The organism is Huintestinicola sp. (assembly GCF_050874005.1).
In the GTDB taxonomy this organism is placed as follows: Bacteria; Bacillota; Clostridia; order Oscillospirales; family Ruminococcaceae; genus Huintestinicola.
On the sequence record NZ_JBNMJV010000005.1, the window covers coordinates 1 to 56,951 of the forward strand.

The 56,951-nt window shown below is 48.1% G+C and carries 61 protein-coding genes (1 of these 61 running past the window's edge); 23 read left to right on the plus strand and 38 right to left on the minus strand.

Features of this window, described 5'->3' with window-relative positions; genetic code table 11:
* Positions 1-164: 164 nt before the first annotated feature.
* Entirely contained in the window at positions 165-1,895 is a 1,731-nt protein-coding gene (locus ACR0QN_RS02750; protein ID WP_432649665.1) for a DEAD/DEAH box helicase, read from the minus strand.
* 279 nt (positions 1,896-2,174) lie between these two features.
* Here ACR0QN_RS02750 and nrdD point away from each other — a divergent pair, with 279 nt between their 5' ends.
* From nrdD to groL, 5 genes are all read left to right on the plus strand, one after another.
* Positions 2,175-2,468: an anaerobic ribonucleoside-triphosphate reductase gene (nrdD, locus tag ACR0QN_RS02755; RefSeq protein WP_432649666.1), complete on the plus strand. Its 294-nt coding sequence runs from the start codon at positions 2,175-2,177 to the stop codon at positions 2,466-2,468.
* A 452-nt stretch (positions 2,469-2,920) separates the two neighbouring features.
* Positions 2,921-3,343: an Hsp20/alpha crystallin family protein gene (locus ACR0QN_RS02760; protein WP_432649667.1), complete on the plus strand. Its 423-nt coding sequence runs from the start codon at positions 2,921-2,923 to the stop codon at positions 3,341-3,343.
* Between the two features lie 92 nt (positions 3,344-3,435).
* On the plus strand, positions 3,436-3,858 hold the full coding sequence (locus tag ACR0QN_RS02765) for an Hsp20/alpha crystallin family protein (protein WP_432649668.1): 423 nt from the start codon (positions 3,436-3,438) through the stop codon (positions 3,856-3,858).
* Between the two features lie 314 nt (positions 3,859-4,172).
* The gene (locus tag ACR0QN_RS02770; protein ID WP_432649669.1) at positions 4,173-4,457 is read left to right on the plus strand and encodes a co-chaperone GroES; all 285 of its coding nucleotides are present in this window, start codon (positions 4,173-4,175) and stop codon (positions 4,455-4,457) included.
* A gap of 34 nt (positions 4,458-4,491) precedes the next feature.
* Positions 4,492-6,120, plus strand: coding sequence for a chaperonin GroEL (groL, locus tag ACR0QN_RS02775; RefSeq protein WP_432649670.1), 1,629 nt, complete (start codon positions 4,492-4,494; stop codon positions 6,118-6,120).
* A gap of 338 nt (positions 6,121-6,458) precedes the next feature.
* Here groL and ACR0QN_RS02780 read toward each other — a convergent pair whose 3' ends face one another.
* The 29 genes from ACR0QN_RS02780 to flgB form a co-directional block, all read right to left on the minus strand.
* Complete coding sequence (locus ACR0QN_RS02780; RefSeq protein WP_432649671.1) at positions 6,459-6,932, minus strand: chemotaxis protein CheD; 474 nt, start codon at positions 6,930-6,932, stop codon at positions 6,459-6,461.
* Between the two features lie 69 nt (positions 6,933-7,001).
* Positions 7,002-7,646, minus strand: coding sequence for a chemotaxis protein CheC (locus tag ACR0QN_RS02785; protein ID WP_432649672.1), 645 nt, complete (start codon positions 7,644-7,646; stop codon positions 7,002-7,004).
* Between the two features lie 33 nt (positions 7,647-7,679).
* Positions 7,680-8,411, minus strand: a complete 732-nt coding sequence (locus ACR0QN_RS02790) for a flagellar hook-basal body protein (RefSeq protein WP_432649673.1) — start codon at positions 8,409-8,411, stop codon at positions 7,680-7,682.
* 27 nt (positions 8,412-8,438) lie between these two features.
* Positions 8,439-9,194, minus strand: coding sequence for a flagellar hook-basal body protein (locus ACR0QN_RS02795; RefSeq protein ID WP_432649674.1), 756 nt, complete (start codon positions 9,192-9,194; stop codon positions 8,439-8,441).
* A 24-nt stretch (positions 9,195-9,218) separates the two neighbouring features.
* Positions 9,219-9,983: a sigma-70 family RNA polymerase sigma factor gene (locus tag ACR0QN_RS02800; RefSeq protein ID WP_432649675.1), complete on the minus strand. Its 765-nt coding sequence runs from the start codon at positions 9,981-9,983 to the stop codon at positions 9,219-9,221.
* 19 nt (positions 9,984-10,002) lie between these two features.
* The gene (flhA, locus tag ACR0QN_RS02805) at positions 10,003-12,069 is read right to left on the minus strand and encodes a flagellar biosynthesis protein FlhA (protein WP_432649765.1); all 2,067 of its coding nucleotides are present in this window, start codon (positions 12,067-12,069) and stop codon (positions 10,003-10,005) included.
* A 41-nt stretch (positions 12,070-12,110) separates the two neighbouring features.
* Positions 12,111-13,247 (minus strand): flagellar biosynthesis protein FlhB, encoded by a 1,137-nt coding sequence (flhB, locus tag ACR0QN_RS02810; RefSeq protein WP_432649676.1) that lies wholly within the window; start codon positions 13,245-13,247, stop codon positions 12,111-12,113.
* Between the two features lie 31 nt (positions 13,248-13,278).
* Complete coding sequence (gene fliR, locus ACR0QN_RS02815) at positions 13,279-14,061, minus strand: flagellar biosynthetic protein FliR (protein WP_432649677.1); 783 nt, start codon at positions 14,059-14,061, stop codon at positions 13,279-13,281.
* 26 nt (positions 14,062-14,087) lie between these two features.
* Positions 14,088-14,372 (minus strand): flagellar biosynthetic protein FliQ, encoded by a 285-nt coding sequence (locus ACR0QN_RS02820; RefSeq protein WP_432649678.1) that lies wholly within the window; start codon positions 14,370-14,372, stop codon positions 14,088-14,090.
* Positions 14,373-14,410: 38 nt separating this feature from the next.
* Positions 14,411-15,391: a flagellar type III secretion system pore protein FliP gene (fliP, locus tag ACR0QN_RS02825; RefSeq protein WP_432649679.1), complete on the minus strand. Its 981-nt coding sequence runs from the start codon at positions 15,389-15,391 to the stop codon at positions 14,411-14,413.
* 16 nt (positions 15,392-15,407) lie between these two features.
* The gene (locus ACR0QN_RS02830) at positions 15,408-15,815 is read right to left on the minus strand and encodes a FliO/MopB family protein (RefSeq protein WP_432649680.1); all 408 of its coding nucleotides are present in this window, start codon (positions 15,813-15,815) and stop codon (positions 15,408-15,410) included.
* A gap of 7 nt (positions 15,816-15,822) precedes the next feature.
* The gene (locus ACR0QN_RS02835) at positions 15,823-16,185 is read right to left on the minus strand and encodes a response regulator (RefSeq protein WP_432649681.1); all 363 of its coding nucleotides are present in this window, start codon (positions 16,183-16,185) and stop codon (positions 15,823-15,825) included.
* Between the two features lie 5 nt (positions 16,186-16,190).
* Entirely contained in the window at positions 16,191-17,582 is a 1,392-nt protein-coding gene (fliN, locus tag ACR0QN_RS02840) for a flagellar motor switch protein FliN (protein ID WP_432649682.1), read from the minus strand.
* A gap of 4 nt (positions 17,583-17,586) precedes the next feature.
* Positions 17,587-18,594, minus strand: coding sequence for a flagellar motor switch protein FliM (gene fliM, locus ACR0QN_RS02845; protein ID WP_432649683.1), 1,008 nt, complete (start codon positions 18,592-18,594; stop codon positions 17,587-17,589).
* 41 nt (positions 18,595-18,635) lie between these two features.
* Complete coding sequence (locus tag ACR0QN_RS02850; protein WP_432649684.1) at positions 18,636-19,583, minus strand: OmpA/MotB family protein; 948 nt, start codon at positions 19,581-19,583, stop codon at positions 18,636-18,638.
* 190 nt (positions 19,584-19,773) lie between these two features.
* Positions 19,774-20,568, minus strand: a complete 795-nt coding sequence (locus ACR0QN_RS02855) for a motility protein A (protein WP_432649685.1) — start codon at positions 20,566-20,568, stop codon at positions 19,774-19,776.
* A 47-nt stretch (positions 20,569-20,615) separates the two neighbouring features.
* On the minus strand, positions 20,616-20,801 hold the full coding sequence (locus tag ACR0QN_RS02860; protein ID WP_432649686.1) for a flagellar FlbD family protein: 186 nt from the start codon (positions 20,799-20,801) through the stop codon (positions 20,616-20,618).
* Positions 20,802-20,885: 84 nt separating this feature from the next.
* A complete protein-coding gene (locus tag ACR0QN_RS02865; protein WP_432649687.1) occupies positions 20,886-22,343 on the minus strand; it encodes a flagellar hook protein FlgE in 1,458 nt (485 codons plus the stop codon).
* 111 nt (positions 22,344-22,454) lie between these two features.
* Positions 22,455-22,913 carry a TIGR02530 family flagellar biosynthesis protein gene (locus ACR0QN_RS02870; RefSeq protein ID WP_432649688.1) on the minus strand — a complete coding sequence of 153 codons (459 nt, stop codon included), beginning with the start codon at positions 22,911-22,913 and terminating at the stop codon, positions 22,455-22,457.
* Between the two features lie 78 nt (positions 22,914-22,991).
* Positions 22,992-24,611: a flagellar hook assembly protein FlgD gene (locus tag ACR0QN_RS02875; protein WP_432649689.1), complete on the minus strand. Its 1,620-nt coding sequence runs from the start codon at positions 24,609-24,611 to the stop codon at positions 22,992-22,994.
* A complete protein-coding gene (locus ACR0QN_RS02880; RefSeq protein ID WP_432649690.1) occupies positions 24,596-26,173 on the minus strand; it encodes a flagellar hook-length control protein FliK in 1,578 nt (525 codons plus the stop codon). The genes ACR0QN_RS02875 and ACR0QN_RS02880 overlap by 16 nt, the downstream gene beginning before the upstream one ends.
* Before the next feature lie 90 nt (positions 26,174-26,263).
* On the minus strand, positions 26,264-26,725 hold the full coding sequence (gene fliJ / locus ACR0QN_RS02885; RefSeq protein ID WP_432649691.1) for a flagellar export protein FliJ: 462 nt from the start codon (positions 26,723-26,725) through the stop codon (positions 26,264-26,266).
* 24 nt (positions 26,726-26,749) lie between these two features.
* Complete coding sequence (gene fliI, locus ACR0QN_RS02890) at positions 26,750-28,057, minus strand: flagellar protein export ATPase FliI (RefSeq protein WP_432649692.1); 1,308 nt, start codon at positions 28,055-28,057, stop codon at positions 26,750-26,752.
* 37 nt (positions 28,058-28,094) lie between these two features.
* On the minus strand, positions 28,095-28,979 hold the full coding sequence (locus ACR0QN_RS02895; protein ID WP_432649693.1) for a hypothetical protein: 885 nt from the start codon (positions 28,977-28,979) through the stop codon (positions 28,095-28,097).
* The gene (gene fliG / locus ACR0QN_RS02900; RefSeq protein ID WP_432649694.1) at positions 28,972-29,982 is read right to left on the minus strand and encodes a flagellar motor switch protein FliG; all 1,011 of its coding nucleotides are present in this window, start codon (positions 29,980-29,982) and stop codon (positions 28,972-28,974) included. The genes ACR0QN_RS02895 and fliG overlap by 8 nt, the downstream gene beginning before the upstream one ends.
* Positions 29,983-30,020: 38 nt before the next feature.
* Positions 30,021-31,694 carry a flagellar basal-body MS-ring/collar protein FliF gene (gene fliF / locus ACR0QN_RS02905; RefSeq protein ID WP_432649695.1) on the minus strand — a complete coding sequence of 558 codons (1,674 nt, stop codon included), beginning with the start codon at positions 31,692-31,694 and terminating at the stop codon, positions 30,021-30,023.
* Between the two features lie 29 nt (positions 31,695-31,723).
* Entirely contained in the window at positions 31,724-32,035 is a 312-nt protein-coding gene (locus tag ACR0QN_RS02910) for a flagellar hook-basal body complex protein FliE (protein WP_432649696.1), read from the minus strand.
* A gap of 39 nt (positions 32,036-32,074) precedes the next feature.
* Positions 32,075-32,560: a flagellar basal body rod protein FlgC gene (flgC, locus tag ACR0QN_RS02915; protein WP_432649697.1), complete on the minus strand. Its 486-nt coding sequence runs from the start codon at positions 32,558-32,560 to the stop codon at positions 32,075-32,077.
* 21 nt (positions 32,561-32,581) lie between these two features.
* The gene (gene flgB, locus ACR0QN_RS02920) at positions 32,582-33,025 is read right to left on the minus strand and encodes a flagellar basal body rod protein FlgB (RefSeq protein ID WP_432649698.1); all 444 of its coding nucleotides are present in this window, start codon (positions 33,023-33,025) and stop codon (positions 32,582-32,584) included.
* 522 nt (positions 33,026-33,547) lie between these two features.
* On the opposite strand from flgB, the gene ACR0QN_RS02925 reads away from it, so the two are divergent.
* The 4 genes from ACR0QN_RS02925 to ACR0QN_RS02940 all read left to right on the plus strand — a co-directional run bounded on the left by ACR0QN_RS02925 (position 33,548) and on the right by ACR0QN_RS02940 (position 37,401).
* Positions 33,548-34,795 carry an extracellular solute-binding protein gene (locus ACR0QN_RS02925; protein ID WP_432649699.1) on the plus strand — a complete coding sequence of 416 codons (1,248 nt, stop codon included), beginning with the start codon at positions 33,548-33,550 and terminating at the stop codon, positions 34,793-34,795.
* Positions 34,796-34,809: 14 nt separating this feature from the next.
* Entirely contained in the window at positions 34,810-36,150 is a 1,341-nt protein-coding gene (locus tag ACR0QN_RS02930; protein WP_432649700.1) for an HD domain-containing phosphohydrolase, read from the plus strand.
* 180 nt (positions 36,151-36,330) lie between these two features.
* The gene (rpmB, locus tag ACR0QN_RS02935) at positions 36,331-36,519 is read left to right on the plus strand and encodes a 50S ribosomal protein L28 (protein WP_178726032.1); all 189 of its coding nucleotides are present in this window, start codon (positions 36,331-36,333) and stop codon (positions 36,517-36,519) included.
* A gap of 153 nt (positions 36,520-36,672) precedes the next feature.
* The gene (locus ACR0QN_RS02940) at positions 36,673-37,401 is read left to right on the plus strand and encodes a hypothetical protein (RefSeq protein WP_432649701.1); all 729 of its coding nucleotides are present in this window, start codon (positions 36,673-36,675) and stop codon (positions 37,399-37,401) included.
* 44 nt (positions 37,402-37,445) lie between these two features.
* On the opposite strand, the gene ACR0QN_RS02945 is transcribed toward ACR0QN_RS02940, so the two are convergent.
* Positions 37,446-38,387: a SpoIID/LytB domain-containing protein gene (locus ACR0QN_RS02945; protein WP_432649702.1), complete on the minus strand. Its 942-nt coding sequence runs from the start codon at positions 38,385-38,387 to the stop codon at positions 37,446-37,448.
* A 280-nt stretch (positions 38,388-38,667) separates the two neighbouring features.
* On the opposite strand from ACR0QN_RS02945, the gene ACR0QN_RS02950 reads away from it, so the two are divergent.
* From ACR0QN_RS02950 to prmC, 4 genes are all read left to right on the plus strand, one after another.
* A complete protein-coding gene (locus ACR0QN_RS02950; protein ID WP_432649703.1) occupies positions 38,668-39,756 on the plus strand; it encodes a hypothetical protein in 1,089 nt (362 codons plus the stop codon).
* Between the two features lie 68 nt (positions 39,757-39,824).
* Complete coding sequence (locus ACR0QN_RS02955; protein WP_432649704.1) at positions 39,825-41,129, plus strand: hypothetical protein; 1,305 nt, start codon at positions 39,825-39,827, stop codon at positions 41,127-41,129.
* A gap of 15 nt (positions 41,130-41,144) precedes the next feature.
* Positions 41,145-42,143, plus strand: coding sequence for a DUF1385 domain-containing protein (locus ACR0QN_RS02960; protein ID WP_432649705.1), 999 nt, complete (start codon positions 41,145-41,147; stop codon positions 42,141-42,143).
* Between the two features lie 83 nt (positions 42,144-42,226).
* Positions 42,227-43,087, plus strand: a complete 861-nt coding sequence (prmC, locus tag ACR0QN_RS02965) for a peptide chain release factor N(5)-glutamine methyltransferase (protein ID WP_432649706.1) — start codon at positions 42,227-42,229, stop codon at positions 43,085-43,087.
* 47 nt (positions 43,088-43,134) lie between these two features.
* On the opposite strand, the gene ACR0QN_RS02970 is transcribed toward prmC, so the two are convergent.
* From ACR0QN_RS02970 to ACR0QN_RS02980, 3 genes are read right to left on the minus strand one after another with little or no spacing between them, the layout of a single operon-like run.
* The gene (locus ACR0QN_RS02970) at positions 43,135-43,680 is read right to left on the minus strand and encodes a peptidoglycan-binding domain-containing protein (protein ID WP_432649707.1); all 546 of its coding nucleotides are present in this window, start codon (positions 43,678-43,680) and stop codon (positions 43,135-43,137) included.
* Positions 43,681-43,693: 13 nt separating this feature from the next.
* On the minus strand, positions 43,694-45,091 hold the full coding sequence (locus ACR0QN_RS02975) for a peptidoglycan-binding protein (protein ID WP_432649708.1): 1,398 nt from the start codon (positions 45,089-45,091) through the stop codon (positions 43,694-43,696).
* A 28-nt stretch (positions 45,092-45,119) separates the two neighbouring features.
* Positions 45,120-46,397, minus strand: a complete 1,278-nt coding sequence (locus tag ACR0QN_RS02980) for a hypothetical protein (protein ID WP_432649709.1) — start codon at positions 46,395-46,397, stop codon at positions 45,120-45,122.
* Positions 46,398-46,743: 346 nt separating this feature from the next.
* Between ACR0QN_RS02980 and rplM the strand changes: the two genes are divergently transcribed.
* Together rplM and rpsI are read left to right on the plus strand one after the other, a co-directional pair.
* On the plus strand, positions 46,744-47,172 hold the full coding sequence (rplM, locus tag ACR0QN_RS02985; protein WP_432649710.1) for a 50S ribosomal protein L13: 429 nt from the start codon (positions 46,744-46,746) through the stop codon (positions 47,170-47,172).
* Between the two features lie 16 nt (positions 47,173-47,188).
* The gene (rpsI, locus tag ACR0QN_RS02990) at positions 47,189-47,590 is read left to right on the plus strand and encodes a 30S ribosomal protein S9 (RefSeq protein ID WP_432649711.1); all 402 of its coding nucleotides are present in this window, start codon (positions 47,189-47,191) and stop codon (positions 47,588-47,590) included.
* A 141-nt stretch (positions 47,591-47,731) separates the two neighbouring features.
* Here rpsI and ACR0QN_RS02995 read toward each other — a convergent pair whose 3' ends face one another.
* Positions 47,732-48,145, minus strand: a complete 414-nt coding sequence (locus ACR0QN_RS02995) for a tyrosine-type recombinase/integrase (protein WP_432649766.1) — start codon at positions 48,143-48,145, stop codon at positions 47,732-47,734.
* A complete protein-coding gene (locus ACR0QN_RS03000; RefSeq protein WP_432649712.1) occupies positions 48,106-48,399 on the minus strand; it encodes a relaxase/mobilization nuclease domain-containing protein in 294 nt (97 codons plus the stop codon). Before ACR0QN_RS03000 ends, ACR0QN_RS02995 begins: the two co-directional genes overlap by 40 nt.
* A gap of 15 nt (positions 48,400-48,414) precedes the next feature.
* On the opposite strand from ACR0QN_RS03000, the gene ACR0QN_RS03005 reads away from it, so the two are divergent.
* The 5 genes from ACR0QN_RS03005 to ACR0QN_RS03025 are packed head-to-tail and all read left to right on the plus strand — an operon-like array spanning position 48,415 to position 52,025.
* The gene (locus tag ACR0QN_RS03005) at positions 48,415-48,798 is read left to right on the plus strand and encodes a GntR family transcriptional regulator (protein WP_432649713.1); all 384 of its coding nucleotides are present in this window, start codon (positions 48,415-48,417) and stop codon (positions 48,796-48,798) included.
* Positions 48,791-49,669 carry an ABC transporter ATP-binding protein gene (locus ACR0QN_RS03010; RefSeq protein ID WP_432649714.1) on the plus strand — a complete coding sequence of 293 codons (879 nt, stop codon included), beginning with the start codon at positions 48,791-48,793 and terminating at the stop codon, positions 49,667-49,669. Before ACR0QN_RS03005 ends, ACR0QN_RS03010 begins: the two co-directional genes overlap by 8 nt.
* Complete coding sequence (locus tag ACR0QN_RS03015; RefSeq protein WP_432649715.1) at positions 49,669-50,433, plus strand: hypothetical protein; 765 nt, start codon at positions 49,669-49,671, stop codon at positions 50,431-50,433. The genes ACR0QN_RS03010 and ACR0QN_RS03015 overlap by 1 nt, the downstream gene beginning before the upstream one ends.
* Positions 50,430-51,146, plus strand: a complete 717-nt coding sequence (locus ACR0QN_RS03020) for an ABC-2 transporter permease (protein WP_432649716.1) — start codon at positions 50,430-50,432, stop codon at positions 51,144-51,146. The genes ACR0QN_RS03015 and ACR0QN_RS03020 overlap by 4 nt, the downstream gene beginning before the upstream one ends.
* Positions 51,147-51,155: 9 nt before the next feature.
* Positions 51,156-52,025, plus strand: a complete 870-nt coding sequence (locus ACR0QN_RS03025; RefSeq protein WP_432649717.1) for a CPBP family intramembrane glutamic endopeptidase — start codon at positions 51,156-51,158, stop codon at positions 52,023-52,025.
* 57 nt (positions 52,026-52,082) lie between these two features.
* Here the strand turns inward: ACR0QN_RS03025 and ACR0QN_RS03030 are convergent, their stop codons facing one another.
* Positions 52,083-53,072 (minus strand): hypothetical protein, encoded by a 990-nt coding sequence (locus tag ACR0QN_RS03030; protein ID WP_432649718.1) that lies wholly within the window; start codon positions 53,070-53,072, stop codon positions 52,083-52,085.
* Between the two features lie 157 nt (positions 53,073-53,229).
* Positions 53,230-55,260 carry an Ig-like domain-containing protein gene (locus ACR0QN_RS03035; protein WP_432649719.1) on the minus strand — a complete coding sequence of 677 codons (2,031 nt, stop codon included), beginning with the start codon at positions 55,258-55,260 and terminating at the stop codon, positions 53,230-53,232.
* A gap of 210 nt (positions 55,261-55,470) precedes the next feature.
* Between ACR0QN_RS03035 and ACR0QN_RS03040 the strand changes: the two genes are divergently transcribed.
* The 3 genes in view from ACR0QN_RS03040 to ACR0QN_RS03050 are tightly spaced (at most 17 nt apart) and all read left to right on the plus strand, a layout consistent with a single transcriptional unit that may run on beyond the window.
* Positions 55,471-55,881: a DUF3783 domain-containing protein gene (locus ACR0QN_RS03040; protein WP_432649720.1), complete on the plus strand. Its 411-nt coding sequence runs from the start codon at positions 55,471-55,473 to the stop codon at positions 55,879-55,881.
* Positions 55,874-56,557 (plus strand): PHP-associated domain-containing protein, encoded by a 684-nt coding sequence (locus ACR0QN_RS03045; protein WP_432649721.1) that lies wholly within the window; start codon positions 55,874-55,876, stop codon positions 56,555-56,557. Before ACR0QN_RS03040 ends, ACR0QN_RS03045 begins: the two co-directional genes overlap by 8 nt.
* A gap of 17 nt (positions 56,558-56,574) precedes the next feature.
* Positions 56,575-56,951 carry the 5' portion of a C-GCAxxG-C-C family protein gene (locus ACR0QN_RS03050; protein WP_432649722.1) on the plus strand. The gene runs 88 nt beyond the window's last position, so the window shows 377 of its 465 coding nt (coding positions 1-377); the start codon lies at positions 56,575-56,577; the stop codon falls past the right edge of the window.

The window sequence follows — 56,951 nt, forward strand, 5'->3', positions numbered from 1 at the left end:
ATAACTGCGCCCTTTTGAGGAAAAAGGGCAATAATAGAGGGGATTTTGTGGTCAAATAGAGGCTGTTTCGGCTTTTGACACGGAAAATTTTCCTCATATAATTCCGCTTGTTTAAATACCAGGGTTTTTAGAGGTTACCAAAAAATAATAAATAATAAAGCTTGTCAGCTTCGGGGGCGTGCGCCGGGATTGCCACGTCTGCCGCCCTTGCCACGGGTGTTGGCTCCTCTGCGGGAATTGTTCTGACGGCGGGGAGGTCTGTCGTCCTCGAAGCGCTCGTTTCGTCCCTCGTAGGGCTTGACGGTTATTTTCTGACCGTTTATCTTGGTGCCTGCCATTGAGTCAAGAATATGCTCCTTGTCGGCTTCGGGGACTTCTACGGTGGTGAAGCGGTCGTAGATATCTATCTTGCCGAAGCTCTTTCCCGGCATTCCCGTTGCGTCTACAAGTGCGCCGAGAACGAAATTGGGGGCAAGGCGGTTGGCTCTGCCTGCGGATATTTCAAGCTTAACGGTCTTGCCCTTGCCTCTGCCTCTTGAGGCAGAATCGCTGCCCTTGGAAGATGTGTCTCTGGGGGCGGTAAAGGCGATGTCGGGAATATTTCTTGTCTCGGCGGACAGCTTCATTCCTAAAAGTGCGGCGGCAATTTCCTCGGCGGAGAGATTGTTTTCACGCATAAGCCTTGTGACCTCGGAAATGTACTTATCGTATTTTCCGCTTTCGCAGCTTGAGATTATTTTCTCGCTCACGTGCTCCGACTTGCGCTTTACGATCTCTTCCTTTGTGGGAAGCTCGGCTCTGACAATTTCAGTTTTTATGAATTTGGAAATGTCTCTCAGTTCATAAAACTGCTTTCTGCCGCTGATTATGGTATAGGCGGCGCCGCTTTTGCCTGCTCTGCCCGTTCTGCCGATACGGTGGATATAATATTCGTTGTCCTGGGGGAGGTCATAGTTGAATACTGCGTCTACATCGTCTACGTCAATTCCTCTTGCGGCTACATCGGTGGCGATGAGGACGTTTATGGCTCCAGATTTAAAGGCGTTGAGGACTTGTGTGCGGCTCTGCTGCTTCATATCTCCGTGAAGTCCGGACGCTTTGAAGCCCTTTGACACGAGGGCGTCCGTAAGTTCGTCCACCATTTTCTTGGTATTGCAGAATACCATTGACAGGCGGGGCTCATAGGCGATAAGCAGCATTCTCAGGGCATCGGTCTTTCTGCCCATAGGCACTTCGAAATATTTCTGCTCTATGCTTTCAACGGTACGTGCCTTGCTTTCCACCTTTATCACTATGGGGTCGGTCTGGTACTGCTTTGTTATGGCCATTATGGGAGGGGGCATTGTGGCGGAGAAAAGCACCGTCTGACGCTCCTCGGGGACGTACTGCAGGATCGTTTCGATATCCTCACGGAAGCCCATATTGAGCATTTCATCTGCCTCGTCGAGGATTATGGTGCGCAGATTTTCAAGGCGGAGGGTCTTTCTGCCGATATGATCCATCACTCGTCCGGGAGTGCCCACAACGATATTTGCGCCACGCTTTAATTCGCCTATCTGTCTGTCCATTGCTGCACCGCCGTAGACTGCGCAGGGGCGCACCCAGGGCATATATGCGGCAAATTTCTTTATCTCGTCGCACGCCTGCATTGCCAGCTCTCTGGTGGGGCAGAGGACAAGCACCTGAACGCCTTTGCTGCCCTTTTCGATCCCTGCAATGGCGGGAATTCCGAATGCGGCGGTCTTTCCTGTACCTGTGTTGGATTTTCCTACCAGATCCCTTCCCTCAAGCATTACGGGAATGGCTTTTGACTGTATTTCGGTAGCTTCGGTGAAGCCCATTTCGGTGACTGCCCGTACTATTTCTTCGGGGAGGTCAAGTTCTGTAAAAAGCATTAAATTATCCTTTCATTATAACGGTAATGTTTTGATTTATCATACTAAAACATTATTATAACATACGTGATTATGCGATGTCAACAAAGAATAAGGCGGCAAATTGTTAATTTTGTAAAAATTTAGTAGGAATATTTTTAGGTTACAATTAAAATGCGGTGGCAGGTGGGCTTGCGGGTCAGATGTAAATAAAATGTTAATTAACCCGATCTATCCTTGAAAACACTATATATTGTGGTATAATTAAATAGTCGGCACTAAATATTGTGACGGCGGATTATGAAATTTATGCTGGGAGTAATGAAAATGAACATTAACGTTACGGGTGGAGAAATTTCCAATGAGGAACTTGAGGCTTACATCAGGCACGGCGAGGAGAATTACCCCGGGAAAAAGATCGTGGGCATTGATATTGCTCTTGACGGCGATTTTGTAGATCTGAATTATTATTTTGAAAGCGTTCCCTTTGACCGTATAAGAAGAATCACGGGCTATCTTGTGGGCACTCTTGACCGCTTCAATGACGCAAAGCGTGCGGAAGTTATGGACAGGGTGAAACACGGAACCTGCTGATCGAATATATGTATCTTTTGGAGCCGATGCGGTTTTGCTGCATCGGCTCTTTTATTTTTGAAATATATGTGCTGATTTGACAAGATGGGCTGGGCAATTTTGGACATTTATACGAATTTGCTCAAAAATGATACTTTTGTGCTGAAATAGTATTGACAAATTGACACAAATGTGCTATAATGTGAATACGGATATGGATATGAGGAAATGATAAGCAGGAACTTTAGCACTCTTATCTCATAAGTGTTAGCACTCTTACGCAAAGACTGCTAAATTTCACCGTTTTTTCACAATACTGATATTGTATTATCATAATAGGGGGGTATTATTATACTCGTAAACGGGAGATACCGAGATGAAGCGGTACAGATACCCCGTTTAAGTAAATTAAACAATCACGAAGCAGCTTCTTTTAGAAGCAGGTTTCCTATTTTTTGAAAGAAGGTATTTTTATGTACGGTTTAACTCCCTTTGAAAGAACTTTTGGTATCTTTGATCCCTTTGCTGACTTCGACAGCGGATTTGTTAAGGACGGTCAGAGGTTTACCGCCTGCCGCACCGATATCCGTGAGGACGATGACAAATTCGTTATGGAGTCCGAGCTCCCCGGCTTTGAAAAGCAGGATATCTCCATTGATATCTCCGGTTCGAGCCTGACGCTGAAGGCTGAGCATTCCGAAAATATGGACGAGAAGGGCAAGAACGGCAAGTATATCCGCCGTGAGCGCACCTACGGCTCATATCAGAGAAGCTTCGATATTTCGGGCATTGACACCGATCACATCAGCGCCGATTACAAGAACGGCATTCTTATTATGACTCTGCCCAAGAAGAAGCCCGATGTTCCTGTTACACGCAGGCTGGAAATTCAGTAATGCGTATCACGGTAGTGAGGAGAACTTCTCCGGGACAAGTTAAAAACAGGCGGAGCGCAAGACCTCCGCATAATCGGAAAGAGGGTAATTTTATGTATGGTTTAACTCCTTTTGAAAGAACCTTTGGCGTTTTTGATCCCTTTGCAGAAATGGGCAGCGGTTTTGTTAAGGACGGCAAGCAGTTTGCCGCCTGCCGCACCGATATCCGTGAGGAGGACGACAGATATATTATGGAGTCTGAGCTTCCCGGCTTTGAAAAGCAGGATATCTCCATTGATATCTCGGGTTCAAGCCTTACGCTGAAAGCCGAACATTCCGAAAATATGGACGAGAAGGACAAGAACGGCAAGTATATCCGCCGTGAGCGCACTTACGGCTCATATCAGAGAAGCTTCGACATTTCGGGCATTGACGCAGACCACATCAGCGCCGATTACAAGAACGGCATACTTATTATGGTGCTTCCCAAGAAGAAGCCCGATGTTCCCGTTTCACGGAGACTGGAAATTCAGTAATGTGTTTATGGGAGGGGATATCCTCTCCCGTATCGTAAATTAAATCCACGGAAAGACGTTCGGCTCGGTCGGATAATTTCCTGCACCACCGGGTCGGACGGCTTTCTGTTTACATATATAATATATTTTACCTGTAAGTTCCAATGTAAATTGTGCATTATGATGAAAATGCAGGGATTTACGCAAAAACACTTGATTTTTTTAGTGAACGTGGTAAAATATATTTAGCACTCCAGAAATAGGAGTGCTAACACATCAAGCGTTTGACTGCTAAAACTATTTGGCGGCTATTTATAGGAAGGAGTTTTTTAGTTATGAAAATCAAGCCACTTGCAGACAGAGTTGTTATTAAGATGACTGAGGCTGAGGAGACCACCAAGAGCGGTATAATCCTCACCGGCAATGCCAAGGAAAAGCCCCAGATCGCTGAGATCGTTGAGGTAGGTCCCGGCGGTATGGTTGACGGCTGTGAAGTAAAGATGGAGCTTAAGGTCGGTCAGAAGGTCCTCGCTTCCAAGTATGCGGGCACTGAGGTAAAGATCGACGGCGTTGAATACACTATTCTCCGTCAGTCCGAAATTCTCGCAGTTGTTGAATAAGGAAACATTCTAAATTTATTGGAGGTACATTACAATGGCTAAGGATATTATTTACGGCGAAGACGCCCGCAAGTCTTTACAGGCAGGCATTGACAAGCTTGCTAATACAGTTAAGATCACTCTCGGCCCTAAGGGCAGAAACGTAGTTCTTGACAGAAAGTTCGGTTCTCCTCTTATCACTAACGACGGCGTTACAATTGCCAAGGAAATTGAGCTTGACAACGCTTTCGAGAATATGGGCGCTCAGCTCGTTAAGGAAGTTGCCACAAAGACAAATGACGCTGCAGGCGACGGTACCACTACCGCTACTCTTCTCGCTCAGGCTCTTATCAGAGAGGGTATGAAGAACATTGCTGCAGGCGCTAATCCTATGATCGTTAAGAAGGGTATGTCTAAGGCTGTTGACGCTGCTGTTGAGGCTATCAAGACAAACTCCAAGGAAATTGACGGATTTGCAGATATCGAGAGAGTTGCTACTGTTTCTTCCGCTGACGAGAAGGTGGGCAAGCTCATCGCCGAGGCTATGCAGAAGGTAACCTCCGACGGCGTTATCACCATTGAGGAGTCCAAGACTGCCGAGACTTACTCCGAGGTAGTTGAAGGTATGCAGTTCGACAGAGGCTACATCACTCCTTATATGGTTACAGATACAGACAAGATGGAAGCTGTTATTGACGATGCTTACATTCTTATCACAGACAAGAAGATCTCTTCTATCCAGGAACTCCTTCCTCTTCTTGAGCAGATCGTAAAGACAGGCAAGAAGCTGGTCATCATTGCTGAGGACATCGAGGGCGAGGCACTTTCCACCCTTATCGTTAACAAGCTGAGAGGTACATTCACTTGTGTTGCTGTTAAGGCTCCCGGCTTCGGCGACAGAAGAAAGGAAATGCTCCAGGATATCGCTATCCTTACAGGCGGTCAGGTAATTTCCGAGGAAATTGGTCTTGAGCTCAAGGATACTGAGGTTTCTCAGCTCGGCCGTGCTAAGCAGGTAAAGGTCACAAAGGAAAACACCATTATTGTTGACGGTCAGGGCGACAAGTCCGAGATCAAGGACAGGATCAATCAGATCAAGTCTCAGATCGAGGTAACTACTTCCGAATTCGACAAGGAAAAGCTCCAGGAGAGACTTGCTAAGCTTTCCGGCGGTGTTGCTGTTATCAAGGTAGGCGCTGCTACAGAGGTTGAGATGAAGGAGAAGAAGCTCCGCATCGAGGACGCTCTTGCTGCTACTAAGGCTGCTGTTGAAGAGGGTATCGTTGCAGGCGGCGGAACTGCTCTTATCAATGCTATGCCCGCTGTTGCTAAGCTCACTGCTTCACTTTCCGGCGATGAGAAGACAGGCGCTCAGATCGTTCTCAAGGCTCTTGAAGAACCCGTTCGTCAGATCGCTGCAAATGCCGGTCTTGAAGGCTCTGTTATCATTGACAAGATCGTTCGCTCCAGAAAGGTCGGCTACGGCTTCGACGCTTACAGCGAGACTTATGTTGATATGATCCCTGCAGGTATCGTTGATCCTACTAAGGTTACACGTTCTGCTCTCCAGAACGCTGCTTCCGTTGCTGCTATGGTTCTTACTACAGAGTCCCTGGTTGCTGACATCAAGGAGGACACTCCTGCTCCCGCTGCAGGCGCAGGTATGGACGGCGGTATGTACTAATACCGAAACGCTCGAATATAAATTTTTTTCGCCGTACAGGGTGTTCCTGTACGGCGATTTTATCTTTATTGGGGAAAAGTTTGAGGATATCAAGTGATGTTTGGGAGCATAAAAAAATTTATTCTTTATTATTTTTTCTTTATAATTTAAAATGGAGAGCGGTTTAAAGAATAAAGAATAAATAATAAAGAATAAATCAGAATGTTAGCGGGACGGGAGACCCGTCCCCTACAAGGTTTTGGAGAAAAATAGATAGTTCTATCGTTACCGAGCCGTATATTTATAATCAAGACAAACTATAGAACGAGCGGCTGCAGGCTCAGTCTGCCTCAGCCTGCTCATACTCTTTTTGTAGGTCTTGTGGCTGCCTTTACCTCCATAATGCCGTCTTCGCTGTAGAAGAATACCGTTCTGCCGAAATTCAGACCCGTTTCTTCGGCGATTATGGGGATATTATATGTTCCGAGCACCTTTTTCACCGCTTCTATATTTCGCTCGCCGATGTTGAATACGGCGGAATTGGTGCTGAACATCTGGGCTCCTCCTGCTATTTTTGCGGTGAGACGGTATTTCTTTGCACCCATTGCCACCATTTTCTGTATAAGTTCGGTTATGCCTGTGTCGGCGTATCTTCTCATATTGTCTGCGGCTGCCCCTGCGTCCTTGCTCCAGGGCAGCATTATATGTGCAAGTCCTGCGATCTTCAGCTCTGCGTCATAGAGGCAGATGCCTATGCAGGAGCCTAATGCGTATGTCGCCAGAACTTCGGGACTTTTTACCACATTAAGATCTGCTATACCAATGTTTACCATTTTACGTTACACTCCCCACAGCGGAATTTCCGTCTGATTTCGTTTTTCCGAAATGAGCTTCACTTATTTTTATACTTCTATTCCAAGCTTGGAAAACAGCGTTTCAAGTGATGAAAGCTCGGGTACGAGGATCATATTGCTCTTTATCTCGCTGCTGTCGCCGCCTGCAGGGGAGTCTCCGAAGATAAAGCTGTCGTCGATAAACAGCACGCTGTTGCCTATCTGGGCAAATTCTACGGCGGGTACTGCAAGTATGGCTCCTGCCATATCTATGCTTATGGTGGGTACGGAAATGTCTATCGTAAGCCCCGTGAGGGAGGATATGGCGTTTACATAGGAGCCTGCAAGGATATTTCCTATTTCCTGTATGAATGAGATATCCATTTCGTCAAGCTCCGTAAGGTCGTTTATCTGCTTGCCGAAAACGGCGTTCAGCATTGAGTTTGCAAAGTTTTTCTGAAGCACATAGAGCATCATTCCGTTGATATCCCCTTTAAGTCCCACGAGCATTCCCAGAACTACATTTTCGGGTCCGCCCAGATACTCCACAGACTCGTTGAAGTCAAGAAGCTTTACGGTGGGAACGGATATATCTATGGTCTGGCTCAGCATCTGGGAAAGAGAGCTGGCTGCGTTTCCCTGCCCGATGTTGCCTATCTCACGCAGCACGTCAAAATGCATTGCGTTAAGCTGTTCCATATTCTGAAGTGACATAATATCACTGCCTTTCTATAGGGTTTTATGCGGTTATCCACGGAGATTATTCACAAGGTTATTCAGCTCGTCGTGGAGCTTTACCATATTTACATTGAGCTGGAAGGCTCTCTGATATTCGATTACCTTTGTCATTTCGGTTGCGACATTGGTTCCCGAGGCTTCCATATAGCCTTGCTTTTTCTTGATGGTGTCATCTGCGATCGCCTCGCCGCTGGAGCCTGTGTTTATATAGTAATTGTCTCCGAACTGGTCGAGTCCGTAGGGATTTTCAAAGCGGTAAGTGCCTATCCGGGGGATAAGCTCGGTGTAATTTATCTGCATATCCTCATTAAATGGGACGGTTATGCGGTTGCCCTCGTAGTCAAGGACAAAGCTGCCCTTGCTGTCGCAGAGCTGCCAGGTGCCGTTGCCGTCAATATCGGTGATGTAGAATGCGCCGTCCTTGGTGTAGGCGGTGTTGCCCGAGGGGGTCTCTACGGCGAAAAAGCCTTCGTCAAGGGCTGCAAAATCAAGGTCACGCTCGGTATGTCTCAGGGTGGACTGCTCGAACATAAGGTCGGTCTTGTCTACCTTTACGCCGTGTCCCGTCTGCACTTCCTCGATATTGTTATTGCGCTTTGTATATACAAGGTCTGCAAAGGAGGGTCGGGACGCCTTGAAGCCGTAGGTATTTACGTTTGCAAGGTTGTTTCCTGTGATGTCCATTCCCATCTGATTGCTTATCACGCCTGTGGTGGCGGTGAAAAATCCTATCCTGCCCATTTATTTATCATTCCTTTCAGATAGGTATCATACCTTCATAAGATTGTTTACGGCAAGCTGATTTACGGAGTTTATTATCTGCAGAGCCTGTGAATTTGCTCTGAAAAGGGAGTTTGCGTCCATTGCCTTTGCCATTTCGGCGGCGATATTTACATTTGAACGCTCATACCAGCCCTGTCTGATACGGTAGACCATTCCCTCGGGGATATTTCCCCAGCCCACGTCCTCGTAGGGGCGCATAAGGTTGGTGTCAACCTTTTCGATGTCGGAGTCATCGGGGATATAGGTGAGGGCAAGCTGAATTTCCCTGCCGTCATCTACCTGAATGAGTCCGTCCTCTCTTACGGTGAAATTGGCTGTGCCCAGCTGAATGGGGTCGCCGTTATCGTCTATCACTCTGCCTGCGGAGCCAAGGGCAAGATATCCCTCGTTGTCGATATTGAACTGTCCGTTTCGGGTGAGAAGCACTTCTCCCGAATTTCTCCTCTGGATATTGAAATACACAGAGCCCATTACTGCCATATCAAGACGGGAATCTGTCTGCTCAAAGGTGCCCGATTCAAGGGAGGTCTTGGTCTCAAGCAGGGTCCTGTAACGGATAGTGCCCGTTTGGCTGCGTTCTCCGTTGGCAAGGAGTAGAAGATTGTCGTGGAATGTGGTGGGAATAGCCGCATCGGACTTATATCCTGCTGTATTCGTATTTGAAAGGTTGTTTGTAATTACGTTTAAAATTCTTTCCTCGTTCAGTATTCCGTTGACGGAGGTGTAGTATCCTCTGAGCATTGCTTTTACCGCCTTTCCGATGTTTTATTCCATCATATATCCGGAAATTTTTTCTCTGAGCTTGTCCACCGCTTTGGTGTGTATCTGGCATACTCTTGACTCGGATATGCCAAGCACCTGGGCAATCTCGGAGTATTTAAGCTTTTCGTAATAATATAGGGTTATGACCGTTCTTTCCTTGTCCTTTAAGCTGTCGATAGCCTGTGCAAGCTGCGATCTTCTCTCGGAGAGGATAAGCTGTGCCTCTGCCTCGCTTTCTCCCGTGTCGTCAGCCATATCAAAGCCGTCAAAGAGAAGCTCTTCAAAGGAAAGAGTGGAGGCTGCCGCCGATCTTGACAGAAAACTGTCAAGTTTTTCCGCTGTAATACCCAGTTTTGCGGCTATCTCCTCACGGGTGGGTTCACGGTCTAGCTCGGTGTACAGCGCCGAATATGCGCTGTCATAGTCACGTATGAATTTCCGCACGCCTCGGGGAACGCTGTCCTGCCTGCGGATATAATCTATTATCGCCCCACGCACTTTTATGGAGGCGTAGGTGTCGAATTTGACGTTCTTTTTGGGGTCAAAGCTGTCAACTGCGCTCATAAGGGCAAGGACTGCTTCGTTTGAGATATCGTCGTCGTCTGCATAGCGGCGGTACATATTTCTTGTGGAAAGTACGGCGTAGCGGACGATATGCATACTCCGCATAACTATCTCGTTGCGGATGGATCTGTCGGGTGTCTGTCTGTATCTGTCGAACAGTCCCGAAATATCGGTATTTATCTCCGCTGTTTTTTCAGCATACACATCAGACACCGCCTTTCGTTTAAATGCTGATATTGCCCACAGCCTGTATCTGAACGGTGTTGTCTATCTCATTGAAGGAAAGCACCGTTACATTGGGGATAAACTGGTCTACAAGCTTTTTAAAGTAAATTCGGACAATGGGGGAGGTGAGCACGATGGGGGAGGGTACAACGTCCTTTATCTTTTCGATCTGGGCGTTTAAAGAGGCGATAAGCGCCTGAATGGACTGGGGGTCCATTGCAAGATAGGAGCCTTGCTCGGACTTCTTCACCGAAGAAACTATCTTGTTTTCGGTCTCGGTGTCGAGAGTTATGACCCTTATCTGACCGCCGTCGGAGAAGCGTCTTGTGATAGTTCGTTTCAGAGCCTGACGGACGTACTCGTTTGTTATATCAAGATCTTTCATATTGTGCTGATTGTCCGCAAGGGTCTCGAGAATGGTCTGGAGATCTCTTATGGGCACGTTTTCCTTCAGAAGCATACAAAGCTCCTTCTGGAGATATGCCACAGGCACAACGTTCGGGACGATATCCTCTACGATAGAGGGGTTTGTCTCCTTCAGCTTGTCAAGCATCGTTTTGACGTCCTGACGGCTGAGAAGCTCGTGGGCGTGGTTTTTGATGACCTCGGAAAGGTGGGTTATCATTACAGAGGTGGGGTCTATGAGGGTGTAGCCTGCTATTTCGGCACGGAGCTTGTTTTCCTCGCTTATCCACTTGGCAGGGATATTGAAGGCAGGCTCGATGGTGTCGATGCCGTCCACCTCTCGGGTAACGTTTCCACTATCGAGAGCAAGGTAATGGTCCATAAGTATCTCGCCCTCGGCGACGGTCTCGCCCTTTATTTTGATAACATACTGATTGGGATTTATGTGCTGGTTGTCCCTCATTCGGATAGAGGGGAAAACCATTCCCATATCAATGGCAAACTGCTTTCGGAAGATGACAACTCGCTCAATGAAGGTTCCGCCTGCTGACTCGTCCGCAAGGGGGATAAGGGAATATCCGAATTCCATTTCGATAGGCTCGACATTAAGGAGCTTATAAACGTTGTCAATGTCCTTGTAGTATTCCATTTCGGAAATAGCGTCCTGATTTTCCGCCATTTCCTTGGCTCCCTGCTCCTCTGCCTCCTGCTCCTCAGTCTTCATAGAGCGGGAAAGTCCCACGCCGAGGGCAATGAGTGCGCCGCCCAGTACGAAAAGGGTAAGGGTGGGGAAGCCAGGGATAAAGCCCATTACGAACATTACAAGACCTGCAATGAAGGGAACTCTGGGCTGGGAAGTGAACTGACCGATAACGTCGCTGTTGAGGGATTCCTCGGAAGCGGCACGGGTAACTATCATACCCATTGAAATGGATATGAGGAGGGATGGTATCTGGGAGCAGAGACCGTCTCCCACGGTGGCGATAGAGTAGGTGGAGAGCACGGTGCTGAAATCCATTCCGCCGAATACCAGACCCATTACAGCTCCGCCTAACAGGTTTACGATAGCCGCAACGATAGAGAATGTTGCATCTCCCTTGACGAACTTAGCGGCACCGTCCATTGCACCGAAGAAGTCTGACTCCCTCTGCACCTTGTCACGGCGGCGCTTTGCTTCCTTGTCATCGATTATGCCCTGATTAAGGTCGGCGTCTATTGCCATCTGCTTACCGGGCATAGCGTCAAGGGTAAATCGTGCTGTTACCTCGGCAACTCGCTCTGCGCCCTTGGTGATGACCACCATCTGCACTACGGTAATAAGGATAAACACGATAAATCCAACTACCGCATTGCCGCCCATTACGAATGTGCCGAAAGCTTTTACTATCTCACCCGCATAGCCCTTGTTCATAAGGATAGAACGGGTGGAGGATATGTTAAGTCCCAGTCGGAATACTGTTGTTATGAGCAGCAGCGACGGGAATATGGAAAATTCAAGGGATTCCTTTATGTACATCGTTGTGAGGAGAATGTACACCGACAGGGCAATGTTGACCGCAAAAAGCAGGTCAAGAAGCCAGGTCGGAAGAGGAATAACTATGAGAAATACGGCGAGAATGACAAATACCGTTACAATATTCTTGCCTACTATTTTCTTCAAAAAGTCCACTTAGGTATTGCCGCCCTCCTTGTGAAAAGCCGTCAGTAATTAAACGGCGCCGATGATTTGTTTTCGGGTAATATCCCTTTGGGGACAGGTTTCTTTTTAAGATTATACACGAACCAGAGCACATCTGCCGCAGCCTGATAAAATTCTGCGGGTATCTCTCTGCCCACATCTACCTTTTCGTAGATACCCCTTGCAAGAGGAACATTTTCGACAGTGGGAACATCGTGTTCTGCGGCAACGTCCGCAATGCGGAGAGCTGCCAGGTCCTTTCCCTTGGCAATGACCACGGGAGCGGAGTTTTTCTCGGGATCGTATTTCAGAGCCACAGCAAAGTGGGTAGGGTTACGGATTATAACGTCCGCCTCAGGAACAGCCTGCATCATTCGCTGATTTGCCATCTGCTGCTGGATAGCACGGCGTTTTCCCTTGATCTTGGGGTCTCCTTCCATCTGCTTGTACTCGTCCTTGACCTCCTGCTTTGTCATTTTCAGGTCGTTTTCATAGGAATAGCGCTGGAACATAAAGTCCACAGCCGCCACCGCCACGAAAACCATTCCAAGGGTCATTACGATGGAGAATATAGTCTCGGCGATGTAAACAACGCCGCTTATTGGCTCAACATTCATAAGTCTTGCTATTTCGGGCAGTCTGTCCTTTATTTCGCTGTAGACCACCACGATAAGCAGTATCATTTTTATGAGAGATTTGGCAAGCTCGAAAAGTCCTTTAAGAGAGAACATTTTCTTTATGCCGTTTATGGGATTGAGCTTATCCAGCTTGAATTTTAAGCTTTCAAAGGAAATTAGGAATTTCGTCTGGATACCCGTTGAAGCAATGGCGGTGAGAAAGGATACTGCCAGCAGAGCGCCTGTTGTGACGAAGAATATCATTGCCACATCAATGACAAGCCCTCTTGCAAAGCTTTCAGCGCCGATATACTGTATGTCGCCTATGCCCTCTCCTGCCATTGAAAAGTACTTTTTCATAAAGTCTCCCAGACGGGAAAATATGCTTGGAGCGGTGATCCTCAGTACGAAAAATGAAAGAAACAGGGAGCATACCACAGCCACGTCCTGACTTTTAAGGACCTGACCCTTTTTACGGGCGTCACGCCGCTTTTTGTCGGTGGCTTCTTCGGTTTTCTCCTCGCCGTTTTCGTTCTCTGCCATTTAACCACCAGCCTTTTTGACGAGAACAGTATCAGTTGAATATGAGCGGGAGCATTTCCCGACAGGTGTTAAGCATTTTATCGGTGTAGTCTGCGATGAACTCGCTCATAGGGGAGGTGATGGCAAAAAGGACTACAAAGCCAACTATCACCTTGAGCTGGATATTCACCACGATTATCTGTATCTGGGGAACTGTTTTCATCAGTATGCCCATACAGAATTCTACGATAAGCTCTGCGGCTATGACGGGCATTGCAAGCTGCATCATAAGCACAAGTATCTGTGAAAACATTGATACGATTGTCCAGCCAAGGTCGGGGTTCAGGTGTCCTCCCCCAAGGGGTATGACCTCAAAGGAGTCCACGAAAATGCGGATAAGCGTGAGGTGAGCGTTTGAGGCGAAGAAGTACAGGTACATAAAAAATCCAATAAATGAACCGTACATTGACATCTGGATGTGGGTTGAGGGGTCAAAGACCTTTGCCATACCCAGACCTGCCTGAGCGTCCATAATATCGCCTGCCAGGTATATCATATAAACGAACAGGTCGCATATGAATCCGAGCACCACGCCTATGAACAGCTCTGCCGCAAAGCTAAGAACATATTGTCCCACCGTATTTCCCGCATCATACTCCATAGGAGGAAGGGCGAGAGCCACGATATACGCCATCAGCAGGGACAGACCCACTCTCACTCTTGCAGGGATATTGCTTCGTGAGAGAATGGGATTAAAGGAAAAAATGCCAAGTATCCTTGCGAATACCATAAGCTTTATATCAAAATCAGACAGGAGCAGCTCCCAGAAATCCATAAATATGACCAGCTTTCTGTTGTATGTCAGCCGGAAACAGTCTGGGTGCTGACAGTTCCTATCATATCGAAAATTTCACGGATAAACGTGTCGGTGCTTGAGATAAAAAAGGAAGCAAGCACCACCAGCAGGAGGGCGATAACTACCACTTTGGGCACAAAGCTAAGGGTCTGCTCGTGTACCTGGGTCGCTGCCTGGATAATGGCGATAACGAGACCTACAAGCATACTGATTATGAGCAGCGGTCCTGCCAGCTTGAAAACAAGTATCATAGCGTCCTTGAAAACCTGAATAACAGCGTCCTCAGTCACCCTGCAGGTTCACTTCCTTTCCGTTTGACGGGTATTTGCTACATATTGAAGCCCGTTACAAGGGAGCCTGCCAGCAGCTGCCAGCCGTCCACAAGCACGAACATCAGAATTTTAAAGGGCATTGCCACCGTTGAGGGGGGCATCATCATCATACCCAGAGACATAAGCACCGAGGAGACAACCATATCTATTACCAGGAACGGTATAAACAGCAGGAAGCCTATCTGGAAGCCTATCTTTATCTCGCTGAGAATGAATGCGGGTGCGACGATCTTAAAGGGGATAGCCTCTGTAAAGGTCTCATCGTCTGTGGCAGGGTATTCCTCTCCCGAAAGGGAAATGAAAAAGGACATCGTATCGTTTGAAGTGTTTTTGAGCATCCACTTTTTCAGAGGAACTGATGCCTGCTGCACTGCTTCGATGGAGGTGTATTCCCCGTTTTTGTAGGGAACGTAAGCCACCTCGTTCATCTCCTCGAGAACGGGAGACATTATAAACAGAGTAAGAAACAGCGCAAGACCTATCATTACCTGATTGGGAGGAGTTGTCTGGATCCCCATAGCATTTCTCAGCAGCGAAAAGGAGATGATAATGCGTGTAAAGCAGGTGAGCATTATCAGTATCGACGGCGCCAGAGAAATGATAGTCAGAAGAATGATAAGGTCAAGGGTGTTGGAATTATTATTCAGATCCAGCAGATCGAGAATACTGTCCGTATCCTCATCCCCGTGGGTAACAGGCTCGTCGTAGGGGAGAGTGGTCTGCGCCTCGGTGACGGACTGAGCAGGGAGCGTAGTCTGAGCCGTTTCGGGAACTGTTGTGGCAACGTTTGATATCTCCGTTTCCATCGGTGTGGTTATGGTAGTTGCCGATGTTACAATCCCGCTTTCTTCGGTCGGGTCGGCTGCGGCATATGTGACCGCTCCTGCGGCGCCCCACATTACCACAGCGGCGCATATCCCGCCTATGGCGGCAGCCTTCAGCTTTTTCGGAAAAGAGCCGCATATTTTATTTTTCATTATACGCCGCCGCCTTTCACGAATTGCCGCTGCTTTTATCATCATCGTTCTTTTTGGGGGTGATAAACTCTTTGCCAAGCTTGCCTGCGTTGTATTTCAGACATTCGGCAAAGGACTTTCCTGCCATATCGCTGTCTTTGGGGGTTGGGGAAGGATTTTCAATAAGCTCCATATCCTCCTCGGACAGCTCGCACAGCAGGTTTATTCCCCCTTGGGAAACGCCGATTAGCAGATTTTTCTTTCCCGCTCTCACCGCCATAACAGACTTGTCCTGTCCCACGCCTACGCAGGAGGATATCTTAATGCCCTTGCGGTCTTTGCCGCCCGTAATGCGGGTGTTCAGCCATTTCATAAGGTACAGCACGCCCAGCATAAGGGCGACTACACCCAGGAGAGCGAGAACAACGGGAATAATTTCAGTCATTATCGTATCAGCCGATTATCTTCTGAACTGTAGCCAGTATTCTGTCGGGCTTGAAGGGCTTGACGATGAAGTCAAGTGCGCCAAGCTTTATAGCCTCAACGACCATAGACTCCTGACCCATAGCGGAGCACATTACTACCTTTGCGGAGGGATCGGAAGCCTTGATGTCTCTGAGAGCCTCGATACCTGTCTTGTTGGGCATTGTGATGTCCATAATTACAAGGTCGGGCTTTTCTGCGGCATAGGTGTTGCAGGCAATCTCGCCGTCGGCAGCCTCGATGATGTTGGTGTAACCGTTCTTTGTGAGGGTGTCCTTGATCATCATTCGCATAAAAGCGGCGTCGTCTACGAGCATAATCTTCTTGTCCATTGTAATTACTCCTTACCTAAATTATCTAAGAATTTTGATTTGATGATTTCGGTTATTCTTACAGCGAAGTTATCGTCAATAACAACGACGTCTCCCTTTGCAATGAGATGACCGTTTACGATGATATCCACAGGTGAACCTGCCTGACGTTCAAGCTCGATTATAGTTCCCTGAGTGAAATCCAGTATCTCTTTGACTTTTTTGCGTGCCGAGCCTATCTCAACGGTAACATCGAGAGGAACGCCCATAAGAAGCTTCAGATTATCATTCTGATCGGCATTCAGATCCTTGTTATTGTAATTCTCAAAACTCTGGAGCTGAACTGCCTGAACATTGACAGCGCTGCCCTTCTGCACAGGCTGCATAGGTGGATATCCGTAGGGCGGCATACCATAATATCCGCCGTAGGGCATTGCTCCTGCCATAGGCATACCCTGCTGAGGCACTCCTTGCTGAGCCATTCCCATCTGGGGAGGAACACCCTGCATACCCATTCCCTGCTGAGGCTGCTGAGCGCCGTAATTCATTTCGGGAGCGGGCTGAGCCATAGGCTGGGGCATTGGCTGCGGCGAAGGCTGAGATGCAGGCTGGGAAGCGTTTGCACCGTTTAAGATCGCATTTATCTCGTCCTGAGAAAGGCTGCCGCCCGAGGAAGCAGAGGGTGCCGGAGCAGGCTCCGAAGCAGCTCCGCCGTTTCCTGCGCCGTTTAACAGCGCCTGTATCTCGTCCTGACTGAGATTTGAGGAAGGTTCCTCGGCAGGAGCGGGTTCTTCCATACCTCCCGAGTATGCCGCCATCATCTTCTGAGCCATTTCCTTAGCCAGTTCTATAGTCATAACGGAAATAAATTCCGAATTTATCACGTTGTCAATGGTGAGCTTAAATCTTATAGCGCATACATAGTCATCGGGGGGAATGCCGTAGGGGTTAACACCCGAGGATTCTTTGCTTACCTCTGCCTGAGGGGTGGAAATGTCGATAGGGGTGTTGATAAGCTCCGACAAAGCCGTAGCGGAAGCGCCCATCATCTGGTTCATTACCTCGCATACCGCCGAGATGTTCATCTCGTCGAACTCGAAGTCGTCCGTTACCTCAAGAGGCAGACCCATAAGCTGATTAAGGATAAGCTGAACGTCGTCCTGCTTGAGAACGAGAACATTTTCGCCGCTCACGCCCTGTATGTACTTGATCTTTACGTGAATGGAAGGCTCCAGCTCGGGATATATCATATCCTTAGCCTTTTCTATGGTCACCGTAGGTGTGGTGATCCATACCTTAGCGCTGAGCATATTGGATACGGCGGTAGCAGCAGAGCCCATTGTTATATTCATTATTTCGCCTATGGCGTCCTGTTCCGCCTCACCGAAGCCGTCAATAGTAACGTTTTCGTCGCTCATTGTTCTACCTCAATTCTTTGTATATATTATCAATTTTAACAGCCTTTTTGTTGCCCATAATTCCCAGCTTGCCGTCGTACCAGACGTTTCCGCCGATCTTCAGCTCCACATTCCGGGTAATGGGAACGTTAAGGGGAATTATATCGTCCACCTGCAAAGTGAGGATATCGTAAAGATCCACCTGAGTGTCACAGAGGATAGCTTTAACGTCAATATCCGTGTCACTGAGAGCGCTCATAATATTGCGTCGCCTTTCCTGATCCTTTTTGGGATCCTGCCTCTGAGTGGGTCTTGCCCATATGTCGCCGAACTTGTTCATAATGGACTCAAGGTTCATAGCGGGAATACAGAAGGACATAATATTTTTTACGTCCTTTATCTCAATTTCCAGCGACACGAGGATAATTACCTCGTCGGGGGGAATGGACTGCATTACACGGGAGTTTGTCTCAACGGCGGTCATTACGGGGTCCATATCTATGTACTGTGACCAGGCGCTTTTCAGAGACTGTGCCATTTTTTCCATAATGCCCTGCATAAGGGTTATCTCGATCTCGGTAAAGTCACGGTTAACTTCGGTATATGTTCCGAGACCGCCCATCAGTCTGTCGATTATGGTGAAAGTTATGGGATTTGATATCTGCATAATGCAGTTTGTTTCCATAACGTCCTCGTCGTGAACGCCCATATTTATGAGGGACATCATAACGTAGTCGGGGAGAGCGTTATTGAACTCGTAATATCGCTGTTCCTCTATCTGCATTACTTCCACCTTGCAGTAAAGTCTCATAAGACCTGTAAGGTAGGAGGACAAAACTCGGGAATAATTCTCGAAAATACTGTCGATGACTTTAAGCTGCTCCTTGGTGAATTTCTTAGGGGTTTTAAAGTCATAATTCTTTACTTTTTTCTCCGAGCTCTGCTCCTCGATCTCCTCGAAAGCTTTTGAGCCCTGGGTATTAAAGCTGTTCAGCAGCTCGTCTATCTGTTTCTGAGACAGAACGTCAGCCAATATTTTCACCTTCATTCATAGGGGATTGCCTTATATAGTCATTATTCGGTGTCGGAGACTGTGACCTCGGGAGGATTGTTTTTCATCTCGTTGAGACGGTCGTTCTTGGAGGAATAGTTTCCGTTGTTCTGAGTAGGAGGAGCGGAAGAAGTTTCTGCCGCAGTATCCTGACTGTCCTCGGAAACAGTACCGTCAGCGTCGGAATAGCTTACAAAGCTCTTGCCGAACTCAAGCTCCATAAGCTCCTGCATTACCGCAGGATCCTCCATATCAATGTCGTTTCTGATAAAGACTATTTCAACTCGCCTGTTCTGGCGCTTGCCCTCTTCGGTGTCGTTGTCGCTTACGGGACGGTATTTTCCGTAGCCTGCGGCGGAGAATTTATCGGGGTCGCAGCAGTCGAGGCTCAGCATATAGTTTATTACCGAGCTTGCACGTCCCGATGACAGTTCCCACTCGTTTGCCGAGGAGCTGGCGCTCTTGGCGGTGTGACCGTTTACCTTAATGGCGAAAACGTGTTTGTCAACGGCTCTGATGCCGTCGCAGATTATCTCAAGTATGTATTTTCCTTCGTCGAGAAGTTCATATGAGTCTCCTGCAAAGAAAACGTTGTCTCTGAATTTCATATAAACGCCTGTGTCAGCCATTTCCACAGAGACCTGATCCTGAAGTCCGGCACTTTCAACGGCTTCGTTAAGGTACATATAGAACTCGTCGAAGTCTATCTCCTGGGAATTCTGTTCCTGTTCCTCGTCCACGTATATAGCCGAGGGGTCGTTTTCGGGATTAGGCTCGTCCACCACAACGTTTATTATCTCGCCCTTTCCTGCGGAAAATGCCTGGGCGATATACTGCCATTTTGTCTCGTCCATAGAGGACATCGAGTAAAGCAGCACGAAGAAGCACAGCAGCAGGGTAACAAGGTCGCCGTAGGTATCCATCCAGTTGGCGCCGCCTCCGCCGCCTCCGCCGCTTTTTCTGTGTGCCATTTTTACACCTCCGAGGGGTAAGGATACGCCGCTTTCTGAGCGCAGATATCCCTATCTGATATATTATAACATATTTCTTTAAAAATCTCTACTGCAATTCACAATATATTTACAAAATGAGATTAAAACTTTTCCGTAAAACTTTGGCTATTTTGTACATTATGCACAAGAGAGCAATGTTTTGCGTAAATTATTTAGCTTCTGCTCCTGCCTTGCCCTTGGGCTTAGTGTTCATAGGGAGCATCATTCTGAGCTTTTCCTCAACATATCTGGGGTTTGCGCCCGAGATAATTGCAAGGGTACCCTCTTCGACTATCTGTAAGCACAGCACCTCGCTGTTGTGGAGATACTGGAGCTGGTTTCCGATAGGAGTGAAGAGAACGTGGGCAAGAAGGCTTCCGTAGAATGTGGTAACAAGAGCCGTTGCCATAGAGCTTCCAAGGCTGGCAGCGGAGTTAGGGTCGGTGGGGTCCATTCGTTTAAGCATACCGATAAGACCGCAGAGGGTTCCGACCATACCGAAAGCGGGGGCAACGCCTGCCGCACGGTTGAAGATAGCGATATTCTGGTCGTGTCTGTCGCAGAGGAAGTTTATGGAGTCGTCGAGCATAGACTTTACCTTGTCCGAGTCATTAGCGTCAACGATGAGCATAAGAGCAGACTTCATAAATGTATCGGTGCAGGCATTTGCCTGTTCCTCAAGAGCAAGGATACCCTTCTGACGGGCGGTCTTGCAGTAATCCACCATCTGCTCAATGTAGCTTTCGGGGTCATACTTTGGGCTGAGTATGGCAAGCTTTAAGAGCTTGCCCATATTTTTTAAGGTACTCATAGGATAGTTTGCGATGACCGCTCCTATGGTGCCTCCCACTACTATTGCAATGGAGGGAATATCTACGAACCACGCCAATTCACCGCCTGAGACCATTCCGTAAAAAGTCATTCCGACAGCGATCACAAATCCTATGATCCACGCTATATTCATAACAGCAGCAATTCCTTTCGATGAAAAAATCTATATAATAAATCCTTTTAACGGATATTTTTTTCTTTTTCAAACTCCATAGCTTTTTGGAGTATCTCGTCCACAGTTTCCTTTACGAAATACCTGTGACCGTTCTGCATAGTTACGACAGTATCGGGAGTTTCCTCTGCCGTTTCAATGAAGCTTTCGTTAATAAGCAGGGTCGTGCCGTTTACACGGGTAAGCATTATCATAACATTTTCCCCTTATTTTTTGCACGGGCATTGCCCACAGCCGTAAAGCTGTGAGCAGCGCCCTGCAAATATTATGCTTTAAAATTATCTCTTGAGGTTTACAAGCTCCTCAAGCATTGAGTCGGAGGTGGTGATTATTCTTGCGTTAGCCTGATAGCCTCTCTGAGTTACGATCATATCAGAGAACTCGTTTGCAAGGTTAACGTTAGACATTTCCAGCTTTGAGGACTGTATCTCGCCTGCACCGGAGTCGCCGGGGCGCTTGATGTTTGCCTCGCCGGAAGCTGGGCTCTGAGCAAAAGCGGTGTCACCGATCTCGGTAAGACCCTCAACGTTGTCGAAGGTAGCAAGCTCTATACGTGCAAGAGAACGCATCTCACTTGCGTACTGAGCGGTGAGAACGCCGTCAGCGCCGATGGTAAAGCCGTCAAGGTCGGAATATTTAAGTGAGCCGTCGGTCATATCCGCATAGATGGTGTTGCCTCTTGCGTCCTGAGCCTCATAGTTCTTTGTGACCTGATTATATGTGTAAATCTCTGTGCTGTCGGCAAATGTTCTTGTAGTACCGTCGTCGGTAACGTCCTGACGGGTGTAGGTATATGTTTTCTGGACCTTCCCGTCAGCGTCCTTGGTGGTCATACACTTATATGTGTAGTAGTTGCCTTCATTGTCAATATAAAGGGGCTTATTAGCTTCGGAAGAAGCATCGGGGTCGAAAATAACACCCTGAGCATTTACAAATTTTCCATTGACGCTGTAAAGGATATAATCGGAAGCTACCTCAACGCCGGGAACAGCAGTAGGAGTTTCCACATCATCGTCAGTCTGCTTTTCGATAGCTGTGATATCCTTGTCGAAGGATATCTGACGGGTGGTATCGGAGGGATCAGTGCCTGTGAAAATCACCTGATTTCTGGGAGGAGTAGCTGTGTCATCGGCGGTTTTGTACTTAGCGGCAACATCGTCAAATTCGATCTTGCATTCTGGCTTGAAAGCGTCCCATACCAGGTCATTGACGTTGATGATGTCAAGCTCATTGGGAGCATCCGCAGGCTCCTTGTCGATCATTTCGGTGGTGGAATATGAACCGCCGTCAATTCTGAGGGTATTCATAGTACCGAGAACGAACTCGTTGTTTGCGTTAACGAGATTGCCCACGGAGTCAATGCCGAAGTTGCCCATTCTGGTGTATGTAACGCTGTTTATCTGACCGTTTCTGTCGAGAGTGCCGCACATAAAGAGGCCGTCTCCCGCAATGGCAAGGTCAAGAGTTCTTCCTGTATTTTGGAAGCTGGACATCGACATATCCTTGTCAATGGAAGCCACCTGAACGCCGTAGCCCACCTGAGAGGGGTTGTTGCCCGCATAGGTAGCACGTCCGCCTGTCTCTGTGCGCTGGTACTGGTAGTAGATATCGGAGAAGGATGTTCTTGAAGCCTTGAAGCCATAGGTGTTGACGTTGGCAATGTTGTTGCCTATAACGTCCATTCTTGTCTGATGGGATTTAAGTCCCGAAACGCCTGAATAAAGTGATCTAACCATTTCAAAAAACTCCTATCGTTTTTATTCGTCAGAGGAATTTTCTCCGTCAATCAGTCGGGAGAACAGCTTTCCGAAAAGGTCCAAGCTTTTTCTATCCTCTGAACGTTTGGTTTACATAATTACAGTTGAGTCGATGTTTGTAAAGACATTGCCCTGCATATCGTCAGCGTCAACGGCGGTAATGACCTTGTTGCTGCGGACGCTTACAACAAAAGCAGTTTTGTCCACAATAACGAGAGCGTCGTCGGAGCCTTTGCTTTCAGCCAGCTCAACGCCTTTTGAGAGCCTCTGGAGCTTTCCGCCCGTGAGAACGTCGATATTCCGCTGGTTTATCCTTTCAACAGCGTGGCGGGAGAAGTTCACGCCCGACATTATCTCAAGCTGTTCAGCGGTGGTGGGAGTGGCTGCATATGTATTGCCTGCGCCGCTCTGAGCCGCCATAAGGCTTTTGAGTTCTGCCGCAAAGGGACTGTCCGCCGTCTGAGTCTCGACAGCTTTGTTGGATGTTTCCTGTCTTGTCTGTTCGGCAGCCGCAGCGCCTCTCAGCTGCAGATATTCGTTGATAAGCATATTTTCAGTCCTTTCTTAGAGCCGCAGTTACGGTGATATATCCGTTTATCAGCCCGTTTTGAAAATTACTGAGTCGTTTCAGGACCTGCCGTACTGAGTTGCAGCGTGCCAGCGGGCATACTGTTCAAACTCTGCCATAGCCTTCTTTTCAGCCTCGGTGTATTCCTTTGCATAGTGGCGTATAGCTGTCTCAAAAGGATCAAGCTTGCCCTGGAGCGAACCGTCAACAATGGTGTAATCGCAGATCTCATCAAGGGTGTATTTACCCGATGTGTAGAGGTAGGAGACTTCTGTGGGACCGATTATCTCAACTCTCTGTCTGCCGTCTGCAAATGTAACGACCTCGCCGAGACGTCCCTTTCCGCACCAGCCGATGTCCGTAAACGCTCTGCCGCTTTCGGTATAGCCAAGAACGGAAGATGTGTCGATCTTTGAGTTTATTGCTGTGTTGCCGATAAATCGGATATCCACCATTTTAGTTCCCACAGAATCAGCAAAAGCCGCTTCAACGGGATACTGATCGGCATATTTTCTTGTGCTTGAGGGCATATCTGAATAATCGGTCTCAGATGTGTACTGATAGAGATTTGTAGACTCCGCATCGCTGTCGGAAACGCTTACAACTCCCGAAGTTTCTCCTCTGTCGTAGGAAGAATTTTTGCTCTGAGCCTGATAAGCTGTTGTATACTGTGTCTGAGCAGGTTCGGTCTGATCCTGATAGGAATATGTACCTGTTCGGACGGAATAAGGAGCGGGGATACGGTCGCTTGAAAGACCGGAAGAAGCTGCCTGTGTGTCAACGCTTGCGCTCATATATCTGCTCATATCACCGAGACGGGAATTTACATTAGCAGTTTTAAGCTCAGCGTCAACGGGGGAGTCATCGTCGTCAGATGTGTCGTCGAGCATTTTCATAAGAGCGTTATAGGAAGCCTCGGAAGCATAAAGAGTACCGGAAACCTCGCCTCTGTTAACTGCGCCTGCGGGATTTTCCTCAGCCTGAGCTGTTTCTGTACTGCCGTCAGTCTGCTCCTCGGAAACATTTTCGGAGCCTTCGGTCTGTGACTCGCCGTTTTCTGTGCTTTCCTCGCCTTCGGGATTGATAACGTTTGTGATAGCGCTCATTTCGTAGGAATACTTGTTGTCAATGGTAACATAGCCGTTGCCGTTTTTGATAACGATACCTGTTACCTTGCCCGTAACGGTGTTGTCGCCGTCTTTAAGCTCCACAGTCTGTCCCACGAAGCTTCTGAGCTGAGTGTAGACCGTTCCGTCAACCACGTCGGTAATGCCGTCCGTAGCGTAAAGTGAGCCGTTTACAAGTACCTTGCAGCCGTCGCTTGTGACTGTAACAGACTCAACGATGCCCGTGTCGGGAGCGCCTGTGCCTGTCTGAACGGTAACAGCTTTTCCGATAAGGGAAGAAGCATATGTGACCGCATTCTGCTGTGTGAGCTGGGAAATAGCCTCCATCATAGAGTAAGAAGCCATCTGCTGGATAAATTCCGAGTCGCTCATAGCGTTGTTGAAATCCTGATTTGACATCTGAGCCGTAAGGAGCTTTAAGTAGCCGTCAAAATCAAGATAGCTTGAGCTGTCGCTGTCTGTAACATTGGTGTCGATTTCAGTCGTGGAATATTTCGAGTAAACCTTTCCCGATAAGCTGTCTGCGGAAAAGTCGTTTACGCTGATACCCATAGTTTCGCCTCCCTGTTAAAGTTTAGATCCGAAGCGCTTTCGTCAGCAGCTTCCGAAGTGCCGTCCGAAGGGGCCTGTCCGCCGAACTCAAAATGTCTGCCCGAGCCGCTTTGACCGTTCTGAGCGCCTTGGTAGAGTCCTCCGTTTCCGGAAAGTGTTCCGTCCGTAAGGTTTCCGTCCGACTCGTTTGTCACGATCTGGCGTGTTACCGACAGCTCTTTCAGAGCGATACCTCTCGAAGCAAGCGCATCGCTAAGCTCCGAAGCCTTGTTTCCGATAAGCTCTGCAGCCTCTGCTTTTTCAGCTGTGAATGTGATCTCAAAGCCCTTGTCCGAGCGCCTGATCCTGATCTCGACGCTGCCTAAAGCTTCGGGACTAAGCTTCATAGAAATTTCTCTTTCAGAGAAGCTTTCGCTGAAAATGTCCTTGTAAAGGTCTATCTGCCGCATTATCTGGGACGAGATATCCTCGTTTTCGGGAATGCTTTCGTCAAGGGGAATATCCGTAACAGCACCCTTATTTTCAGCCTGTTCGGGAATTATTTTTGCACCGATGTCGACCGGCAGTTCATCGTGCCTGTTTACCCGTGACATAAGCCCCTGAATACCCTGTCTGCCATATCCTATGTGACCGTTATCGGTCAGTTCGGGAGCGGTTTCCTTAAAAGCTTCGGGAGTTGTTTCCTTTACGGAAACGTTAAGCTCGTCAGCCAGTTTTCTGCAAAAGCTTACTATATCCTCGGGGTCTGCCTCGGAAAGCTTTTCATAAGCGGACTGAATATCCTCAAAGGGTATCTTTTCGGTATTCTGAGCCTTTGTGGCTTCCGCATTTTCTGTCTGAACGGGGAGACCTGTGTCTGTCGCCTGCAGTCTGTCCCGTCCGGGATCTTGTACCGGTTCATTTTCCACGGTACTCACCGTTTCGCTGTAAGCCGGATTTTCCTCTCCGATCTTGTCAAAAGATACCGTCTCCACAGGACGAAACAGGTTCATTCCCTGAATGAGAATAGCTTCATCTGTGATATCAGGCTTTTCGGAGACCTTTTTTTCGGGTTTCTTTGCCGAATTTACAACAAGTTCGGAGACGATTTTTACGATATCCTCGGGAGACTTATCCGCCTGAGTGCTTTCGTCCTCGGAAAATTCAGCCGCCGCATAAAGCAGCTCTGCAAAAGCCTTTTTTTCCTCGGGCGGGACATCATTCCAAAGAGAAACAGTCTCCTCGGGAAGCTCGTCACCGTCATACTCGGGAAGAAAACGTGAAAGGGTCTCAATAAACGCCTTTGCACCCTTTTCCGAGAAAATTTCGGGCAGCTTTGTTTCCCCATTCCCTTTAAGAGCCTCGGAAAGTATATCCGCCAGCCTGATTTCGGGGTCAGCCTCAGTTTCCGTCATCTCGGGAACAGTCTGTACCTGAGTCGAATTTGCCATCAGAAGCCCTAAAACAGCGTCAAATGAACCGTTTTGAGAACCGTTCTCCGCCGAAGCAAGGGTCATATCACCCGAGCCGCCGAAGATGTTCATCGCCGCCATAAGCTCTGCCGGCATTGCAATTTCGCCCATTCTGATCAAACCTCCTTTCAACATAAAATGTATATGTCAAACGCCTGCCGCCGTGCAGAAGAAAACGGCGATATGCATTGTGACCGTGATTTAAACGGCGTTTTCCGCCATAGCCGCCCTTACCGACGCACCGTTCACATATTCCTCAATGAACTGCTCGTCAGCCTTTGCCGCCTTGAAATTGTAGTCCTCAAGCTGCTTTTCCTCAAGCTTCTCAAGGCTCTTGACCTCTTTCGAGGCCTCCGTCACCACACCCAGCTGCTTTTCCACAGCCGCCTCCAGAGAAGCGATAGAAGCCTTAGCGTCCTCTATCTGAAGTCTCAGTGTGTTGTGATGCTCCTTGAAGATGAACATCTCCATAGCGGAAATGCCTTTCTGCGCCCTGTAGTTGAAATCGTCCTGAGCCTCACGCATTTCCTGCTCCAGAGCGGCTTTCAGCTCCATTGCTTCGATTTTCTGAGCGATTAAGGAAGCAAGACTGTTTTTCTCCTTTTCAAGGACCTGATCCTTGAAATCAAGAAGTTTGTCCAGAGTAAACTGAAATTTCTTCAAAGGAAATTACCTCCTCAAAAAGGCTTAGCTTACAGCTTCCTTCATCATCTTCACCGTTTCTTCGAAGCTAAACGCCTCGTCGGTGGACTGCTGAAGAAATGCATTTATCTTGTCGATCTTCCTGAGAGCCTCGTCAAGAGCGTGATTTGTGCCCTTTTTGTAGGCTCCGATGGAGACCAGATCGGCGTTTGCGTAATAAGTGGCAAGGAGATTTCTCATCTTTGCGGCAGCGTCACGCTGATCCTTGGGAGCGATCTCCGACATAAGACGTGAAACCGAATCCAGCACCTCGATAGCAGGGTAATGGTTTCTCGCCGCCACCTTTCTTGACAGAATGATGTGACCGTCAATGATACCTCTTACGGTATCCGAAATTGGCTCGTTGGTGTCGTCGCCCTCAACGAGCACGGTGTAAACTCCCGTAATGGAGCCGTTTTCAAAGTTGCCCGCCCTTTCAAGAAGCTTGGGCATAGCCGTGTAAATTGAAGGGGTGTAGCCTCTTGCAATGGGAGCCTCTCCCGTGGCAAGACCGATCTCACGCTGAGCCATAGCGTAACGTGTAAGAGAATCCATCATCAGAAGCACGTTCTTGCCCTTGTCCTTGAAATACTCGGCAATAGCGGTGGCTGTCATAGGGCATTTGTTTCTCATCATAGAGGGCTGATCGGAAGTAGCAACTACCAGTACCGATCTTGCCATACCCTTTGGACCCAAGTCCCTCTGGATAAATTCCAGGACCTCTCTGCCTCGCTCGCCCACAAGAGCGATAACGTTGATGTCCGCCTTTACTTCTCTTGCGATCATACCGAGAAGTGTTGATTTACCAACGCCCGAGCCTGCGAAAATGCCCATTCTCTGACCTCTGCCGATAGTAAGCAGTCCGTCTATCGCCTTTACGCCAAAGGGGATAATATCGTGTATTGCAGGACGTGTCAGGGGATTGACAGGCTTTCCCGCAATGGAATAGCTTTCCATAGTTTTGATAGGAGCGCCGCCGTCAATGGGGTCTCCCACCGCATTTATGACCCTGCCGATAAGGCAGTCGCCAACGCCGACTTTAAGCTTGTCGCCTGTGTTGTCCACCACCGACCCGGGACCTATACCCTCAATGTCGGTGTAGGGCATAAGCATTACCGTACCGTGGCGGAAGCCCACCACTTCGGCGTATATGAACTCGCCCGACCTGCCCTTCTTGTAAATGCGGCAGACATCGCCGATGTTGCAGACAGGGCCGCTTGCCTCGATGGTCATACCGATGATCTTTTCAATTTTGCCCTGATAGCGGTAAAGTTCAGCCGTTCGCACAGCGTTTCTTACAGCCTTAAAGTCCATCTGCATAACCTCGATCTATGTGTATAGGCAGGGGATATTATTCCTCCTGCTCTTCCTTATGTGAGTTTTTCATAATTTCTTTCAAGAAATCAAGCTGAGTGGGGATAGAAGCGTCGATTATCTCCGAGCCGTTGTCAAGAACCACCGTGCCCGGTGGAGCGTCCAGCGGGTCAAGCTCTTCCACCTCTACTTCCGGAATAAACGGGATAAGGGACTTAACAAATTCCTTGTCCGTAACAAAATTCCTTGAAGCCTCGCCCTGCGCCACAGATATCTTCACGTAATCGGAATTGCGGAAACTTTTAGCGGCATTGGCAGCAATGCGGTCAATGACCTCGGGGTCGGTCTTTATCTCTGAAAGGGTGATCTTCCTCACCATATCGAGAACAGTCTCGCAAAGCTCGTATTCGTGGGAGATGTAATAGGCTTCTTTTTTCGAGTTTATCTCGGAAAGCAGTGCACCTGCGGTCTCAAGGTACTTCTCGCACTTCCTCAGCGCTTCTTCCTTACCTGCCTCAAAACCTGCCTCGAAGCCCTCTTTGCGGGATCTTTCCCTTAGCCTGTCACATTCCTCCTCGGCTGCGGCAAAGACCGCCCTGGTCTTTGATCTGGCGTCCTCGATCATCTTGTCGGCGGAATTTCGTCCTGCCGCAACGATCCTGTCGTAATCCTCGTCCATCTTCTTTTTTCTGGCGGAGATTATCTCGTCGGAACGCTTTATCACAGCCTCGTTGAAGCGTTTTGTTTCGTCCTCAAGGCGTTTTGCACGCTCTGCTTCCTGCTTAGCGGCTATCTCTTCGGGAGTAGGCTCGGGAATTTCTTCCTCGGGGACGGGCTCGGGCTTCTTCTGCTCCTGCTCGCCCACAGGGACAAGCTTGGAGCTGTCGAAATTATATACCTTTGATTTAACGATTTTAAGCAATTATCTCATCATCTCCGCCCTTGCCGATAACGATCTCGCCCTCTTCCTCAAGATGTCTGATAATGCCTACGATACGCTGCTGAGCCTCCTCAACGTCACGCATACGGATATTATGCAGATACTCGATCTCCTGCTGAATGGACTCCTGCATTCTCTGAGGCATATTTGCAAAGAGAGCGGCAGCCACTTCCTCGTTGGAGCCCTTGATGGCAATGGAAAGATCCTTGGTGTCGCAGTCTCGGATAAATCTCTGAATGGACATAGAGTCGAGAGAGAGGATATCCTCGAATACGAACATTTTCTTCTTGATCTCTTCCACCAGAACAGGGTCTCTGACTGAGAGTTCGTCGAAGATGTATTTTTCGGTGGAGCGGTCTACCTTGTTCAGGATATCCGCAACGGTGTTTATGCCGCCCACCTCGGTGGTGTCCATAGAAACAACGGAAGCAAACTTTCTTTCAAGAGTAGCTTCTATTGCCTTGACGGTGTCGGGGGAAGCGGAGTCCATTTTGGCAATTCTCTCAACTACCTCCACACGCTTCTCCTTAGGCAGCTCGTTCAGCACAGCGGAAGCCTGCTCCGAAGTCGCATAGGAGAGAATGAGGGCAATGGTCTGGGGGTACTCGTTCTGAACGATAGCCAGCAGATTTTTGTAGTCGGATTTTCTGACAAATTCAAATGCCTTGGACTGCATAGACTTGGTGATCTTGTTCATCAGCTTTGCAGCCACTTCCTCGCCGAAGGCTTTGGTAAGAACGTCTCTTGCGTACTCAACGCCGCCGTCGGTGATGACCTTCTGGGTAAGGCAAAGCTCGTAAAATTCGTTTAATACCGAGTCCGCCACATTCGCTTCGAGATATGGGAGACTGGAAACGTCCATCGTCAGAGCTTCTACCTCGTCGTTGTTAAGGTGTTTGTAAACTCCTGCGGCATTGTCCGTTCCGAGAGCGGTAATGACCACAGCAGCTTTTTGTCTTGGTGTAAGTTCAAGCAGATCGCTCATTTAAAACATTCCTTTCGGGCATTAAGAGGGGAAAGCTGTTACTGCTCTGCGGGAGCCTGGGGAGCAGGCTCGCTGCTGCTGTTCTTTTTCTTGGATTTGGGATTTTCCTCCTCCTCGTGCATCCAGCTTCTGAGGAGCTGAGCCACGATCTCAGGGCTTGTCCGAGCGAAATCCGTAAGCTCTCTCCTGATGATAGTCTCCTTGGTCTCCATTCCCGAGTCAGCATTAAGACTGGGGATATCCACAGAGGGAGAGGTTTCGTCTCCGAGAGAGAAGAAGCTTTCCACCAGAGGTTCTCCGTCTGCGGGAGCGTGCTGTTCGAGAAGAGTCCTTTCGAAAGCGGTTCTCTTCTTTTTGCTCTTGGATCTGAGAGAAACGAGCACGATTATGAGTATAAGCAGTATTGCAAGAAGAATTGCGCCCAGAATAACAAGCTGATTGAGAGTTAGGCCGAAGAGGAAGGTCTGAGCCTCTGCAGGAGCAGCTTCGCCCACCTTCTGAAGGTTGGTAACGGTAACAACGTCCTGAGCAACAGCGGGATTTACCGTAGCTGCATTTGCAACGAGACTTACCAGGTTCTGTCTTGTTGTATCGGGGAGATAATCGGTGTAGATAAGCACCGAAATGGAAAGACCGTCAATAACATATCCTGCTTTTTCCACCTGCTCCTTGTAGGTGTTTACAAGGTAGGTGTTGGAAACGGAATTTTCGGTCCAGGCACCATTGTTGCCGGTATTTCCCTCGGGATAGGTGTCATCGGCATTTGTCTCAACGCCCTGAACGCCGCCTTCAACAACAGTATTGCCGCTTGCCTGTTCTGCGTCGGTGTGCTGGAGCATACCCCTCTCGTCATTGGTGGAGGGTGTGTAGCGTGTGTCCTCGGAGACCTTGCTGTCAAAGTTCAGCACCATATTGACAGCTGCCGAGAAGCCGTCCTCGCCGTAAGCGGGGATAAGCAGGGCTTCTATCTTTTCACGTATCTGATTTTCAAGGTCTGTCTTGAATTTAAGCTTTCTTGTCTCCTCTGCCACCACATCTGCAGGAGTGTCCTCGGCTAAGAGAAGAACGCCATAGTTGTCAACTAAGGTAACGTTTTCCTCTTTGATGCCGTAGCTTGTGATAAGGTAGGTCATACCCTCGATCTGCTCGTTTGAGAGTTTTACTCCGTCCTCAAGGTACAGCACCGCATAAGCCGACGGCTCCTGCTTGTATGCCTCGATAACGGTGTTCTTTTTCTCGGGTATGGTGAGAGTAGCAGTTGCCTCACGAACGCCCTCAAAGGTAGAGAGTATGGCGGAGAGCCTTTCCTCAGCAGCAATACGCTCGTACTGCCTTTTCTCCGACTCTGTGGTGAACATTCCCACATTTTCGGTGTAAGTGCTGTAGTCAATGGAAGACTTGGGGTACTTCTGCATTGCCAGGTTCATAGCAATGGCGTTCTCCGTGCCCTTGGGTACGATGATAGTGCCGCCCGAGCGGAGGGTGCATTCATATCCCGATTCCTCAATAAGCTGGACTATCTCCGCAGCTTCGGAGGTCTCAAGCCCCTCATAGAGGACAACGTATTCCTTTCTGTTAAGAAGCACCACCGCAACAATGGCGATGATAAGCACCAGCGCAAGACCGCCTATGTAAATGCCCTTGGTTTTTTTTGACTGCCTGCCCCAGTATTCCTTAACAGTGGTTATGGTCTTTTGTACTTTTTCGTTCATTCCCTGTTAGTTCCCTTCTCGGCAGGCGGTTACATACTCATCTGCATAATCTGATCGTAGCTCTGCTGGCAGGCGTCCTTGACAGCCACGAAAGTCTCAACGGCTATCTCCGCCTTGGTGAGGTTGTTGTAAATTGTGTGGAGATCGTCTATCTCGCCCATAACGAGACGGGCAGAATCTTCATTCACGACCTGCTGTGTCTCGGTAACATCTGTAATGACCTCTCTGAAAACGTCCGCAAAGGAGGGAGAGTCGGTCTTGCTCTTGTCCGCAGCAGCCGTTTCATTCTGAGAGAGAATGTCAAGGGGCGTGATTGCGGAGCTTATAGGAACGATGTACATTTTATCGGATCCTTTCCTTATATAATAATGGTATATTTATCAGTTGCCCTTCAGTTCCTGAGCCTTGCTCATCATAGCCTTGACAACTTCTATAGCCGAAGCATTTGCCTCATAAGCACGCTGAGCTGCCATAAGGTCGGTCTGCTCCTTGGTGTTGTCAACGTTTGAATGATAAATGTAGCCATTCTCGTCTGCAAGAGGATTTTCGGGGTCGTAAACAGGGGTCATAGGAGCGGTGTCGTCAATGACAGCGGTTATCTCAGCGCCTGCCATTCTGTACTTGTCCTGATTAGCCCTGTAGTAAACGCCTCTCCGGTGAGTGGACTCATCTCTTGTGGTGTACTTGTTCAGAATGCCCGCAAAATCCTTTTTCTCGCTTATCACCGTAAGCTGGCGGCAGTAAGGCTCGCCTGTGGCGGTGTTGTAGGAGTCCTGGTTTGCGATGTTCTGAGAGATAATGTCCATTCTGAGCCTTTGTGCGGAAAGACCCGAGTGACCTATATCAAGGGAACTTAAAAATCCCATAGCAACGATCTCCTTTCGGTATTACTTGCCGATTGCTCTGCGTATCATAGAATACTGGCTGTTCATATAGTCTATCATAGTCTGGTACTGATATTTAACGTCCACAAGCTCCAGACCCTCTTTTTCAATGTCAACGTTGTTGCCGTTCAGAAGCTGGCTGGTGTTGGTCTCATAGGTGGTGTTTACCCATACCAGATCGTCCCCCTGATTGCCGCTTGAAGCATTGCTGCCTGCCACCTCGGCAGTATCGGAATTATTGCTCAGCCTGTCGTGAGGGCAGCTTTTGTAGCCGTGATAAGGGCACTTTGACTTCTCCTTGAGTATCAGCCCGAAGCTTACGGTTTTTGCTTTGTAATCGGGGGTGGAGATGTTTGCGATGTTGTGGCTGATGACCTGCTGCTTGTACCAGGCAGCGTCAAGGCCCTGCTCGGTTATTTTGAATGCAGCGCTGTCGAAAAGTCCCATAAGCGATGGCTCCTTTCTATATCGTAAAACTTGTCGTAAATACCAAATTTAAGCCTTTGGAAGCTGTCTTTTTTGTTAAAAGAAATATTCCTCAGGGTACAGTTTGCCTATAAGCACACTTATAGCTAAACTAATTATACATCAAAACACAAAAAATTACAAGAGCAAAAATGCAGTAATTGCCGTTTTGGGTGACAAAATTCTATTAAAAAATATATTCATTTTCTATAAATTCCACAATTTTCGACACGAATATGGAAAAAGCTTCCCTAATATCGGGATAATATATGCAATATGCCCAAAGTTTTTTTGCAATATTCCGTTATTTCCTGACGGCTTATGGGAAATGTAAACTTTCGGCAAATCTTACTGCACCTGCATATTTTCGGCAGTATCTTTCAAATATAAAGAAAGTTATACAAAAAAAGACAGCATTTTACAATGATCCTTTACAAAACATTGACAATACTCATTTAATATGGTATAATTAAAAGAAAATTACCGAAAAATGTAAGGAAAGCTGTGATCTGCGTGAAAAAAGGAAAGCTGGTATGCGCTGCTGCTGCGGCGCTCTTATTTGCCTCCTGCGGGGCATCGGGAACATCAGAGCCGCTTCCTTCTGTCACATTGTCCGTGTGGTGTCCGTTTGAGGAAACGGATCTTACTTCTCAGATGGTGAGCGCCTTTTCCGAAGTTCACAAGGACGAGGCTTCCTTTAATATAACTATAAGCGCCGAGAGTGAGCAGACCTGCAAGGACACGGTCCTCAGCTCTCCCGAAAATGCTGCGGATGTGTTCTCCTTTGCGGCGGATCAGTTTGAGCCGCTGAGGAGAGGAGGAGCGCTTCTTCCCGTCACCGAAAATGCCGATGAGATCATAACAGCAAACGGCGGCAAAGACAACGGCTCTATATTGGGAGCAAGCTTTGACGGCACTCTCTTCGCATATCCCGAGACTGCCAGCAACGGCTATTTTCTTTACTACAACAGCGCCTATTACACCGAGGAGGACGTGAAAAGCTTTGACCGTCTCCTTGAGATAGCCGAAGAAAACGGCAAAAAGGTCTATATGGACTTCTCAAGCGGCTGGTACATCTATTCCTTTTTCAAGGGCGCAGGACTGAGCGTTGATATGAATGAGGACGGCGTTACAAATTCCTGCGACTGGAACTCACAGACTGCCCCCATACGTGGCTTGGATGTTGCGGAAGCGATGCTGAAGATCGCCTCAAACAAGGGCTTTGTGAGCGGCTCAGATGACGATTTCAAGGCAGGAGTAAAGGACGGAAGCATTATTGCAGGCGTAAATGGCACCTGGAACTCAAGCGTTGTTTCCGAAGCCTGGGGAGAGGATTTTGCTGCCGCAAAGCTTCCCGAATATACCGTCTGCGGCAGACAGGTGCAGATGCACAGCTTCGCAGGCTATAAATACGTGGGCGTAAATGCCAATACGAAGGAGCCTCATTGGGCAATGGAGCTTGCACGCTGGCTCACCAACGAGGAAAATCAGACAGCCCGCTTCAATGCAAGAGGAGAATGCCCTTCAAACATCAAGGCAGCAGACTCGCCTGAGGTGAAAGCGTCGCCGGCACTTGCCGCTCTTTCCGAGCAGTCAGCCTACGGTCATCTGCAGAACGTGGCAGATACTTTCTGGACTCCCGCATATGCTTTCGGAACGGTGATAATATCAGGAAACAGCGACGGAAGGGATCTCCGGGAGCTTCTTGACGAAATGACGGAGGGGATAACGGCTCCTCCTGCGGAAAAATAAGAGGTGAACTTAAAGTGAGGGGTACGCCTTTCAAAATATTCATAGCCGTGCTTATGGCAGGGCTTATCGGCATAGCAGGCGAGATATTTCTTGTTTACCATATGAACAGGCTGGCAGACGGATATTCGGAAATATTAACGGAGCACATTGTAAATTCCGGATATATCAAGGATATAAGCGGACTTCTTTACAAACATCAGGCAATAACAGCAAACCACATTGCCGCCGACAGCGAAGAACTTTATGATGAGTACGAGGCACAGGCAAAGGAAATCGAAGAACAGCTCAACGTGCTTTTTGACGAATTCGGCAAGCGTATGACGGGGGATAAGCGTGAGCAGCTTTTTCATCTCTGCTATTCCGATTACCGAAGCTATCTTCAGAATGCCGAGGTAGCCTTCAAGTTCAGCAGAGAGGGCAGCACCGCAACAGCCTCTTACTATGTGGTGAATGTAATGTACGGCTTTGTGGAGACTGTAAATGAACATCTGGACGATCTGCATCAGCTTGCCGCAGAAGAAATGCAGGCGGCTGCCGACAGAATGGACGGATATATTGCCGCATCGGGTATTGTGGAGAAAATATGCATAACAGGCATTATCGCAGCGGTGACAGTCTGTATAATCCTCTGCGTAAGGATAACTTCCGGTCTTGACAGGCATAAAAAGCGCCTTGAGATCGAGGTAGAGGAAAAGACAGGCGACCTTAGACGGCATAATGAGAAAATGCTGGAGCTGCAGAACAACATCATCATCGCAATGGCAAACCTTATCGAGAGCCGTGACGGCGATACGGGCGAGCACGTCAAGCGCACCAGCAAATACGTGACAATGCTTGCGGAAGCTGCGAAGAAAAAGGGGCTGTACCCCGAAATACTCACCGACAGCTATGTGGAGCTTCTGGCAAAAGCTGCTCCGATGCACGATATAGGCAAGATATCCGTTCCCGACAGTATCCTTCAGAAGCCGGGAAAGCTCACTCCCGAGGAGTTTGAGCGGATAAAGAGCCACGCTCCCGAGGGCGGACGTATAATCAGAGAGGTAATGGACGGCATTGAGGAAAAGGAATATGTGGACATTGCCGCCACCGTTGCCGAGGGTCACCACGAAAAATGGGACGGCGGCGGATATCCCTCGGGGCTCAAAGGCGATGAGATACCCCTCAGCGCCCGTATTATGGCAATAGCCGATGTATTTGACGCTCTTATTTCAAAGAGGTGCTATAAGGAGGCAATGCCTCTCGATGAAGCCTTCGGGATAATTTCCGACTCGGCAGGCACCCATTTTGATCCCGAGCTTGCCGGGATATTCATCTCTCTTCGTCCCGAAATAGAAGAATATCTGTCGGAAAAATGACTGTTTTGCTGAGATTTGAATAAAAAATCGGCGGAGCGCTTTGGCATAATTGTAAATAATTTATAAAAGTGAAAAAAAGACTTGCAATTTAAATTTGTTTGTGATATAATAGAAACGTTCTGAAAACGTCCCGTACAGGGCGTTGAAACGCTATTACTTTTTCAAGGAGGTGCGGCCCAAATGGCAAAGTGCGATATTTGCGGAAAGGGCGTTACTTTCGGTATCAAGGTTTCCCACTCTCATCGTCGTTCCAACAGAACCTGGAAGCCCAATGTAAAGCGTGTAAAAGCTATCGTTGACGGTACTCCCAAGCACATCTACGTGTGCACAAGATGCCTCCGTTCCGGTAAGGTAACACGTGCTGTCTGATTTTCGACGGGAAATCGGCGGACATTTTATAACCGAATTGTACGTACAATAAGGAAGACGCTTCGGCGTCTTTTTTATTTACAAAAAATTAACAAACATATGAGATAAATGTGGTATTATTAACTTAGAAAATTATCGAAAGGGGCTGACACTATGAGCTTATACGGTATCGGCAATTACTCCGCATATTCAAATCTCTTCTCGGGAATGTATCAGAAAAACAATACATACAATAATACTTCCGCCGACCTGCAGGCGCTTATGAAAAAAGTCGACGAGGTCAGATCCCCCGAGTATAAAAAGAAAATAAAAGCACAGCTTGAGGGCAGTTCAACAGGCGACAGCGAGATTGGCACAGTCTCCTCCGAGCTTAAACTTTCCGAAGTCGCAAAGGACTTAAAGAAAAAGTCTGCGGCGCTCAGCGCAATGAGTATGAGCGACATCCAGGACAAGGACGCTCTGGTGAAGAATGTCACCGCCTTTGCCGAAAGCTATAATTCTGCTATTGACGCTATGGGCAAGTCCGACAGCGTTGACGCACTCAAAGCAGGACTTTCTATGACAAATACCGTCAAGACCTATTCCGGCGCTCTTTCGAGAATGGGCGTAAAGGTTGGCAGCGACAATAAGCTCACCGTCAATGAGGAGACTCTCAGAGCGGCAGATGACAACGCTGTTTCGTCAATGTTCGGAAGCTCCTATTCTCCCGTTGCCCGTATCGCAGACAAGGCGGACAGCATAAGCAAGGCAGCGGTCAGCAAGGCTCAGACCACCGCTTTCAAGGGTATGATGTACGGTCAGACAAGCTCTTCGGGGCTTTACAGCGGCTATAACACCTTTGCAAGCAGCTTTCTCGGCACATTTTTCGATTCTTATACCTGATATAAATATCCCGGAGCTGCCGATAATTTGCGGCAGCTCCTTTTTTACTGCATTTTTTCGATATATGTACCGGGATAGTAATGGTCAAGTATATCTCTGTATCCCATTCCCTTACGGGACAGCTCATCAGCGCCGCAAATGCTCATTCCCACAAGATGACCGCTTCCCTTAACGGTGAATGTGACCATTCCCTCTTTTTCACTTACTTCAAATGCGGCGCTGTCAAGTGACAGAAGCTCCGCAAGCCTGCTGCCGCTTACGGAAACGCCGCAGAGACTTACGGAAAGCACCGTTCCTGTTTCCGTTGCGGATAATATCTCAATGCCGTCATACTCTGCCGCTTCCGGGTATTCGGAGGATATACGTGCGGTGATCTCCGCCTTTGTGAATTCACGTCTTGTCTCGGTGCAGTCCGAGGAAACGCTTGCAAGGTACGGATATGCTTTTCCCCACACATTTTCCGCCGACTCCGTTGCACCCGGGGAGGAAACGTGAAAAACTGCAGCGGCAGGAGCGCCGTCGTACATTATGATCTCTCCCTCGGTGGCATTTGCCGCAGCCTTTACGGCGGCAAGAGCCTTGTCATAATCCACGCCGTATACAGCCATTGCGTCTGCTTCGGTGAGGACGGTCTGATATTTCGAGCCGTCGTCGGAAATATGAGCGCCGTTTTCAGTCTCTCCGGAAAGGATCCGCCTTACCGCATATGTCCTTGCCGCACATACCTGCGCCTTGAGAGCCTCTGCGTCGGGGATAAAGGGCACTTCCCCGAGCACGGCAAAAACAGCGTAATCCTCAATGTTCATTTCGGTTATTTTTCCCGTGGAAGTGCAGAGAAGCCTTAGCTTATTATCCTCGGGCAGGATAAGGCTCTGCGCCGCAGGAACGCTTTGGGGCTTGTCCTCTCTGATACCCCCTGCCGCCGCCGCAGGAAGAACGCAAAGGACCGTTGCCCATAAAATGACCGACTTAAAAAATGATTTCATATTTTGACCATTCCTCTCTATATTTATTCACTCTTGAAAATTATGCATATAAAATAATTACAAATTATGAAATTCATACAAATTAACACTTGACAATAAGAAGATTTTATAGTACAATGTATTTATTGTATTATATATGTTATTATTGAGTTTGCCTGATAATATATATGCGGGGGCTTTGAGGATAATACATTTTCCCGAAGCCGTGATATGCACTATCCCGGCAAAGTCATTTTCTAAAAATTCCCGACGGGTTATCTGCGAAAGGATTGAACGGATTATGGGCAAAATGAAACAGCTTAGCGCAGAGCAGATGCGCAAAAATGTAGCCAAAGCAAATAAAACCAGCTTTATAACAAAAAAAGCTTCTATGGGCGTATATCTCGTTGTGCTTGTACTTGCGGTGGCAGCCCGCACTATCCAGCTTTTCAGCAATATGAACTTTGAAACAGGGCAGTACATAGACCCGTCGCCTCTTAAAAATTATCCTCTGATGATCCTTATACCCGGATTTATCCTTATAACGATCATTCTGCTGGCAGGAAGCTCAAAGGATAAGGTCATCGGTTCCTGTATCCTCATAAACCCGATGCGCCTGCGTTATGACCGTCTGAAAAAGAAGATACCCGCAGCAGCAGGCTATAGTGCTCTGCTTATGGCGCTTCTCGTGTTTGCGCAGATAATTTTCGATTTCGTTGATATCGTAAATGCCAACAAGCTTATCGTTGAGGAGCTTTCCCGTGATGAGGCTGAGGATTACAATATGCTCACAGGCTATACTCTGGGCACCTTTGCACTTCATTTCGTTATGCTCTGCGTGATACTGAATTTCGTAGCGATGGCTGTCAATATCTTCAAGGGCGAAGGAATTTCCTCCGGTAACTGTGCAGCGCTTTCCTTCTACGCAGCCTGGAAGATAGTGGATATGATGAGCATCATTTCAAACAACGTTGCTGTGACCCGTTATTCCGAGCTTCTGTATGAGCTGTTTTCCTATATGACAGCAGTACTGTTCTTTATGAATACAGCACGTTTCTTCAATGGAATGGAAAAGAAATTCACCCGTTTCTGGATGTGCCTTTTCGGATATGTTTCTTCTATCCTTGCGGCAGTCTCGGTGATCCCGAGATACATTCTTCTCCTTATACCCACAGGTTATGAGGAGAGACTTTCAATGAACATTCCCTCAATTTCCGATATCGGCATCGTGTTTATGACCATCACAATGGTTGCAGTATTCTGGAGCACCTACGTTTACCGTGTAATGCCCAGACTCAGCGTAGGCAAGCGCCGCTGGAGCAGAGCGCCTATGAACAAGCAGTATCTGGAGATCGAAAATATCGACGTAAAGCCTACCGACGACTTATAAAAAATATCTTGGGGCGGCAAGGGGAAATACCATCTCCTTGTGCGCCCTTTTTTAAGGAATTTGTGATTATGAAGCTAAGCAAAATCGCTCTGACGGCAGCGGCTGCGGCAATGAGCGCTTCTCTCTGCGCCTGCGGGCTTGACTCGTCTATCGACAATCTCCTGTCTCCGCCGATGATGTCAGAGGAGCAGCAGGAGATATATTCTGCCCTTACCAAGGCGGCAGGAAATGAGATATCCCTTGTTTATCCCCGTTCGGGAGCATACCGCTCCGCTTTTGTTTTTATTGACCTGGACACAGACGGTGAGAACGAGGCGGTGGTCTTCTATAACAGTTTAAGCAGCAAGGAAAGCAATGTCCGTGTGAATATACTGGATAAGGGCGAGGGCGAGTGGCGCTCGGTCTACGACCACGCAGGGGCAGGAACTTCTGTGGAGCAGGTCTTTTTTACGGACCTTGGGGGAACGGGACATATCCGTATGGCGATAGGATACGGCTATATGACCCCTACGGAAAAAACGCTGAAGCTCTACAGTCTCGGCGACGGGATACTTAACACCGAGTACACGGGAACTTATTACAAGACCCTTACCCTTGATCTTGACAAGGACGGCGGAGACGATATTGCCGTGGTAAACTGCAATAACGAAAACCATACCGCCTCTCTTTCACTCGTTACCGACAGGGGAGAGGGAGCAGAGTGCGTCAGCACCGTGGATATGAGCCCCACTACATTGGATTTTCCGTCTGTTATCAGCGGATATATCGGAAACGACACTCCGGCCGTATTTGCGGACGGGCTTCTGGGCAGCGGAAATCTCTCAACGGAAATAATCTACTGCGTAAACGGGGAACTGCGAAACCCAGCTATGATAGACGGCTCGGAGCTGCCCGCAAGAACTGTACGTCCCCAAGGACTTTACTGCAAGGATATCGACGGTGACGGTATCGTGGAGATACCCGAAAGAGAAGCCTTCCCGGGATATAAAGACCGTCAGGATGCCCAGTATATCACAAACTGGAACGTTTTTGAAAACTATTCTGTAATAAAAAAATATTCCTCCCTCACCGAGCCGTATCTTGGCTATGCCTTTATGCTTCCCGTAAGATGGCAGGGGCTTGTGACCGTGAAAAATGACGGCACAACCGGAGAGAAGGTTTTCTACAAATATAACGGCAGCCTTGAACAAAGCCGTCTCGAACTTATGAGGATAACGGTATGCAGCCTGAGCGACTCCGAGCAGAAGCTGCTTGAGGGTTATGTAGCCGTTGCCTCCACAGACAGCGCCGTATATATGGTGCGCTTCGGAGACACCGAGGATAATCTTCTTCTCACCACAGCCGAGGTCTCCAACAATTTCTATCTTTATTAAGAGGTGTTATTTATCTTGAGCAATAATCAGCAGTCTGAGTGCAAATTCAAGTCGAAAATAGGCGGACAGGCGCTTATCGAAGGAATAATGATGAGAGGCATAGACCTTTCCGCAATGGCGTGCCGTCTGCCCGACGGGACAATTGATGTGGAGACGTGGAAAATAAGAAACGGCAAAAGCGCCCCCTGGTATCTTAAAACCCCCTTTATCCGAGGCTGCTTTAATTTTGTCATATCTCTTGTGGACGGAATGAAATGCACAATGAAGTCCGCCGAAAAGCAGATGACCGACGAGGACGAGGAGGACGAGGAGCTTTCCCCCTTTGAGGAATGGCTCAGCAAAACAAGACCCTATAAATGGCTTGAAGCAAAGCTTGAGGGGGAAAACGGCAAATCGGTGATGAACACTGTAATGATCGTGGTCTGCGTTATCGTTATGGCAATAAGCATATGTGCATTCAAATTCTTCCCTGCCCTGCTTTCGGGACTTTTAGGAAAGCTTGGGGCTCCCGACTGGAGCAAGACCATTGCCGAGGGTGTTATCAAAATAGCGCTGCTTGTTGGCTATATGTGGCTCATATCCAATATGAAGGAGATACACACCACCTTCAAATATCACGGCGCCGAGCATAAGACCATAGCCTGCTATGAGGCAGGACTTGAGCTTACGGTGGAGAACGTGAGAAAGCAGACCCGTTTCCACCCCCGCTGCGGGACCAGCTTTATCTTCCTTGTGGTGCTTCTGAGCATCGCCATAGGAATGTTTCTCCCTTGGGACAACGTGTTCGCACGCTTCGGACTTCAGCTTCTTATGCTCCCCGTTGAAGCGTCTATAGGCTATGAGCTGATAAAGCTTGCAGGCAGATGCGACAACATCTTCACAAAGATAATTTCAGCTCCCGGCTTGTGGCTCCAGCACATCACCACCTGCGAGCCCGACGACCCTCAGATAGAGGTGGCGATCGCTGCCCTTAAACCCTGTATCCCCGAGGATAAGAACGACGATCAATGGTAATATTATAGCACATCTGTTCTAAAATGTCAATAGACAATTTGTAAACTTTGGCACATATTATTCAAGCTTCAAGGAGATACCATATGACTGTAAACGAACTCAGCACACGTCTTGACAGCATACTCACGGACGTTCCCGATAAGGATTTTGACAAAATGTGTCTTATGGAGGATCTCTGCGGAGTGACCCGTGAGCAAATAGCGATACACCCCGATAAAAAGCTGACCGAAGCCGCCGTAAATGCCGCAGTCAAGGGCGCAAGGCGGAGAGCGGCAGGCTATCCTCTCCAGTACATCTTGGGAAAATGGGAGTTTTACGGCAGAAGCTTCAAGGTAGGGGAGGGCGTACTCATACCCCGCCCCGACACCGAAGCCCTCATTGACGAGACCATAGCAAGACTTGGGAAAGATAAGCCCTGCGGCATACTTGACCTGTGCAGCGGAAGCGGCTGTATCGCCGTTACCCTTGCAAAGGAGCTGCCCAAAAGCTCGGTGTATGCGGTAGAGCTGTCCGCCGAAGCCTTTCCCTATCTTGTGGAGAATGTACGGACAAACGGTGCAGACGTGAAGCTTCTGAAGGGCGATGTAATGAACGGAGCGCTGCTTGAAAATTTCCGCACCTCCGAGGAAGAATATCTTGATATCGACTGTATCGTCTCCAACCCCCCATACCTTACAGACAGAGAAATGGAGGAGCTGCAGAAGGAAGTGACCTTTGAACCCGAGACTGCTTTGTACGGCGGCACAGACGGACTGAAATTCTATCGAGTCATAGCCTGCCTCTGGAAAGAGCTTCTGAAAAAGGACGGTCTGATGATATTCGAGATAGGCACAGAGCAGGCGGAGGACGTGAAGAAAATACTCTCTGATAACGGCTTTACCGATATATTCACCGCCACAGACGCCACAGGCGGCATAAGAGTGGCAGGGGGATATCTCCGATAACGAAATAACGGCTTTGCAGTCAATGAAAAACTGCAAAGCCGTATTTTTTACAGCTCACCTTCAAGAGCCGATATCGCATCAAAAAGTCCCGCAAGAGCATTCCAGGTGCGGATATCCGTCTCTCCCGTGGGAGTGAGACCGGAAATGGTCTGAAATTCCGTCACCGCCTTTACCGTGTCGCTGTCGTAAACACCGCTCAGGGAGTTGGGGGGAATGTTCATATACAGCCCCGCAAGAGTGTTGAGCATTGCCTGTAAAATAATGATCGCCGTTCCCCTGTCTCCCGGGGCAAGAACGGTCTTTACCGTAGGCAGGGGCTTTACGCCTATCTGCTCGGAGAGATTTGAGATAATGTCATAGTATGTGTCAAGAATAGCGTTCCAGGTAACTCTGTCTGTCTCACCCGTTTGGGGAAGTCCCTTCATACGCTGGAAATCGGCTACTGCGGCGGCGGTCTGCTCATTGTAAAGCCCGTCGGGGATAACGGGTCTTACATTAGCGCCGCTCATTGAAATTTCTCTTAAATACCTTTGCAGCTCCGTCACATTAGCCTCGTGGGACTGGGGTGAAACAGGAATAGCTTCATTTGCCAATTGTCTGCCTCCTTTATCTTATGGTATATCCGGGAAACTGTCCCGCAGGCTTAACATATCCGTATTTGACCTCGCTGTATATCTCGCCGATGCGTGACCAGGTCTCAGCCCCCACATATCCCGTAGGAGCAATGCCGAACACACGCTGGAAAGCGGTAACGGCATTTTTTGTGAGAGGACCGAAATATCCCGTATCGCTCACCGCAGGTATCTGAGGATATGCGTTATGTATCTCCGTAAGATACTGCTGGAGCGTCCGAACATACTCGTTCTGCATACCCTCCCTCAGTATCATACCGGGGTAAAGGACTATCTCCTCTCCTGCGGGATTAACCGGAACGCTGTCGGCAATGCCCTTGTAGGTTCTGTAAAGATCCTCCCAGGTATCTGCGTCAACGATACCCGTTTCGGGCAGACCGTATATCTGCTGGAAAGCCCTGACCGCATTCTCGGTGGCTTCGTCGTATGTGCCTGTGATGGTTATCCTCGGCACAGCATCGTAATAGGCTCCGATCACCGACAGAATGTACTGCACCACTCTGACATTTGCCCCCGACTGACCCGGACCCATAAATTCGGGAACATCGGCGGTATAATCGGAAATGGTAACGCCCTCGGAGGTAAGCTCTCCAAGCTGCTTTATGCCTGTGTATATCTGATTTATGCGATACCAGGTGGATTTATCCACAGAACCCGTCTGAGGCAGTCCGAACACCTGCTGGAATGTCCGAACAGCGTCTTCGGTAAGAGTGTCATAGCTGCCCGTAACATAGGGTATCTTGGGAATGGCAGGGTAATTTTGTGAAATGCGGTTCAGTTGAGTCTGTATACGCACCACATCGTCACCTGCGCTGCCGAAGCCGATGACCTCTCCCGGGTAGGAGGGAATGTTGGGTGCAACGGGAGCGTTTGTCACAATCTCAATATCATCTCCGTAAAAGTATCTGAGTATCTCATAGGGCGTCATACCCTGATTTGCAAGCTCCACCGTCTCCCATTGCTTGAGACCCCGGCAGTAAGTGCGCACCCCGTCACAATAGGCGGCGAACATCGGCTCAACAGTTCCCTCCCTGCGGAGGTAGTTGTTGAAAATTTCGTCCACGATGTTGCTTATAGGCTCGAAAATGTCCCTGCCGTGAACGTAATACTGGTCATAGCGAGTGTCGTTGGTGATGTCAAAATCATACCCTCGTGACGGATACCATTCTGTGTAGTACCTGTTCAGGGCATAGGTGATAATGGCGTAGATATTAGCCCTCAGAGCGCTTTCGGGCCAGGTGGGATAAATTTCGCTGGAGGCAACGTTTTTGATGTAATCCGCAAAAGGCACGGTCACATTCATAGCGCTCGGGTCGTCGGGCGCCCCCAGATGAACGACAATATTTTCGGGAATGAACGGCTCTCCTGTCATTTGGCGCCTCCTTATTTCTCCTTAGATATCAGCCTACCGAATTTTCATCGGTCATACCGTTGACCCGATGATCTGAACGGGGCTGAATTGGTGTCTGCTCGGGATATTCGGGCAGGGGAATGAGGTCTATGGGCTGAACGGTCTTGACTCCTGCGAAAATGGGAATGTTTATGTCGCTGAGAGTGTAGTAGCCCTTAGCTCTGACCGTAACATTGTATTCGGAGAAGGGACGGGCGGTGTTCATCGGATTTTGCGACAGAGAAGCGGAGGGAGCGGGGAGAGCGATGGTAGGTGTTCTTCCGCTTCTGTCGGTAAACAGAAGTCTTACGAGGCCAACGCCGCCCGGAAGCTCTTTTTTCACAATAACGACCGCACCGGGAACGGGATATGCGCCGCCTGCGGTGAACACGTCGAACTGCAGATAACCCCAGCTGTTGTCTCCGGTAAGCGACACCCAGCTTAAAGAAGGAGTAAGCCCTGCCGTTTGGGGTATTGACTCCGTCGAGTCGGTGGGGAGTGGAAAATCGGGGAGTATCTCCCTTTCGGTCTCCGCCTCCGCAGGGATACTGTACACTCCGCCCTCGGGAGAGCCGTTCAGCATTACACCGCGGAGAGATGTGTCGCTGCTCCTCTGATAAGCGGTCTTGTCAGCCTGAGAGAATGTGCCGCCCATATTGGGATTTGCCCCGTGGGGCGCAGGATTTTCGTAGGGTGTCATACGGGGCTGAATCAATGAATTTCCGGGGAATACGGGGGGAGGATTATCCTCGGGACGGATAACAGGGTGGGTGGGTATCCCTGCAATGCTCTCTATAATGCTTTCGGCAGAGGGAAAACGGCATTCACAGCTTACAGGCAGAGGCAGACCCTTATCCGACGGCTTTTCTGCGGCAAAGTGGGAAGCTCCGGGAACTCCGGGTATGGGCGTGCCTGCCATATCACGTGACATATTCATATCACGGGTCATATTGGGTGCGTTCTGCTCTGTGCGGTTCATCTGCTCTGTCTGCATAGTATTTCGGTTCATTGGCTCTGCAGAACGGCTTGCGGGAGCGGCTGTCTGCATACGTGAGCTGCTTTGAGTATTCGCAGGCATATTCTGCTGAGGAGAGGACATCTGAGGATTTACGGAAGCATTTCGTGTCTGTGTCTGAGCCTGAGAAGCGTTCTGCTGAGCAGACTGACTGCTTTGCTGCACAGGCACATTGCCCGTCTGAGGGGCAGAGCCGCTCTTTCTGTACAGCCGCATCATTTCGTCCTTGTACCGCTGCGCCATATTGTTAAGATTAAACTCGTTTCCGTTCAAGCTTATTACCTCCGAATAAAAAAGTCGTTACCGTCAAAACGGATTATCAAAAATATATGCGTGAAAACGGAGGAAAATGCAGATAATACGGAAATATCAATTCTGAAACGAAATTAGAGAAATGGAGAGAAATCGAGCAAAATGCAGAGAATTAAAGAGAAATGGGGATATATTTTAAAAATTCGGGCAAAAAACTCTTGACAAACGGACAAACACCGTGTATAATAATTACTGTTGTGTAAAGAAGAGGTATGAGTTCCCTGTGAATGATCGAGTTGCGTGCAGGGCGGTACCAACGTCTATGCGGCAATTTTTATTATACTATATTAAAAAGGAGAATTTGACTATGTCAACTTATATGCCTAAGGCTAATGAAATCAGCCGTAAGTGGTATGTACTTGATGCTTCCGGCAAGTCCCTCGGTCGTGTAGCTGCACAGGCTGCATCTATCCTAAGAGGCAAGCACAAGCCCACATTTGCTCCTCACGCTGACTGCGGCGACCACGTTATCATCATCAACTGCGCAGAGGCTGTTCTCACAGGAAGAAAGCTCGAGCAGAAGACCTACAAGTGGCACACAGGCTGGATCGGCGGTCTCAAGGAGACTAAGTACAGCGAAATGATGAAGAAGAACCCCGAAAAGGCAATGATGATCGCAGTAAACGGTATGCTCCCCAACAACACTCTTGGCAGAGCAGCTCTTACTCGTCTGAGAGTATATGCAGGCTCCGAGCACAACCACGCTGCTCAGAAGCCCGAGAATTACGAGATATAAAAGGAGGGTGTAAACTATGTACGAATCTAAACAGCAGTATTTTTACGGCACAGGAAGAAGAAAAAGCTCTGTAGCAAGAGTAAGAGTTTACCCCGGCAGCGGTAATATCACCATCAACGGCAGAGATATCGACGATTACTTCGGTCTCGATACCCTCAAGCTTATCGTTAGACAGCCCCTCGCTCTCACAGAGACAACTGAGCAGTTCGATATCGTATGCACAGTTGCTGGCGGCGGCGTTACAGGTCAGGCAGGTGCTATCAGACACGGCCTTTCCCGTGCTCTTCTCCTCTTTAACCCTGAGCTTCGTCCCGTTCTCAAGAAGGCTGGTTTCCTTACAAGAGACCCCAGAATGAAGGAAAGAAAGAAGTACGGCTTAAAGGCTGCAAGACGTGCTCCTCAGTTCTCAAAGCGTTGATTGTTGCCCTTACAAATCACGTATCTACGTGTTTTGGGGCGAGCTTATCATCACTTTGGTCAACTTTTGGACAACTAATAAAGACCATTTTAACCGCTATGTTCTCGCATAGCGGTTATTTTTATATGCTGTAACTTTCAATCAGTTATTGCCTGTCAGCGTCTGCTCAATGGAAGCTGCGATATTGCGTTTCATTCCCTCAAGTACATCGGCGTAGATGTTGGCTGTAACATTGATGTCGCAGTGCCCCAGGTGATCGCTTATCGCTTTAAGCTCAACACCGTTATTCAGAAGCATAGTAGCATTGCAGTGACGGAGCTTGTGCAAGGTCATATGTGCAAACTCCGTACCCTTTGTCATTCTCTTTAACGAGGTGAGAACCGAGCTTCTGTCCCGATAGTTTCCCTTTGCTGATGGAAAGACCATTTCGGGGTGAGCGAATGATGCTCCCAATGCCGATTTCAGCTGTTCAACGTATTCACGCTGTTCTTTGAGAACGGCTGCTGTAGTGCTGCTCATACAGATCGTGCGTATGCTTTTCCTGGTTTTAGGCAGTGTATATTATCGGAAATGTTTCGGCAGTATTCAAGTGTCTTTTTATTGTCGATCCATCTCTTTCCATTAAGTGAAAGGGGACATACAGCGAAATGATTATGGATATGATTTTTGTCAATAAAAAATATCAATATAGTTTGCAATGATCTCAGTTGCGGCGTGACGGATAAATAGCGTTTTTTTATAAAAAAATTCATATCCCCCTTGACAAACCGTATACAAGCTGATATAATGTATATATTGTATATATACATTCACAGAGGTGCCATATGGATATAATCATCAGTAACTCCTCGGGAGAGCCTATTTATCAGCAGATATCCTCGCAGATAAAGGCTATGATAATGCAGGGAGAGCTGTCGGAGGGAGACCCCCTGCCCTCAATGAGAACTCTTGCCGCAGAGCTGAGGATAAGCGTTATCACCACAAAGCGAGCCTATGAGGAGCTTGAGCGGGAGGGCTATATCGAGTCCTACACAGGCAAGGGAAGCTTTGTAAAGGGGCAGAATTCCGAGCTTATAAGGGAGGAAAATCTTCGTCAGACGGAGGAGCTTTTAAAGCAGGCGTGCGCAAAGGCGAAGCTGTGCGGCGTGGAGCTTTCGGAGCTTAAAGAGATACTTGAACTAATTTACGGAGGTGCGGACAATGAATGATTTTGAAAATGCCATTGAAATAAGCGGTCTTACGAAAAAATATGACGGCTTTACCTTGAACGATGTAAGCTTTAACGTTCCCAAAGGGAGCATAATGGGCTTTATCGGACAAAACGGCGCAGGCAAGACTACCACAATAAAGGCGATTTTGAATATTATCAAGGCAGACAGCGGCAAAATAAACATTTTCGGTCTTGACAATACCGAGCACGAATACGAGATAAAGGAAAACATCGCCGCCGTATTCGACGAGCTGCCCTTTCACGACAGCCTCAGCGCAAAGCAGCTTGAGAGAATTTTAGGCGGCATTTACAAAAGCTGGGATAACGCAAAATTCAAGGAATACCTTGAGCGCTTCTGTCTCCCCGAAAAAAAGCCCTTCGGCAAATTTTCAAAGGGAATGAAAATGAAGCTGCAGATAGCCGCCGCCCTTTCCCATAACGCAAAGCTGCTTATAATGGACGAGGCAACAACAGGTCTCGACCCCGTTGTAAGAGACGAGATACTCCACATCTTCCTTGAATATCTGCGGGACGAAAACAACAGCATTTTAATGTCCTCTCACATCACAAGCGATCTTGAAAAAATAGCGGACAGCGTGACTTTTATCGACAAGGGCAGACTGCTACTCACAGGCTACAAGGACGATATCATCGAAAACCACGGCGTTCTCAAATGCAGCCGCTCGGACTATGAAGCCATTGACAAAAGCGATATTATCAGCGCAAGGATATCCGACTTCGGCGTGTCCGTAATGGTAAGCGACAAAAAAGCCTGCTCAAAAAAATATTCGGGACTTGTTATGGACAATACCACCCTTGACGAAATAATGGTCTACTATGTAAACGCAGACAAAAAGGAGTGGACGTGATGAAAGGGCTTATATACAGAGAGCTTTACCTTACAAGAAAGACCTACATAAGCGCATTTTCCACATATCTTCTTATCACCCTGCTTTTAGTGCTGATAAACCTCAGTATATACTTCGGAAATCTCCGGGATATCATTTCCGCCGAAAACGGAGAGTCAACGAAAAACACCCTTTTCTACATAAGCGTTATCATACCCTCAGCGGTGCTTTATCTGATGTCGGCGGCAAATTTCGAGCTTGTTGACAAGGATATTACCACAAAATGGCTTACCTTTCAGTACACAATACCCGTCAGCACAAAAAAATGCGCATTTGTAAAAATACTGATAATCACCGTTTCCATCATCATTGCCTTTGCCCTGTCAATGGCAAATATGGCATTATTCTGCACCCTTTACGGCAGAAGCCCCGACAGGGAACTTATGGGAGTTCTCACATTCCTTATGCCCCTTACAGCCCTGGGCGCCATTGCTCTTGTTTCCCTGACCCTTCTTTTCAGAAATTCCACAGCGGCGGCAATGGCAATACTTGTGGCGGCACTCGCTATAGCATATCCCTTTATGATGAAGCTTATTATAGCTTCGGAAGGCGATTCTGACAGCTTTTCGTTAATGCCCTATCTTAATAAAATTGCAGACTTTACCTGCTTTTATCCGTTTATTGCCATAGCTGTTCTGGCAATGGGACAGCTTGTGCTGACAGCAGCACTTGGCAGACGTGATAACTACCGCATAAAGGAGAAAATGGAGGCGGCAGAAAAATGAGCGGACTTATCTTCAAGGAATTTTATCAGAACAGAAAGCTTCTGTGGTTTATATTTTTCCCATTCCTGCTTATCCCGGGGATCGTCTCGGAGGCGGCGAGAGGCACTTCCGCAAACAGCATTATGATGTCTGTAATGCTATATGAGGTCATAATAATATTTTACGGATATATGGTGACCGCAGAAATGATGAAATACGATGAACGCAAAGCCTGGGCGGCATTTATAATCTCCACTCCGCAGGCGGCAAGGGGACAGGTGGCTTCAAAATACGGTTTTTCCCTTATCGTCCTCGTAGGCTCTGTTTTTGTAAGCTATATCTATGATGTGATAGCCTGTGCCGCAGCAGACCTTGATTTTTCGGCACTGCCCTTTATATCAAACCTGTTTTTCCTGCTGATACTTATGCTGTCGGTGGAAATACCCTTCAGCATACGCTTCGGCAGCGTTAACGGAAATAAATACCGTGCAATGATAGTAATTCTTCTCCTGTTTGCAGGAATGGTCTATCTTCTTTTCGGAGACCTGAGCATATTCGGAGAGCCTGAAAAGCTTATCGACAGCCTGATAAAGCTCGTAAAGGGCGAAGGAATACCCGATGCCCTGCTTATTATAATGGGCATATTTCCCTATTTCAGCATAGTAATGTTCTGTTTATCCTACAAGCTTTCCTGCCGACTTTACATAAAGGGCATTGAAAGCTTTGAGAAATAAGGTGAAAAAATGACTTCCGATAAAAAAATAACAGTACTCAGAATAATCATCTTCACCGTCATATCCTACGGTATCGTGATAGCAAGCACCGCCGTTTTCGGATATATGGAGGACACCTTAAGCTGGAAGATATTCGGCTTTTTTGGCATAGCCTTTGCCCCCGCCATTGCAAATTATCTCACAAGACTCATTACAAAGGAAGGCTTTAAGGATAAGCTTTATGCCGCAAATTTCGGCGGCAATATAAAATATTACGTCCTTGCGGCAGTTCTGCCCGTTGTGGTGTATATTATCGCCGCAAATATCACAGGAATGGTATTCGTTCCGGATTACAGCGTTTCCGAGGTGATAAACGCCGATAACATTGCAGGCTTTATCTATGAAACGCTGCGCATCGTTTCCACAAGCGTCCTGATATTCCCTCTGTATTTCGGTGAGGAATACGGCTGGAGAGCTTACCTGACCCCAAAACTCAAGACTCTTATGCCAAAGCCTGCCGCCCTTATCGTAAGCGGCATTATCTGGGGAATGTGGCACGCTCCCGTGGTATATATGGGACACAATTTCGGAACAAACTACAGCCTTTACCCCTACGGCGGATATATGGTAATGTCGGTCTACTGCATATTCGTAGGATGCCTTCTCACGTGGCTCACCGAGAAAACAGGCTCCATATACCCTGCCTGTATCTGCCACGCCGTAAACAATAACATAGGCACATTTCTGCTGTCTGTATTCCTTTCGGCAGGAATGACCGATGAGATATATTCGGCAAAGCAGTTTGAGATAGTGACCCTGCATCTTCTGCCTATGGCAGTTGTCTGCATACCCTTTATGATACTTCTTCTCAGAAAAAATAATCAAACCGAAAGAGCCTGAAAAAGACCGCCGCCCGTAAGGATATTCCTCACGGGCGGCGGTTCTGTATAAGTAATATTAAAGGAGCAAAAGCTGATTTTCCTTTGCAATGCGCTTGATACGGTAAATTTTGCGCTTCTTGTCCTTTTTGAATCTGTTTCTGTCCTCCTCAAAAGCAGTTCCGCCCAGCGAGATCGAAGCATCGGGAGCGGAGCCTTGCGCAGTCATACCTGCGCCGCTTTCAATATTTTCTGCGGAAACGGGGACGACGGGATCCTTGTAGGCAACCAGCGCAAAAACTGAAAAATGCTCGGTGTTAAAGGAAATAGTGTCCTTTTTTATCTTACCGTCAAGTATAGCGATGGAACCATCGTCCTCCAGACGAATTACCTTCAGATCGTCTAAATGGTTCTGCATATCCTCGGGTATAGGCAGGGTGATATCTGCGGAATAACCTTCGGAAAGCTGCAGTACATACCTTTCCTCGGTGGTATATACAGAAACGTCCACAGGCAGGATATTAAGCTCTTCGGTGGAAATACCGTAGCCGCCGAAAGCGGAAATGACCTCTTCAAGATATCTTGGAGACTCCCTGAAATTTACGGTAATATCTTTTTTCAGAGTGCGTATGTTAAGAGTGATATCGTAATCATCCGACTCCTCCGCAAGACCTGCTAAAGTTACTTTCTCGGCAATTTCTTCGGGGGTAGCGGCAGTTCTGGGTTTAGGGGGGAGCTTTGTCCAGGGCTTGGGAAGCTCTTTTGTCTCCTGCACCTCAGGGGTCTCTGTTTCATCTGCAAAGACTACTGCTCCCGAAAAGGGAACGCTCATAAAAGCGAATGCTGCGGAAAGAAACGCCGCTGCGATCCTGCCTCCCAAGGGGCGGAAAGGCGCACAAACAGCAGCTTTCAGCTTTTCACCGGCTTCGCATATTTTAAGTCTTACAAACTCTGCGGAGTAAATAACGGATACGGCGGCAAGACAGGGATATTTCGCCCAGCTGTGCCTGCGGGCAAAATCCACCGCAGCTTCAGCACGCATATTCGCTTTTTCCGATGAAATGAGCATAACTATCTTCCTTCTTGATGATATATACTTATATTATACCTTTTCCGACAGCTTTTGTCAAGGATTTTCCGCAAAAAAAGAGCGTCGGAAGACCGGCGCTCTCTAATAATTTTATCTTTTCTTTATTTGTCCGTTTTGTTGTTTTTCTTATGCTTCATCAGCTTACAAGGAGACCTGCAAGACCCTGATTTACCTTAGTCTGATCCCAGTCCTTGGGAACCAGCATATAAACCACGCCGCCGTTATACATAGGAGTGAGAATTACATCGTCGGTACTCTTCTTAGCAGGTGATTTTGAGTAGATGGTGTAGTAGTCGAATGTTCCGGTGTCGGCATTGATAAGGTCGTTTCTCTTGAGAACATCGTACTTCTCGGGGAGAAGCATATACTTTGTAGCGCCTTCCTTAGCATTGTACCACATCCATACCTTATCGGAAGCTGCAATGGAAACGGGGTAAGAGGTGGTAATGTTGTAGTAAGCGGAGGAAGATGTACCCAGATCCTTGTTCATATACTCCTTGAACAGATTTTCATCATATCCCACGGGAAGGAGCATATATCTTGTGGTCTGCTTGCCGTCAACGAGCTTTGTCCAGGACTGGATAACATCATAGGAAAGCTGCTGCTTGGGCTTGGTGCTGTAAACTACCCAGTAGTCGTAGGTGCCCTTGAAAGCGGCGATGGCGTCGTTAACTCTTGCCTCGTCATAGTTTGCGGGAGCGAGAACGTAGTATGTTTTGGTAACGCCGTTGGCAGTAACGGGGAAGCTTATGATCTTATCGGTAGAAGCCTTTAAAGTGGGAGTTGCTGCGCTTACGGAATAGTAGCCGCCGAGAGTTGTACCCGAGTCAGCCGCAATGATCTTGTTAAGAGCATCTTCGGAATAGTTCAGGGGAAGAAGGATATATCTTGTTACAGCCTGATAATTTACTGTAGCTGTCCAGGTCTTGACAATATCAGTTGAGAGGAATTTCTTGCCTTCGGGGGACTTGTTGTAGACCTTCCAGTATTCGATAACGCCCGTGTAATCAGCAACAATGGTGTTGTATGTGGGGGTGTCGGGGGAAGCGGGGAGAAGTACGTATCTTGTTACAGCCTTTCCGTCAACAGTAGCGGAGAAAGTGGAAATAGTATCGGTTGAAGCGGTCTTTGAAGGCTGAACGTCGTAAACGGTATAGTATTCGTAAACCTTGCTGTCGGCAGCAACTGCGGAATTTGCCTTGGCGATGTCGTATCCGTTGGGAACGAGCATATACTTGGTGATCAGCGTCTTGCTGTCGGTCCAGCTGAGAACGCTGTCGCCTGTTGCCTGCTTAGCGGGCTTGGTGGTGGAAACTATGTAATATCCCGAGCCGGATACTGTAACGGTTATCTGTCTTTTTACAGCAGTATTGTCCTTGCGTGTGAGGGTAAGAGTAGTAGTGCCTTCTTTGAGACCTGTGATGCCCAGAGTGCAGTAGCCGTCCTTCCAGGTGCCTTCGGTAAGCTTTGCGATGGTGTTGTCAGCGAATGAGTAATCCACCATATTGTTCTGGTCGCTGTAGATAACAACGGAAGCCAGAGAGTCGATCTTAGTTGTAACAGCGGACTGGCTTGTAAGAAGCACAGCGTCGTTGCCCTTGACTGTGACCTTGATGGTAGTGTAAACATCGGGATACTTTGTCATAGATATCTTGACAGTAGTGGTACCCGAACCCTTTGCGGTGAGCTTGAGACGGATATCATCGTTTTTCCAGGGCTTTACCCAGGAAGCGGTAACAATGCTCTTGTCGCCGGAGGATGCCTTGATACCGTGGGAACCCTTAGCTCTGACGGTAACGTACTGTACCTCGTCCTTTTCCATTTCGACTGATTTGGTGCTGAGAGAGAGCTTTCCGCCGACTACCTTGACATTGCAGGTAAGAAGCGTTCCGCCGACATTTGCGGTAATGGTGGCAGTACCCACGCTCTTTCCGACGACCTTGCCCTTGCTTGAAACGCTTGCGACAGTAGTGTCCGAGGACGACCAGGTTGCGCTGGAGCCGTCGTTTACCTTTAATGTAACGCCGTAGCCCTTGGTAAGGGTAATGCTCGAGGCATTAAGACCCAGAGCGGAGACTTCCGATGGGAATGTAACGAATGTCAGAGCCATCAGAAGCGCAAGCAGGATACTGACTGCCGCTTTAAGATGATTTCTTGTTGATGTCATTATAGTTCCTCCTTTTTAAATGTTGATAATATCATTGTAAAAACCGGAGATGTGCTCCTTACTATAAATTTTAACATTTACAGACTGCAATGTCAATAAAAAATGTGCTATAATACAGTAACAAACGGGAAACAAATAGTTACACTTCGGTTACAGCGGTTACGAAGCAGAAAAGCCGTCAGACCGTATTAAAGAAAGGCTGAAAGCTCTATGAGATCAAGGATAATGAACACCCCAAAGGAAAAGATACTTATCTACGGCTTTGACGGTGAGAAAGAGGAGAAATTCCGTCAGACCGCAAAGCGAATGAAAACGGAGCTTGCGATCCTGCCTCCCGAAAGCGCAGGGGAGCAGGTGGGATATATTGCAGGCTTTGAGGGATTTGTGTCAACAGACTGTGAAAAGACCTCCGACAGCAGACAGTGCGTCATATTTTCCTGTATGGACGGAAAGAAGCTCAGCCGAACCGTTGACGATATGCGTTCAAACGGACTTGGGGGCATACCTCTCAAGGCTGCAGTCACCGCCGCAAATCAGACAATGACCCTTACGGAGCTTATGGACGAGCTTGAAAAGGAGCACCGCCTGATGCACAAAGGAGAGAAAGATAAAGATGTATAAGTACGAGACTCATATGCACACAATGGAAGCCAGCGCCTGCTCAAATTCACCTGCGGCGGAAATGGCTGAAAAATACAAGTCGGAAGGCTATGACGGCATATTCATAACCGACCATTTCTTCAACGGAAACAGCGCCGTGCCCCGTGACCTGCCTTGGGAAGAGCGGATAGAGCTTTTTTGCAAAGGCTATGAAAATGCCCTTGCAAGGGGGCGGGAAATAGGTCTTGATGTATTTTTCGGCTTCGAGTACGGAGACGGCGGCTCAGACTTTCTCATTTACGGACTTGACAAAAACTGGCTCCTTGAGCACGACTATATCCTTGAAATGGAGCTTACGAAATTTCTTGAGCTTGCCCGCTCGGACGGAGCTTTTGCGGTGCAGGCACACCCCTTCAGAGACTATCCCTATATCAGAGCCACCAAGCATTGCCCCCATTTCGTAGACGCCATAGAGATAATAAATGCCTCTCACCCTCTTGACACTCCCTTTAATTCTCACGCCGCAGAGTTTGCCCGCTGGTATGACCTCCCGGTCACCGCAGGCTCTGACGCACATAATACCAACGACAGATGGTACGGCGGAGGAGTGGAGAGCGAGACTCCCTTCAAGTCATATAAGGACTATGCAGAAGCCGTAAAAAGCGGCACCCTTAAACTGCTTGACAGAAAAAACTGATTATGGAGATGAAATAAATGAGCACAAGAGGCGATAAAGCCAAAGCATATTTCACACAGGGCTATAACTGCGCCCAGTCCGTCCTTATGACCTTTTCGGACATTACGGGGCTTGACGAAAAGACCTCTGCAATGCTTTCCTCGGGATTCGGCGGGGGAATGGGACGAATGAGAGAGGTCTGCGGAGCAGTTTCGGGAATGTTTATGGCGGTAAGCATCGTCTGCGGCTATAACGACCCTGCCGACACCGAGGGCAAAAAGCGCACATATCAAATGATACAGACCCTTGCGGAAAAATTCAAAGCCCAAAACAAAAGCATTATCTGCAAAGAGCTTTTGGGACTTGATAAACCCGAGGGGACTCATATCCCCGACAGGCGCACACCCGAATATTA

Bases quoted from the DNA above. Each gene is read 5' to 3' on its own strand.
- ACR0QN_RS02750 (WP_432649665.1), bottom strand. From the start codon at position 1,895: ATGCTTTTTACAGAACTTGACCTCCCCGAAGAAATAGTACGGGCAGTC.
- nrdD (WP_432649666.1), top strand. From the start codon at position 2,175: ATGAAATTTATGCTGGGAGTAATGAAAATGAACATTAACGTTACGGGT.
- ACR0QN_RS02760 (WP_432649667.1), top strand. From the start codon at position 2,921: ATGTACGGTTTAACTCCCTTTGAAAGAACTTTTGGTATCTTTGATCCC.
- ACR0QN_RS02765 (WP_432649668.1), top strand. From the start codon at position 3,436: ATGTATGGTTTAACTCCTTTTGAAAGAACCTTTGGCGTTTTTGATCCC.
- ACR0QN_RS02770 (WP_432649669.1), top strand. From the start codon at position 4,173: ATGAAAATCAAGCCACTTGCAGACAGAGTTGTTATTAAGATGACTGAG.
- groL (WP_432649670.1), top strand. From the start codon at position 4,492: ATGGCTAAGGATATTATTTACGGCGAAGACGCCCGCAAGTCTTTACAG.
- ACR0QN_RS02780 (WP_432649671.1), bottom strand. From the start codon at position 6,932: ATGGTAAACATTGGTATAGCAGATCTTAATGTGGTAAAAAGTCCCGAA.
- ACR0QN_RS02785 (WP_432649672.1), bottom strand. From the start codon at position 7,646: ATGTCACTTCAGAATATGGAACAGCTTAACGCAATGCATTTTGACGTG.
- ACR0QN_RS02790 (WP_432649673.1), bottom strand. From the start codon at position 8,411: ATGGGCAGGATAGGATTTTTCACCGCCACCACAGGCGTGATAAGCAAT.
- ACR0QN_RS02795 (WP_432649674.1), bottom strand. From the start codon at position 9,194: ATGCTCAGAGGATACTACACCTCCGTCAACGGAATACTGAACGAGGAA.
- flhB (WP_432649676.1), bottom strand. From the start codon at position 13,247: ATGGCAGAGAACGAAAACGGCGAGGAGAAAACCGAAGAAGCCACCGAC.
- fliR (WP_432649677.1), bottom strand. From the start codon at position 14,061: ATGGATTTCTGGGAGCTGCTCCTGTCTGATTTTGATATAAAGCTTATG.
- fliP (WP_432649679.1), bottom strand. From the start codon at position 15,391: ATGAAAAATAAAATATGCGGCTCTTTTCCGAAAAAGCTGAAGGCTGCC.
- ACR0QN_RS02830 (WP_432649680.1), bottom strand. From the start codon at position 15,815: ATGACTGAAATTATTCCCGTTGTTCTCGCTCTCCTGGGTGTAGTCGCC.
- ACR0QN_RS02835 (WP_432649681.1), bottom strand. From the start codon at position 16,185: ATGGACAAGAAGATTATGCTCGTAGACGACGCCGCTTTTATGCGAATG.
- fliN (WP_432649682.1), bottom strand. From the start codon at position 17,582: ATGAGCGACGAAAACGTTACTATTGACGGCTTCGGTGAGGCGGAACAG.
- ACR0QN_RS02850 (WP_432649684.1), bottom strand. From the start codon at position 19,583: ATGGCACACAGAAAAAGCGGCGGAGGCGGCGGAGGCGGCGCCAACTGG.
- ACR0QN_RS02855 (WP_432649685.1), bottom strand. From the start codon at position 20,568: ATGAATATAGCGTGGATCATAGGATTTGTGATCGCTGTCGGAATGACT.
- ACR0QN_RS02860 (WP_432649686.1), bottom strand. From the start codon at position 20,801: ATGATAATGCTTACCCGTGTAAACGGCACGACCCTGCTTATTAACGAA.
- ACR0QN_RS02865 (WP_432649687.1), bottom strand. From the start codon at position 22,343: ATGGTTAGATCACTTTATTCAGGCGTTTCGGGACTTAAATCCCATCAG.
- ACR0QN_RS02870 (WP_432649688.1), bottom strand. From the start codon at position 22,913: ATGCTTATCAACGAATATCTGCAGCTGAGAGGCGCTGCGGCTGCCGAA.
- ACR0QN_RS02875 (WP_432649689.1), bottom strand. From the start codon at position 24,611: ATGGGTATCAGCGTAAACGACTTTTCCGCAGACAGCTTATCGGGAAAG.
- ACR0QN_RS02880 (WP_432649690.1), bottom strand. From the start codon at position 26,173: ATGGGCGAAATTGCAATGCCGGCAGAGCTTATGGCGGCGATGAACATC.
- fliI (WP_432649692.1), bottom strand. From the start codon at position 28,057: ATGGACTTTAAGGCTGTAAGAAACGCTGTGCGAACGGCTGAACTTTAC.
- fliG (WP_432649694.1), bottom strand. From the start codon at position 29,982: ATGAGCGATCTGCTTGAACTTACACCAAGACAAAAAGCTGCTGTGGTC.
- fliF (WP_432649695.1), bottom strand. From the start codon at position 31,694: ATGAACGAAAAAGTACAAAAGACCATAACCACTGTTAAGGAATACTGG.
- ACR0QN_RS02910 (WP_432649696.1), bottom strand. From the start codon at position 32,035: ATGTACATCGTTCCTATAAGCTCCGCAATCACGCCCCTTGACATTCTC.
- flgC (WP_432649697.1), bottom strand. From the start codon at position 32,560: ATGGGATTTTTAAGTTCCCTTGATATAGGTCACTCGGGTCTTTCCGCA.
- flgB (WP_432649698.1), bottom strand. From the start codon at position 33,025: ATGGGACTTTTCGACAGCGCTGCATTCAAAATAACCGAGCAGGGCCTT.
- rpmB (WP_178726032.1), top strand. From the start codon at position 36,331: ATGGCAAAGTGCGATATTTGCGGAAAGGGCGTTACTTTCGGTATCAAG.
- ACR0QN_RS02940 (WP_432649701.1), top strand. From the start codon at position 36,673: ATGAGCTTATACGGTATCGGCAATTACTCCGCATATTCAAATCTCTTC.
- ACR0QN_RS02945 (WP_432649702.1), bottom strand. From the start codon at position 38,387: ATGAAATCATTTTTTAAGTCGGTCATTTTATGGGCAACGGTCCTTTGC.
- ACR0QN_RS02950 (WP_432649703.1), top strand. From the start codon at position 38,668: ATGGGCAAAATGAAACAGCTTAGCGCAGAGCAGATGCGCAAAAATGTA.
- ACR0QN_RS02955 (WP_432649704.1), top strand. From the start codon at position 39,825: ATGAAGCTAAGCAAAATCGCTCTGACGGCAGCGGCTGCGGCAATGAGC.
- prmC (WP_432649706.1), top strand. From the start codon at position 42,227: ATGACTGTAAACGAACTCAGCACACGTCTTGACAGCATACTCACGGAC.
- ACR0QN_RS02975 (WP_432649708.1), bottom strand. From the start codon at position 45,091: ATGACAGGAGAGCCGTTCATTCCCGAAAATATTGTCGTTCATCTGGGG.
- rplM (WP_432649710.1), top strand. From the start codon at position 46,744: ATGTCAACTTATATGCCTAAGGCTAATGAAATCAGCCGTAAGTGGTAT.
- rpsI (WP_432649711.1), top strand. From the start codon at position 47,189: ATGTACGAATCTAAACAGCAGTATTTTTACGGCACAGGAAGAAGAAAA.
- ACR0QN_RS03000 (WP_432649712.1), bottom strand. From the start codon at position 48,399: ATGTATATATACAATATATACATTATATCAGCTTGTATACGGTTTGTC.
- ACR0QN_RS03005 (WP_432649713.1), top strand. From the start codon at position 48,415: ATGGATATAATCATCAGTAACTCCTCGGGAGAGCCTATTTATCAGCAG.
- ACR0QN_RS03010 (WP_432649714.1), top strand. From the start codon at position 48,791: ATGAATGATTTTGAAAATGCCATTGAAATAAGCGGTCTTACGAAAAAA.
- ACR0QN_RS03015 (WP_432649715.1), top strand. From the start codon at position 49,669: ATGAAAGGGCTTATATACAGAGAGCTTTACCTTACAAGAAAGACCTAC.
- ACR0QN_RS03020 (WP_432649716.1), top strand. From the start codon at position 50,430: ATGAGCGGACTTATCTTCAAGGAATTTTATCAGAACAGAAAGCTTCTG.
- ACR0QN_RS03025 (WP_432649717.1), top strand. From the start codon at position 51,156: ATGACTTCCGATAAAAAAATAACAGTACTCAGAATAATCATCTTCACC.
- ACR0QN_RS03030 (WP_432649718.1), bottom strand. From the start codon at position 53,072: ATGCTCATTTCATCGGAAAAAGCGAATATGCGTGCTGAAGCTGCGGTG.
- ACR0QN_RS03035 (WP_432649719.1), bottom strand. From the start codon at position 55,260: ATGACATCAACAAGAAATCATCTTAAAGCGGCAGTCAGTATCCTGCTT.
- ACR0QN_RS03040 (WP_432649720.1), top strand. From the start codon at position 55,471: ATGAGATCAAGGATAATGAACACCCCAAAGGAAAAGATACTTATCTAC.
- ACR0QN_RS03045 (WP_432649721.1), top strand. From the start codon at position 55,874: ATGTATAAGTACGAGACTCATATGCACACAATGGAAGCCAGCGCCTGC.